At 72.2% G+C, this 56952-nt stretch carries 45 protein-coding genes and 1 pseudogene (1 of these 46 cut by a window edge); 24 read left to right on the top strand and 22 right to left on the bottom strand.

All coding sequences use genetic code 11. The features are described 5' to 3' along the window. The 4 genes from ACZ67Q_RS16610 to ACZ67Q_RS16595 all read left to right on the top strand — a co-directional run. On the top strand, positions 1 to 826 hold the 3' portion of the coding sequence (locus ACZ67Q_RS16610; RefSeq protein ID WP_471182175.1) for an alpha-ketoacid dehydrogenase subunit beta. Its footprint begins 179 nt before the window's first position; only the last 826 of its 1005 coding nucleotides appear in the window; its start codon lies beyond the left edge, outside the window; the stop codon is at positions 824 to 826. Continuing rightward, positions 826 to 2352: a dihydrolipoamide acetyltransferase family protein gene (locus ACZ67Q_RS16605; protein WP_471182172.1), complete on the top strand. Its 1527-nt coding sequence runs from the start codon at positions 826 to 828 to the stop codon at positions 2350 to 2352. The genes ACZ67Q_RS16610 and ACZ67Q_RS16605 overlap by 1 nt, the downstream gene beginning before the upstream one ends. A gap of 208 nt (positions 2353 to 2560) precedes the next feature. Beyond that, entirely contained in the window at positions 2561 to 3487 is a 927-nt protein-coding gene (locus ACZ67Q_RS16600; protein ID WP_471182169.1) for an NTP transferase domain-containing protein, read from the top strand. After that, positions 3484 to 4896, top strand: coding sequence for a molybdopterin molybdotransferase MoeA (locus tag ACZ67Q_RS16595; RefSeq protein ID WP_471182166.1), 1413 nt, complete (start codon positions 3484 to 3486; stop codon positions 4894 to 4896). Before ACZ67Q_RS16600 ends, ACZ67Q_RS16595 begins: the two co-directional genes overlap by 4 nt. A 72-nt stretch (positions 4897 to 4968) precedes the next feature. On the opposite strand, the gene ACZ67Q_RS16590 is transcribed toward ACZ67Q_RS16595, so the two are convergent. Next, entirely contained in the window at positions 4969 to 6087 is a 1119-nt protein-coding gene (locus ACZ67Q_RS16590) for a potassium channel family protein (protein WP_471182164.1), read from the bottom strand. A 114-nt stretch (positions 6088 to 6201) separates the two neighbouring features. Between ACZ67Q_RS16590 and ACZ67Q_RS16585 the strand changes: the two are divergent. Both ACZ67Q_RS16585 and ACZ67Q_RS16580 read left to right on the top strand, forming a co-directional pair. Beyond that, positions 6202 to 6867 (top strand): annotated as a pseudogene (locus ACZ67Q_RS16585) (potassium channel family protein); the annotation flags it as partial. A 109-nt stretch (positions 6868 to 6976) separates the two neighbouring features. Further along, on the top strand, positions 6977 to 7957 hold the full coding sequence (locus tag ACZ67Q_RS16580) for an NAD(P)H-quinone oxidoreductase (protein WP_471182161.1): 981 nt from the start codon (positions 6977 to 6979) through the stop codon (positions 7955 to 7957). A gap of 7 nt (positions 7958 to 7964) precedes the next feature. On the opposite strand, the gene ACZ67Q_RS16575 is transcribed toward ACZ67Q_RS16580, so the two are convergent. Together ACZ67Q_RS16575 and ACZ67Q_RS16570 are read right to left on the bottom strand one after the other, a co-directional pair. After that, on the bottom strand, positions 7965 to 8522 hold the full coding sequence (locus ACZ67Q_RS16575; protein WP_471182158.1) for a hypothetical protein: 558 nt from the start codon (positions 8520 to 8522) through the stop codon (positions 7965 to 7967). A 157-nt stretch (positions 8523 to 8679) separates the two neighbouring features. Next, positions 8680 to 9447, bottom strand: coding sequence for a hypothetical protein (locus ACZ67Q_RS16570; RefSeq protein WP_471182156.1), 768 nt, complete (start codon positions 9445 to 9447; stop codon positions 8680 to 8682). A 273-nt stretch (positions 9448 to 9720) separates the two neighbouring features. On the opposite strand from ACZ67Q_RS16570, the gene ACZ67Q_RS16565 reads away from it, so the two are divergent. Continuing rightward, positions 9721 to 10266, top strand: a complete 546-nt coding sequence (locus ACZ67Q_RS16565; protein ID WP_471182153.1) for a bacterial proteasome activator family protein — start codon at positions 9721 to 9723, stop codon at positions 10264 to 10266. Between the two features lie 100 nt (positions 10267 to 10366). On the opposite strand, the gene ACZ67Q_RS16560 is transcribed toward ACZ67Q_RS16565, so the two are convergent. Continuing rightward, positions 10367 to 12019: a protein kinase domain-containing protein gene (locus ACZ67Q_RS16560; protein WP_471182150.1), complete on the bottom strand. Its 1653-nt coding sequence runs from the start codon at positions 12017 to 12019 to the stop codon at positions 10367 to 10369. Between the two features lie 339 nt (positions 12020 to 12358). On the opposite strand from ACZ67Q_RS16560, the gene ACZ67Q_RS16555 reads away from it, so the two are divergent. Further along, positions 12359 to 14035, top strand: coding sequence for a protein kinase domain-containing protein (locus ACZ67Q_RS16555; protein ID WP_471182147.1), 1677 nt, complete (start codon positions 12359 to 12361; stop codon positions 14033 to 14035). Between the two features lie 137 nt (positions 14036 to 14172). Here ACZ67Q_RS16555 and ACZ67Q_RS16550 read toward each other — a convergent pair whose 3' ends face one another. Beyond that, complete coding sequence (locus tag ACZ67Q_RS16550; RefSeq protein ID WP_471182144.1) at positions 14173 to 15216, bottom strand: phosphotransferase; 1044 nt, start codon at positions 15214 to 15216, stop codon at positions 14173 to 14175. 624 nt (positions 15217 to 15840) lie between these two features. Between ACZ67Q_RS16550 and pdhA the strand changes: the two genes are divergently transcribed. Genes pdhA through ACZ67Q_RS16535 form a run of 3 tightly spaced genes read left to right on the top strand, consistent with a single transcriptional unit; the run spans position 15841 to position 19502 of the window. Further along, a complete protein-coding gene (gene pdhA, locus ACZ67Q_RS16545) occupies positions 15841 to 17079 on the top strand; it encodes a pyruvate dehydrogenase (acetyl-transferring) E1 component subunit alpha (RefSeq protein WP_471182141.1) in 1239 nt (412 codons plus the stop codon). A gap of 1 nt (position 17080) precedes the next feature. Then, positions 17081 to 18061 carry an alpha-ketoacid dehydrogenase subunit beta gene (locus tag ACZ67Q_RS16540; protein ID WP_471182139.1) on the top strand — a complete coding sequence of 327 codons (981 nt, stop codon included), beginning with the start codon at positions 17081 to 17083 and terminating at the stop codon, positions 18059 to 18061. 10 nt (positions 18062 to 18071) lie between these two features. After that, positions 18072 to 19502 carry a dihydrolipoamide acetyltransferase family protein gene (locus tag ACZ67Q_RS16535; RefSeq protein WP_471182137.1) on the top strand — a complete coding sequence of 477 codons (1431 nt, stop codon included), beginning with the start codon at positions 18072 to 18074 and terminating at the stop codon, positions 19500 to 19502. 97 nt (positions 19503 to 19599) lie between these two features. Here ACZ67Q_RS16535 and ACZ67Q_RS16530 read toward each other — a convergent pair whose 3' ends face one another. Further along, on the bottom strand, positions 19600 to 20580 hold the full coding sequence (locus tag ACZ67Q_RS16530) for a BRO-N domain-containing protein (protein WP_471182134.1): 981 nt from the start codon (positions 20578 to 20580) through the stop codon (positions 19600 to 19602). Positions 20581 to 20781: 201 nt separating this feature from the next. After that, a complete protein-coding gene (locus tag ACZ67Q_RS16525) occupies positions 20782 to 21690 on the bottom strand; it encodes a D-alanyl-D-alanine carboxypeptidase family protein (protein WP_471182132.1) in 909 nt (302 codons plus the stop codon). 241 nt (positions 21691 to 21931) lie between these two features. On the opposite strand from ACZ67Q_RS16525, the gene ACZ67Q_RS16520 reads away from it, so the two are divergent. Beyond that, on the top strand, positions 21932 to 22594 hold the full coding sequence (locus tag ACZ67Q_RS16520) for a GntR family transcriptional regulator (RefSeq protein WP_471182130.1): 663 nt from the start codon (positions 21932 to 21934) through the stop codon (positions 22592 to 22594). Further along, positions 22591 to 23898, top strand: coding sequence for an MFS transporter (locus tag ACZ67Q_RS16515; RefSeq protein WP_471182128.1), 1308 nt, complete (start codon positions 22591 to 22593; stop codon positions 23896 to 23898). The genes ACZ67Q_RS16520 and ACZ67Q_RS16515 overlap by 4 nt, the downstream gene beginning before the upstream one ends. A 63-nt stretch (positions 23899 to 23961) precedes the next feature. Here ACZ67Q_RS16515 and ACZ67Q_RS16510 read toward each other — a convergent pair whose 3' ends face one another. Continuing rightward, positions 23962 to 24786: a maleylpyruvate isomerase family mycothiol-dependent enzyme gene (locus ACZ67Q_RS16510; protein ID WP_471182125.1), complete on the bottom strand. Its 825-nt coding sequence runs from the start codon at positions 24784 to 24786 to the stop codon at positions 23962 to 23964. 193 nt (positions 24787 to 24979) lie between these two features. On the opposite strand from ACZ67Q_RS16510, the gene ACZ67Q_RS16505 reads away from it, so the two are divergent. Further along, positions 24980 to 25777, top strand: coding sequence for a carbon-nitrogen family hydrolase (locus ACZ67Q_RS16505; RefSeq protein WP_471182123.1), 798 nt, complete (start codon positions 24980 to 24982; stop codon positions 25775 to 25777). A 593-nt stretch (positions 25778 to 26370) separates the two neighbouring features. Here the strand turns inward: ACZ67Q_RS16505 and ACZ67Q_RS16500 are convergent. Then, entirely contained in the window at positions 26371 to 26865 is a 495-nt protein-coding gene (locus ACZ67Q_RS16500) for an LURP-one-related/scramblase family protein (protein ID WP_471182121.1), read from the bottom strand. Continuing rightward, complete coding sequence (locus ACZ67Q_RS16495; protein ID WP_471182118.1) at positions 26862 to 27845, bottom strand: GlxA family transcriptional regulator; 984 nt, start codon at positions 27843 to 27845, stop codon at positions 26862 to 26864. Before ACZ67Q_RS16495 ends, ACZ67Q_RS16500 begins: the two co-directional genes overlap by 4 nt. A gap of 52 nt (positions 27846 to 27897) precedes the next feature. Between ACZ67Q_RS16495 and ACZ67Q_RS16490 the strand changes: the two genes are divergently transcribed. Both ACZ67Q_RS16490 and ACZ67Q_RS16485 read left to right on the top strand, forming a co-directional pair. Continuing rightward, positions 27898 to 28290, top strand: coding sequence for a cupin domain-containing protein (locus tag ACZ67Q_RS16490; protein WP_471182115.1), 393 nt, complete (start codon positions 27898 to 27900; stop codon positions 28288 to 28290). Positions 28291 to 28319: 29 nt separating this feature from the next. Continuing rightward, positions 28320 to 30146, top strand: a complete 1827-nt coding sequence (locus ACZ67Q_RS16485; protein WP_471182113.1) for an NHL domain-containing thioredoxin family protein — start codon at positions 28320 to 28322, stop codon at positions 30144 to 30146. Between the two features lie 80 nt (positions 30147 to 30226). On the opposite strand, the gene ACZ67Q_RS16480 is transcribed toward ACZ67Q_RS16485, so the two are convergent. The 3 genes from ACZ67Q_RS16480 to ACZ67Q_RS16470 form a co-directional block, all read right to left on the bottom strand. Further along, positions 30227 to 30481, bottom strand: coding sequence for a DUF6458 family protein (locus tag ACZ67Q_RS16480; RefSeq protein WP_361630009.1), 255 nt, complete (start codon positions 30479 to 30481; stop codon positions 30227 to 30229). 88 nt (positions 30482 to 30569) lie between these two features. Further along, entirely contained in the window at positions 30570 to 31883 is a 1314-nt protein-coding gene (locus tag ACZ67Q_RS16475) for a M18 family aminopeptidase (RefSeq protein WP_471182109.1), read from the bottom strand. Between the two features lie 120 nt (positions 31884 to 32003). Beyond that, positions 32004 to 33830 carry an acyl-CoA dehydrogenase gene (locus ACZ67Q_RS16470; protein ID WP_471182705.1) on the bottom strand — a complete coding sequence of 609 codons (1827 nt, stop codon included), beginning with the start codon at positions 33828 to 33830 and terminating at the stop codon, positions 32004 to 32006. A gap of 161 nt (positions 33831 to 33991) precedes the next feature. On the opposite strand from ACZ67Q_RS16470, the gene ACZ67Q_RS16465 reads away from it, so the two are divergent. The 4 genes from ACZ67Q_RS16465 (at position 33992) to ACZ67Q_RS16450 (ending at position 39678) form a co-directional block, all read left to right on the top strand. After that, positions 33992 to 34453: an SseB family protein gene (locus tag ACZ67Q_RS16465; protein ID WP_363265242.1), complete on the top strand. Its 462-nt coding sequence runs from the start codon at positions 33992 to 33994 to the stop codon at positions 34451 to 34453. 1311 nt (positions 34454 to 35764) lie between these two features. After that, complete coding sequence (locus tag ACZ67Q_RS16460; RefSeq protein WP_471182106.1) at positions 35765 to 36742, top strand: pirin family protein; 978 nt, start codon at positions 35765 to 35767, stop codon at positions 36740 to 36742. Between the two features lie 172 nt (positions 36743 to 36914). Next, complete coding sequence (locus tag ACZ67Q_RS16455) at positions 36915 to 37958, top strand: AI-2E family transporter (protein WP_471182103.1); 1044 nt, start codon at positions 36915 to 36917, stop codon at positions 37956 to 37958. 139 nt (positions 37959 to 38097) lie between these two features. Beyond that, positions 38098 to 39678 (top strand): MFS transporter, encoded by a 1581-nt coding sequence (locus tag ACZ67Q_RS16450; RefSeq protein ID WP_471182702.1) that lies wholly within the window; start codon positions 38098 to 38100, stop codon positions 39676 to 39678. Positions 39679 to 39743: 65 nt separating this feature from the next. Here the strand turns inward: ACZ67Q_RS16450 and ACZ67Q_RS16445 are convergent, their stop codons facing one another. Continuing rightward, positions 39744 to 42014, bottom strand: a complete 2271-nt coding sequence (locus tag ACZ67Q_RS16445) for a SpoIIE family protein phosphatase (RefSeq protein WP_471182100.1) — start codon at positions 42012 to 42014, stop codon at positions 39744 to 39746. A 220-nt stretch (positions 42015 to 42234) separates the two neighbouring features. Between ACZ67Q_RS16445 and aspS the strand changes: the two genes are divergently transcribed. Continuing rightward, on the top strand, positions 42235 to 43998 hold the full coding sequence (aspS, locus tag ACZ67Q_RS16440) for an aspartate--tRNA ligase (protein ID WP_471182098.1): 1764 nt from the start codon (positions 42235 to 42237) through the stop codon (positions 43996 to 43998). A 72-nt stretch (positions 43999 to 44070) separates the two neighbouring features. Here aspS and ACZ67Q_RS16435 read toward each other — a convergent pair whose 3' ends face one another. From ACZ67Q_RS16435 to ACZ67Q_RS16420, 4 genes are all read right to left on the bottom strand, one after another. Beyond that, a complete protein-coding gene (locus ACZ67Q_RS16435; RefSeq protein WP_471182095.1) occupies positions 44071 to 44436 on the bottom strand; it encodes a PH domain-containing protein in 366 nt (121 codons plus the stop codon). 45 nt (positions 44437 to 44481) lie between these two features. Continuing rightward, on the bottom strand, positions 44482 to 45171 hold the full coding sequence (locus ACZ67Q_RS16430; RefSeq protein WP_471182093.1) for a hypothetical protein: 690 nt from the start codon (positions 45169 to 45171) through the stop codon (positions 44482 to 44484). Between the two features lie 116 nt (positions 45172 to 45287). Continuing rightward, on the bottom strand, positions 45288 to 46904 hold the full coding sequence (metG, locus tag ACZ67Q_RS16425; RefSeq protein ID WP_471182090.1) for a methionine--tRNA ligase: 1617 nt from the start codon (positions 46902 to 46904) through the stop codon (positions 45288 to 45290). A gap of 106 nt (positions 46905 to 47010) precedes the next feature. Then, complete coding sequence (locus ACZ67Q_RS16420) at positions 47011 to 48960, bottom strand: VWA domain-containing protein (protein ID WP_471182088.1); 1950 nt, start codon at positions 48958 to 48960, stop codon at positions 47011 to 47013. 232 nt (positions 48961 to 49192) lie between these two features. Here ACZ67Q_RS16420 and ACZ67Q_RS16415 point away from each other — a divergent pair, with 232 nt between their 5' ends. Further along, positions 49193 to 51253: a PhoX family protein gene (locus ACZ67Q_RS16415; RefSeq protein ID WP_471182085.1), complete on the top strand. Its 2061-nt coding sequence runs from the start codon at positions 49193 to 49195 to the stop codon at positions 51251 to 51253. A gap of 31 nt (positions 51254 to 51284) precedes the next feature. Here the strand turns inward: ACZ67Q_RS16415 and ACZ67Q_RS16410 are convergent, their stop codons facing one another. Next, a complete protein-coding gene (locus ACZ67Q_RS16410) occupies positions 51285 to 52223 on the bottom strand; it encodes a LysR family transcriptional regulator (RefSeq protein ID WP_471182082.1) in 939 nt (312 codons plus the stop codon). A 183-nt stretch (positions 52224 to 52406) separates the two neighbouring features. Here ACZ67Q_RS16410 and snpA point away from each other — a divergent pair, with 183 nt between their 5' ends. Further along, positions 52407 to 53057, top strand: a complete 651-nt coding sequence (gene snpA, locus ACZ67Q_RS16405) for a snapalysin (RefSeq protein WP_471182699.1) — start codon at positions 52407 to 52409, stop codon at positions 53055 to 53057. Between the two features lie 83 nt (positions 53058 to 53140). On the opposite strand, the gene ACZ67Q_RS16400 is transcribed toward snpA, so the two are convergent. Genes ACZ67Q_RS16400 through ACZ67Q_RS16390 form a run of 3 tightly spaced genes read right to left on the bottom strand, consistent with a single transcriptional unit; the run spans position 53141 to position 55314 of the window. Continuing rightward, positions 53141 to 54073: an endonuclease/exonuclease/phosphatase family protein gene (locus tag ACZ67Q_RS16400; protein ID WP_471182696.1), complete on the bottom strand. Its 933-nt coding sequence runs from the start codon at positions 54071 to 54073 to the stop codon at positions 53141 to 53143. Positions 54074 to 54125: 52 nt separating this feature from the next. After that, positions 54126 to 54470: a hypothetical protein gene (locus ACZ67Q_RS16395; protein WP_471182079.1), complete on the bottom strand. Its 345-nt coding sequence runs from the start codon at positions 54468 to 54470 to the stop codon at positions 54126 to 54128. 52 nt (positions 54471 to 54522) lie between these two features. After that, positions 54523 to 55314, bottom strand: a complete 792-nt coding sequence (locus ACZ67Q_RS16390) for an alpha/beta fold hydrolase (RefSeq protein ID WP_471182076.1) — start codon at positions 55312 to 55314, stop codon at positions 54523 to 54525. Positions 55315 to 55388: 74 nt separating this feature from the next. On the opposite strand from ACZ67Q_RS16390, the gene ACZ67Q_RS16385 reads away from it, so the two are divergent. Further along, positions 55389 to 56717 carry an aminotransferase-like domain-containing protein gene (locus ACZ67Q_RS16385; RefSeq protein ID WP_471182073.1) on the top strand — a complete coding sequence of 443 codons (1329 nt, stop codon included), beginning with the start codon at positions 55389 to 55391 and terminating at the stop codon, positions 56715 to 56717. Positions 56718 to 56952: the final 235 nt, after the last annotated feature.

Genomic DNA, 56952 nt, shown 5'->3' with positions numbered 1-56952 from the left:
CACCCCGCTCGCGGAGGCCGGCATCCTCGGCACCGCCGTCGGCATGGCCATGTACGGCCTGCGCCCGGTCGTCGAGATGCAGTTCGACGCCTTCGCCTACCCCGCGTTCGAGCAGCTCATCAGCCACGTCGCCCGCATGCGCAACCGCACCCGCGGCAAGATGCCCCTGCCGATCACCATCCGCGTCCCCTACGGCGGCGGCATCGGCGGCGTCGAGCACCACAGCGACTCCTCCGAGGCGTACTACATGGCGACTCCGGGGCTCCATGTCGTCACGCCCGCGACCGTCGCCGACGCCTACGGGCTGCTGCGCGCGGCCATCGCCTCCGACGACCCCGTGGTCTTCCTCGAACCCAAGCGGCTGTACTGGTCGAAGGACTCCTGGAACGCCGAGGAGCCCACACCCGTGGAGCCGATAGGGCGCGCGGTGGTGCGCCGCCCCGGCAGCAGCGCCACGCTGATCACCTACGGCCCGTCGGTGCCCGTCTGCCTGGAGGCCGCCGAGTCCGCCGCCGCCGAGGGCTGGGACCTCGAGGTCGTCGACCTGCGCTCTCTGGTGCCGTTCGACGACGAGACCGTGTGCGCGTCCGTACGGCGCACCGGGCGCGCGGTCGTCGTCCACGAGTCGGGCGGCTTCGGCGGCCCGGGCGGGGAGATCGCGGCCCGCATCACCGAGCGCTGCTTCCACCACCTGGAGGCGCCGGTGCTGCGCGTGGCCGGTTTCGACATCCCCTACCCGCCGCCCATGCTGGAGCGGCACCATCTTCCCGGCGTCGACCGGATCCTGGACGCCGTGGCGCGTCTGCAGTGGGAGGCCGAGGGCTGATGGCACAGGTGCTGGAGTTCAAGCTTCCCGACCTCGGGGAGGGGCTCACCGAGGCGGAGATCGTGCGCTGGCTGGTCGAGGTCGGTGACGTCGTCGCCGTCGACCAGCCCGTCGTCGAGGTGGAGACCGCCAAGGCGATGGTCGAGGTGCCCTGCCCCTACGGCGGTGTGGTCACCGCCCGCTTCGGCGAGGAGGGGCAGGAACTGCCCGTCGGGGCGCCCTTGCTGACGGTGGCCGTCGGCGCGCCCGCCTCCGGCGGTGAGAGCGGAGACGTGCACACGGGGGCCGCCCGGTCCACCACCGCCGAGGGTGCGCGGGCGGGCGCCGGCACCGCCGAAGGGTCGGGCAACGTCCTCGTCGGCTACGGCACCGGCGCGCCCCCCGCCCGTCGCCGCCGGGTACGGCCGACCGGGCTCACCGGGCCGGGCACGCCGGGCGGCGCGTCCGCGCCGGGGCGTGGCACTGCGGGGCCCGACCGGTCGTCCGGGACGGCCCGGCCCGAGCCGGGCCTGGCGGGCTTCCGGGAGCCGGGGATCGTCCAGCCCGACACCCCTCACAACGAGGGCGCCGCCGATCGGCCGCACCCCGAGGGCCCCGTGCCCGTCATCTCCCCGCTGGTGCGACGGCTCGCCCGCGACAACGGCCTGGACCTGCGGGAACTGCACGGCTCCGGACCCGACGGGCTGATCCTGCGCGCGGACGTCGAGTACGCGCTGCGCGCCGCTGTGGCGCAGCCGAGCCGACCGGCCGCCGAGCCGTCCCCACGGGGGACGAGCGTGTCCGCCGGCGCTCCGGCAGGGGCCGCCCCCGCTTCCCGGGCCTCGTCCGCGCCCGTCGGTGGCATCCGCACGCCTCTCAAGGGTGTCCGCGGAGCCGTCGCCGACAAGCTGTCCCGCAGCCGCCGGGAGATCCCCGACGCGACCTGCTGGGTCGACGCCGACGCGACCGAGCTGATGCGTGCCCGCGCCGCGATGAACGCCGCCGGCGGCCCGAAGATCTCCCTGATCGCCCTGCTGGCCCGCATCTGCACCGCCGCCCTCGCCCGGTTCCCCGAACTGAACTCCACCGTCGACACCGAGGCCAGGGAGGTCGTCCAGCTCGACCAGGTGCACCTCGGGTTCGCCGCGCAGACCGAGCGAGGGCTGGTCGTGCCCGTCGTCCGGGACGCGCACGCCCGTGACGCCGAGTCGCTCACCGCGGAGTTCGCCCGGCTGACCGAGTCGGCCCGGACCGGGACGCTCACGCCCGCCGAGCTGACCGGCGGCACCTTCACGCTGAACAACTACGGCGTGTTCGGTGTCGACGGCTCCACACCGATCATCAACCACCCCGAGGCGGCCATGCTCGGCGTCGGCCGCATCGTGCCCAAACCGTGGGTCCACGACGGTGAACTTGCGGTCCGCCAGGTCGTGCAGCTCTCGCTCACCTTCGACCACCGGGTGTGCGACGGCGGCACAGCGGGCGGCTTCCTGCGGTACGTCGCCGACTGCGTGGAACAGCCGGCGGTGCTGCTGCGCACCCTGTGAGGACGGTGCGGTCGGCGTGCCGTGGTGCCCTGTGAGGGCGGTGCGGTCGGCGTGCCGTGGTGCTCTGTGAGGGCGGTGCGGTCGGCGTGCCGTGGTGCGCGGCCGGGGCGCCGTGGGCCCGGCACCACGGCTGCACCTCCGGCGTTCGCCGTGTCCACGGTGGCGCTCCCGCGTTCCCTGTGATCGCCGTGGCGCGCATACTCGGGGGGTGACCGCCTACGAGTCCCCCGGCCCCGGCGACGGCTCTGCCCCGGACAGCTACGACGCCGTCGTGCTGGCCGGTGGTGCCGCCCGGCGGCTCGGCGGCGCCGACAAACCCGGCGTGCGCGTGGGCGGGCGGCCACTGCTCGACCGCGTCCTCGCGGCCTGCGCCGGCGCCCGCACCACCGTCGTGGTCGCCGACCCCCGGCCCACCGCCCGCCCGGTCGCCTGGGCCCGTGAGGAACCGCCCGGCGGCGGCCCGCTCGCCGCCCTCGGCGCCGGACTGCGGCACACCACGGCCGACCGGGTCCTGCTCCTCTCCGCCGACCTGCCCTTCCTCGACCGGCACAGCGTCGCCCGGCTGCTCGCCGCCCTCCGGGAGACCCACACCGACGGCGTGCTGCTCAGCGACCCCGACGGCCGGGACCAGCCGCTCGTCGCCGCCTACCGCGCCGGCAGCCTGCGCCGCGCGCTCACCCGTCTCGGCGCCGACCACGGCGGCCTCGGCGGCCTGCCCCTGCGGCGGCTCACGGCCCTCCTCGACCTCACTCGCATCACCGACCCGGTCGCGTCCTTCGACTGCGACACCTGGGACGACATCGCCACCGCCAGAGCACGCATCAGGGAGCATGGGCACGTGTTGGATGAATGGATCTCCACGGTCAAGGACGAGCTGGGCATCGACCTCGACGTCGACACCGGCGTCCTGCTCGACCTCGCCCGCGACGCGGCCCACGGCGTGGCCCGGCCCGCGGCCCCGCTGACCACCTTCCTCGTCGGCTACGCGGCCGCCCGCGCCGGAGGCGGCCCGGAGGCCGTCGCCGATGCCGCTCACAAGGCCGCGGCCCTCGCCCAGCGCTGGGCCGGAGAGGGAGACGACAAGCCCGACGTGGCCCCCGACGCCACGCCCGACACCCGCCCGGACGCCGGATGACGGGCGGGGGTGTCCGGGACGAGCGGGACGCCGACGACCTCGACGTCGACGAGGCGCTCGCCCTGGTGAAGGACCAGCCCCCGCCCGACCGGCCCCGCCCGGCCCGGGCCGGCCACGGCTCCGGCGGCGGCGACCACGTTCCCGCACCCGCCTCCCGGCCCGATCCACCCGAGCGGCACGGCCACGGCGACCCGCACGCCCGTCACAAGGCCACTTCCTGGCCCGATGCCCGGGCGATCGCCGCCCGCGCCGGACGGCGGCGCGACTCGCGCGCCGTGACCGTCTCCGTACCGCTGGCGGACGCCCTCGGTCTCAGCCTGGCCACACCGCTCACCGCCCTCACCGACCTCCCGTCCTTCGACACCTCGGCGATGGACGGCTGGGCGGTCGCCGGGCCGGGGCCCTGGGACGTCCGCGAGACCGGCGTGCTCGCGGGGCACGGCGAACCCGCACCGCTCGTGGACGGCGAGGCCGTCCGCATCGCCACCGGCGCACGCGTCCCCGCGGACACCACGGCCGTGCTCCGCAGCGAACACGGCCGTATCGACGACAAGGGCCGGCTGCACGCCACCCGGGAGATGGGCACCGGCCAGGACATCCGCCCCCGCGGCCAGGAGTGCCGCAGCGGCGATCAGTTGCTGCCCGCCGGTGCGCTCGTCACCCCGGCGGTCCTCGGGCTGGCCGCCGCCGCCGGATACGACACCCTCACCGCCGTACGCCGGCCGCGTGTCGACCTGCTCGTCCTCGGGGACGAACTGCTCACCCAAGGGCTGCCGCACGACGGGCTGATCCGCGACGCCCTCGGCCCGCTGCTGCCGCCGTGGCTGCGCGCGCTCGGCGCCGACGTCACCACCGTCCGACGCCTCGGGGACGATGCCGAGGCCCTCCACACCGCCGTCACCACGTCGGACGCCGACCTGATCGTCACCACCGGCGGTACCGCCGCGGGCCCCGTCGACCACGTCCACCCAACGCTGCGCCGCATCGGCGCCGAGCTGCTGGTCGACGGCGTCAAGGTGCGTCCCGGGCACCCGATGCTGCTCGCTCGTCTCCAGGACGGCAGGCACCTCGTCGGGCTCCCCGGAAACCCGCTCGCCGCGGTGTCCGGCCTGCTCACGCTCGCCCAGCCGCTGGTGCGCGCCCTCGCGGCCCATCCGGTGCCCGAGGGGTACACGCTGCCGCTGCGGGACGCGGTGCACGGCCACCCGTACGACACGCGACTCGTCCCCGTCGTGCTGCGCGGGGATCAGGCCGTGCCGCTGCACTACAACGGCCCGGCCATGCTGCGCGGTATCGCGGCGGCGGACGCCCTCGCCGTCGTTCCGCCGGGAGGCGCTCAGCAGGGCCAGGAGACCGAGATGCTGGACCTGCCGTGGGCGACCGCGGGCATCGGCGTCTGTTTCACGTGAAACAGTGCTGTGCGGGCTGTTTCACGTGAAACGACGGGTTGCCAGTGACACGGCGGACTGCCGCACGGAGTCTCAGCCCTCCCCCGGCACCGGCACCGCCCGGCTGACCGTGATCACCCGGTCGCCGGCGCGCAGTTCGGTCAGCCGGGGGTCGGTGTAGTCCAGCATCTGTTTCCCGCGGACAACCGCCACCACCAGGTCGGCGCAGGCGCGCGGCGTCTTTCCGACCTCCTCCGCGGTCACCGCCCGCTCGGCGAGGTCCAGTCCGCTGCCCAGGGTCATCAGGTCCTCCAGCGTCCGGGCCACGGACGGGCTCACCATGGACACCCCGAGCAAGCGCCCGGCCGAACTGGACGTGGTGATCACCGTGTCGGCCCCCGACTGCTTGAGCAGCGGCGCGTTCTCGTCCTCCCGTACCGCGGCAACGATGGTGGCGCGCCGGTTGAGCTGGCGGGCGGTGAGCGTCACAAGGGTGGCAGTGTCGTCGCGTTGCGGGGCGACGATGACCCGGCCGGCCCGCTGCACCTCCGCCTTGAGCAGCGTCTCGGACCGGGTGGCGTCGCCGGTGACGGAGACCAGCCCGTCGTCGGAGGCCGCGTTCGCCACCTTGCGCTGGGCGTCCACGACGACGATCCGGTCCCTGGGAATGCCCTGCCCGACGAGCGTCTGCACGGCGTGGCGGCCCTTGGTGCCGTATCCGATGACCACCACGTGGTCCCGGGTGCGGGCACGCCAGCGGTGGATGCGGACCTGCTGACGGGTGCGCTCGGTGAGGACCTCGAGGGTGGTGCCGACCAGGATGATCAGGAACAGCACACGCAGGGGCGTGATGACGAGGATGTTCACGAGCCGGGCGGTGTCGCCGACCGGGGTGATGTCGCCGTAGCCGGTCGTGGAGAGAGTGACGGTGGCGTAGTAGGCCGCGTCCAGCAGGTCCACGGAGTTGTCCGCGCTGTCGCGGTAGCCGTCGTGATCGACGTAGACGATCAGCGTGGTGACGACGAGGACCAGCAGGCCCATGGCGAGGCGGCGCAGGACCTGCTGCAGCGGGGGCGTGGCCGTCTGGGTCGGCATGGCGATGGTCCGGCCGGCCTCGGCATCGTCGCGGGCCTCGGTACGGGAGCGGTACCAGACGGACCGCAGCAGCGACGACGTCCGCGCCCCCCGCGTCGGTCGGTGCTCGGCCTTCATCGTGTGCCCCCTGACATGCGTGTGCCCCCTGCCTCGTTGATCCGTTCGGACGGCACCATGGTTGCGGACGGGACCATGCCCGTCAGGATCCAACACGAACCGGGAGGGCCCATCGTGCGCGACCACACCGTTGTCGTCGGGTTCGGCACCAAGGGACGGTCCGCGATCCGGACCGTGTGCGCGACAGGGCTGAAGAAGGAGCGGGTCGTCGTGATCGACCCGTCGGCGAAGGTGGTCGACGCCGCGACTGCCGAGGGCTACACGGGCGTGGTCGGTGACGGCACCCGCAGTGACGTGCTGCGCCGGGCGGAGGTGCAGCGGGCGGGGCGGATCATCATCGCGACCCAGCGCGACGACACGGCCGTCCTGGTGGCGCTGACGGCCCGCCAGCTCAATCCGGAGGCGACGATCGTGGCCGCGGTGCGCGAGGAGGAGAACGCGCCGCTGCTGAAGCAGTCGGGCGCCGACGAGGTCGTCACCAGCGCGGGTGCGGCGGGCCGGCTGCTGGGCCTGTCCGTCCTCAGCCCCGCGGCGGGGCTGGTCATGGAGGACCTCATCCAGCAGGGCAGCGGGCTCGACCTGGTGGAGCGGCCGGTCACCAGGGCGGAGGCGGGCCACAGCCCGCGCGAGACGGCCGACCTGGTGGTGAGCGTCGTCCGCGGGCACCGGGTGCTCGATTACGACGATCCGGCAGTCGGGGTACTGCAGTTGACGGACCGGGTCATCACGATCGTGCGCGTCCCGGAGCCGCGGGAGGGCCCCGGCCCGGCTTGGGCCTGATCTCGCCCGCAGGGGCCAAGGGCGAGCAGCAACGGCGCCGTCCGCAGGCGGAACCGCCCAGGGGCAGCCTCGCCCGCGTGCTGGAGAGCGCAGGAGTAGCGTCGCCCTCATGCATGCGATCACGATTCCCGAACCTGGTGGTCCCGAGGCACTGGTGTGGGACGAGGTCCCCGACCCGGTGCCCGGCGAGGGCGAGGTCCTGGTCGAGGTGGTGGCCAGCGCCGTCAACCGGGCCGACATCCTGCAGCGGCAGGGCTTCTACGAACCGCCGCCGGGCGCGTCGCCGTACCCCGGCCTGGAGTGCTCCGGACGCATCGTCGCCCTCGGTCCCGGAGTGTCCGGCTGGAGCGTCGGCGAGGAGGTCTGTGCGCTGCTGTCGGGCGGTGGCTACGCCGAGAAGGTCGCCGTACCGGCCGGGCAGTTGCTGCCGGTGCCGCAGGGCCTGGACCTCCGGCAGGCGGCCGCGCTGCCCGAGGTCGTCTGCACGGTCTGGTCGAACGTCTTCATGGTCGCCCATCTGCGCCCCGGAGAGACGCTGCTGGTGCACGGCGGCTCCAGCGGCATCGGCACGATGGCGATCCAGCTCGCCAAGGCGCTCGGCGCGAAGGTCGCGGTGACGGCGGGTACCAAGGAGAAGCTGGAGTACTGCGCCGAGCTGGGCGCGGACATCCTCGTCAACTACCGCGAGCAGGACTTCGTGGAGGAGGTCCGGGAGGCCACCGACGGGGCCGGCGCGGACGTCATCCTCGACAACATGGGCGCCAAGTACCTCGACCGCAACGTCCGTGCGCTCGCCGTCAACGGCCGCCTCGCGATCATCGGGATGCAGGGGGGCGTCAGGGGCGAGCTGAACATCGGCGCCCTGCTGAGCAAGCGCGGCGCGATCAGCGCGACCTCGCTGCGGGCCCGCCCGCTGGGCGAGAAGGCAGCCATCGTCGCGGCCGTACGCGAGCATGTGTGGCCGTTGCTGGCCGAAGGGCATGTGCGACCCGTCGTCGACCGCGAGCTGCCGATGAGCGACGCGGCGGCCGCCCACCGGGTCGTGGAGGACAGCGGGCACATCGGCAAGGTGCTGCTGATCGCCCCCTGAGAAGGACCTAGGTCTGGCTCCCGTCGCCGGGTTGGTCCGCGGGCTCGGCGTCGGGGCCCTGGGCACGGACGCGCTGGACGTGTTCCAGGGAGTCCCGCAGGTCGGTCAGCCAGTCGTCGGTGTGCCGCCGAACCAGCCGTACGCACCAGGCGAGCGCGTCGCTGCGGCTGCGGGCGACGCCGGCTGCGACCAGGGTGTCGAGCACCTGCCGCTCAGGCTGCCGCAGCCGGGTCATCACCGGCGCGGCGACCTGGGTGAACATCACCCGCTCACCGCCGCACTCGACGCCCCACGACACCTTCTTGCGGAACCGGTGCTCGGCTTCCCGCGCCACGCCGATCCGCTCCTCGCGGGTCCGCTCCCGGAACTCCTGCACCCGGCTCTGCACCGCCGCCTCACGCTCCACGGCCGAAGCGCCGTCGGGCAGCCGGGGCTGCGGTATCTCACCGATGACGGTGATCTCCTCGCGATCGACCGTCACCTCCACCAGCCCGACGAAGAGATCGTCCGGCAACCGGCCGGCGAACCAGCCGCGCAACCGCTCCTGCTGATCCGGTGTAATCATGTAATTCACATTACTCACGTACGGCGGCACGACAAGGGGCGGAACCGCAGGATCTGACGGCTTCCGGGCCCAGCGGCGGAGGCTTCAGAGGCCCCCTCCGCCAAGCCGCGGACCGAGGGATCCAGCGGCCCCTGGTCCAGTGGCGGAATCGAAGGATCTAGCGGCCCCCGATCCAGGGGCGGAGCAGGCCGGGTTCGCGGCGCAGCCGCAGGGCGAGCAGCCCAAGGGCCAGCCCCAGGCCGATGAGGACAAGACCGCTGCCGAGCGGCAGGATCCGCAGTACCGGATCGACGGGGCCCTCCGCCCGTACCGCCGACTGCCGCGCGGGCACCAGGGCGGACGCCGACGGGATCAGCCCGGCCTCCTGTGACGTCTCCTGCGGCACGGCCATGTCGTCGTCGACGCCCTGCCCACCGTCCTCGTTCTCCCCCGTCCCCGCGCCCTGTGCGCTCTCCCGCAGCGGGTCGTGGGCGCGCCCCGGCCGCTCCCGCCCTTCCCCGGCCCGGCTTCCGGCCCGGCGGGTCTCGTCGGCGGAGGCGGAGGCGGAAGCAGACGGGTCCGTGGACGCGGAGGGGCCGGGCCGCGCGGAGAAGGGGGCAGAGGAGGAATGCGTGGGCCGCTCGGCGGGTGCGGAGAAGTCCGGTCGCGTGGGGGAGTGGGAGTGATGGGAGGGGTGCGAGGAGGAGTGCGAGGAGGCGGGGCCGTGGGCGTCGTCGTCCGAGGAGCCGGACGACGAGGTGGCGGCGGAGCCGTCCGCGCCGTCGGCCTCGCCGGAGTCCCCGGAGTCCCCGGAGTCCCCGGCGTCGCCGGAGGCCCGGGAGGGATCCGTCTCGCGCGCAGGCTCACGCGCGGAGGAGCCGACGAACGGCAGCGGGCCCGCGAAGGAGGGCCTGAGCACCGAGAGCGTGCCGGCGGACTCCGGCACGGCCGCAGAGGCGGGTGTGGCCGCCCCGCCCGCCAGTGCGCTCGCCGCGACCCCCGCGAGAACCCCGCACACCCTTGTCGCGCGTGTCGCGCGCCGCCATGGAGTCACGTCGGTGACCCCCTCCCGGGAACAGGCCGCCAAGATCGATGGAACAAGCCTGGCACGAGCGGACAGACCCGGCATTCCGGATTGCCCCGTCGGGCGGAAAGGGTGGATCTACCTCCGTAGGGGGCACCACCGTGGTGAGGTACAGGGGTGCGAGAGAATGACGGTATGGAGATGCCGAGGAACGATAGGTCGCCGGAGAACGCCCAGAAGATCCTGGTCGTGGGCCAGGACGGCATGGCGCTCGGCGGTGTCGACTCAGACGACGAGCCCCGCGAGACTCCGGTGACGGAGCAGGTCGAGCAGCCCGCGAAGGTCATGCGCATCGGGAGCATGATCAAGCAGCTGCTCGAAGAGGTGCGCGTGGCTCCTCTGGACGAGGCGAGCCGGGCCCGGCTGAAAGAGATCCACGCCAGTTCGGTGAAGGAGCTGGAGGACGGTCTGGCCCCGGAGCTGGTGGAGGAACTGGAGCGGCTCTCCCTGCCGTTCACCGACGACGTGACCCCCTCCGACGCGGAACTGCGCATCGCGCAGGCCCAGTTGGTCGGCTGGCTGGAGGGGCTCTTCCACGGGATCCAGACGACCCTGTTCGCCCAGCAGATGGCGGCGCGGGCCCAGCTGGAGCAGATGCGCCGCGCCCTCCCGCCGGGCGCGATGCACGACGGCCAGGACGACCTGCGTGCGGCCGGCCGCACGGGCGGCCCGTACCTGTAAGCGCGCCCGACGCGGTTCGACGGCCACCATCCGCCGATGTGACGAAGGGGGCCCGGCGTTCACCGCCGGGCCCCCTTCGTATGTGCGTTCAGCGCCGTTACTACGCCGGGTTGCCCGTGGAGACGTTCAGCTGCACCTCGACGTCCTTCGGGTCGACGTCCGTGCCCGGCGCGGGGAACTGCAGCATGACAGTGCCGTCGCCGTAGGTGTTCTCGTCGACCTTCTTGATGTCGAGCTTCCAGCCGGCGGCCTGCGCGCAGGCCCGCACCGAGTCGATGTTCTTGTACCGGAAGTCGGGGAGCTGGATCTTGGTCTCGTCGTTCCACGACTTCTGCGGCTCCGTGCACTCGTCCTTCTTGACCGTGCGCGTGAGGTCCGGGCCCAGGTAGCCGGCCGCCTTGGATGCGGATGCGGACGCCGTGGGGGTGGTCCCGCCGTCCTTGCCCTGGTTGTCGTCGTTGCCCTTGTTGGCCAGCAGGGCGATGAGGAGGCCGCCGACGGCGAGCAGGGCGACGACGACCGAGCCGATGATCACCGGCTTGTTGCTCCTGCCGCCTCCGCTCGACGGGGTCGTGGTCTGCGGCGTGATGTTGTACGGCGGCGGCGTCGACGCGGCCGGCGGCTGCGCCGCGTACGGCGTCGGGTAGCCGCCCTGCTGCGGGTAGCCGTACGCCGGGGCAGGCGTGGCCGGCGACGGGGTGCCGTACGGGTTCGGGACCGGCGTGGGGTTCGGTGCCGGGGTCGGCTGGTACGGCGTCTGGACGCTGCCGTGCGGGGCCGGCGCGCTCTGGTCGAGCGGCGGGAACACTGCGGAACCCACGCCCGAGCCGCTCTGCGTCTGGGTGCCGGGGACGATGCTCGGCGGGGCCGCCTGGCAGGACGCCGCCACCCGCAGGCACTCGTCGCGCATGGCCTCGGCCGTCGGGAACCGCTCGTTCGGGTTCTTCTTCAGCGCCCGGGTGATCAGCGCGTCCACGGCCGGCGGCAGGGCGCGGTTGATCGAGGAGGCCAGCGGCGGTTCCTCCTGCACGTGCGCGTACGCGATCGCGAGCGGCGAATCCGCGTCGAACGGCAGCCGCCCGGTGACCAGCTGGAACAGCATGATGCCGACCGAGTACAGGTCGCTGCGCGCGTCCACGCCGCGGCCCAGGGCCTGCTCGGGCGAGAGGTACTGCGGGGTGCCGACGACCATGCCGGTCTGCGTCATCGAGGTGACACCGGACTGCATCGCGCGCGCGATGCCGAAGTCCATCACCTTGACGACGCCGCGCTTGGTCATCATCACGTTGCCGGGCTTGATGTCGCGGTGGACCAGCCCCATTTCGTGGCTGATCTCCAGCGCCGCGAGCACATCCGCGGTGATCTTCAGCGCCTTGTCGGCGGGCATCGCGCCGAGCTGCCGGATGTCGTCGGCGAGCACCGAGCCGAGCGGGCGTCCCTCGACGTACTCCATGACGATGTACGGCATCGTCGCGCCGCCCAGATCGTCCTCGCCGGTGTCGAAGACCGAGACGATGTTGGTGTGCGTGAGCTTCGCCACGGCCTGGGCCTCACGGCGGAAGCGCTCACGGAAGGCCTGTTCGCGGCCCAGCTCGGTGTGCAGTGTCTTGATCGCGACCTGCCGGTCGAGCACGGCGTCGTAGGCAAGGTGCACCGAGGCCATGCCGCCCTCGCCGAGCAGATCGCGCAGCTGGTACCGGCCGTTCGCGAGCGCCTGCCCCGTATAGCGACCCTGCGCGCCGTCCTGGCTCATCTCGCGTCCCCCACAGCCCTTTCGGCGCCGACGATCTTGGATGTTCGTTGATCCACTGTGCTATTCCCGGCCAAGTCTGCCCGAGGGCACTGACACGTCAAGCTCGGTGCCCGTTCCGTGACCGTACGCGAAAGAAGCGTCGCGGAAGCGTTACAGGCGCCGTACGGCCGGTACACAGAATTTGCACGAGCGGAGGGATGCGGGGTTTGATGGCCGGTCCGTCTCGTACCGGTCAGCACGCCCATCCGGGACCGGCGCCTTGCGCCGAGGCTGTAGCGTGGCCGACGGAGACCGTAACAACACCGCGCGCACCGCGGGCAGAAACGACGGCGAGGACTGATGGCACAGCAGCAGCGCGCTCAGGGCCCGTCCGACCCCGAGGCGACTGGCGGCGGTATGTCGGACGCGCCGGAGAACTGGGGCAACGGCGGGCTTGTCGGCGACGGCCGGTACCGGCTGACGCACCGGCTCGGCCGGGGTGGCATGGCCGAGGTGTTCGCGGCCGAGGACGTACGCCTCGGGCGCACCGTCGCGGTCAAGCTGCTGCGCGCCGACCTGGCCGAGGACCCGGTGTCCAAGGCCCGCTTCACGCGTGAGGCCCAGTCGGTGGCCGGCCTCAACCACCACGCCATCGTGGCCGTGTACGACTCCGGCGAGGACGTCGTCGGCGGCCAGAGCGTGCCGTACATCGTCATGGAGCTGGTCGAGGGACGTACGATCCGCGACCTGCTGCTCAACGCCGAGGCGCCGGGCCCCGAGCAGGCGCTCATCATCGTCTCCGGGGTGCTGGAGGCGCTGGCCTACTCGCACCAGCACGGCATCGTGCACCGCGACATCAAGCCGGCCAACGTCATCATCACTGACAACGGTGCCGTGAAGGTGATGGACTTCGGCATCGCCCGCGCCCTGCACGGCGCGTCGACGACGATGACGCAGACCGGCATGGTGATGGGCACCCCGCAGTACCTGTCGCCGGAGCAGGCGCTCGGCAAGGCCGTCGACCACCGCTCCGACCTGTACGCGGTGGGCTGCCTGCTGTACGAACTGCTCTCGCTGCGGCCGCCGTTCACCGGCGAGACCCCGCTGTCGGTGGTCTACCAGCACGTGCAGGACATCCCCACGCCGCCGTCCGAGGCGTCCGACGGCTGCCCGCCGGAGCTGGACGGCCTGGTGATGCGGTCGCTGGCCAAGGAGCCCGACGACCGCTTCCAGACGGCCGAGGAGATGCGCGGCCTGGTCCAGTACGCGCTGCAGATGCTGTACGACCAGGGCGGCCACACCGGCACCTGGAACACCGGCCCGGTGGCCGTGCACGACGGCCGGCACACCCCGGCGGGCGGTTTCGCGCACACGGCGGTCATGGCGCACCCCGGCGACCACGGCCCCGGTACCGCGCAGATCCCGCAGCCGATCCTGCCCACCGGGTACGGCAACGGCGACGACGGCGGTTTCGAGGGGCACGGCAACAAGGGCAGCGGCCGCGGCAAGCTGTGGGTCCTCGCGGTCCTCGCGGTGATCGCGATCGCGGCGGGTGTGGCGCTGGCCGTCAAGGGCACCGGCACCAACGGCGGCAACCCGGACACCACCCCGTCGCCGAGCGTCTCCCGGTCCCAGACGCAGGAGAGCCCCAGCCCGTCGCCGAGCGACGAGACGACCGACGACGGCTCGGGCGGGACGTCGGACGACAACACCGGGTCGGGTTCCGGCTCGTGGAACCAGCCGTCATACACCCCGTCGTACACGCCGTCGCAGCAGAACAGCAACCCGCCCTCCAACGAGCCGACCGACACCAACACCCAGTCCTCGAACCCGACGGACGGCGGCACGAGCAACGGCGGCACCACGGACGGCGGCACCACCGACGGCGGCACGACGGACGGCGGAAGCACGACGGACGGCGGGACGACGAACAACGGCGGCACCACGGACGGCGGCACGACGAACAACGGCGGGACGACGACCGGCAGCGGTACGACGACCGGCGTGACCGTCGGGGGCAGCGGCACCACCCCCTGACGCCCCGTCGTCTTCCCCACGCGCGCGTGAAGCCCCCTCGGGGCACCACGCGCGCGTGGTGTTTCCAGGGGAGGTGACGCCGCGTGCTGTTCCACGGGGCATCACGCGCGCGGCGTGGGGCGGGACGCGGTCGTGGATCACTGTGTGAACGCGTCGCACACCGCGTCGTAGCGCCGCGTCCACCACACCACCAGCGCGGACGCCGCCGGGAACTGCGGGTCCGCACGCCGGTCGTCGCGCTCGTAGTGCCAGCGCAGCATCCAGAAGTCGTTCAGCCGCTCCCACCACACCCGGTGTACGGCCGCCCCCAGCTCCAAGGGCGTGGCCCCGGTGGCGCGCCGGTACGCGCGTGCGTAGGCACGCACCTTGGGCAGATCGAGGGTTCCCCCCGGCTGGACGAAGAAGATCACGGCGGCGCGTACGGCCTCCTCGGCGCGCGGCTGCACGCCGAGGCGGTCCCAGTCGACGATCGCGGCGGGCGCCTTGTCGCGGTAGAGCAGGTTGAACGGGTGGAAGTCGCCGTGCACCCAGCCCACCGGACCGCCGCGCGGAGGGCGCCGGTCGGCGTGCCGTTGCAGCAGCTCGCGGCGTTCCAGCAGGCGGTGGCGGGCCAGCTCGTCGAAGGAGTCGGCGGGGCGGTGGCGGCGCACGCGCGCGAGGAGCTCGTCGATGAGCGTGAAGGTGGCCGCCGGGTCGGCGCTCTCCACGGGGTGGGGGCTCGCGGAGGGCCGAGTGCGCCCCTTGGGGGGCATCACGCGCTCCAGGCAGGCGTGCACGGCGCCCAGGAGGGCACCCAGGCGGGCGGACTCGGCCCGGGTGAGCTGGCCGCCATGGCGGTGGCGGCCGTCGATCCAGGGGTGCAGGGCGTAGGCGTGCCCGCCGATCACGGCGACGGTCCGGCCGTCGCGGCCGGCCAGCGGCGGGACCACGGGGACCCCGAGGTCGGCCAGGCGCTGGGTGGCGCGGTGCCGGCGCTCGATCGCGGCCGGATCGGCGGTGTCGGGGTCGGAGTGGTGCTTGAGGAAGTAGCGGCCGCGGGTGGTGCACAGGTGGTAGCCGCGGTTCAGCAGGCCCTGGGCGACCGGCTCGCAGGCGAGCGCGGAACCGGCGGCGTAGCGACTCAACAGGGCGCGTAACGGGGGCGCTGGAGGCGCGGGGGGTGGTACACACGGGCGCGACACGCGCCCGATGCTAGGGCAGGAACCGGGGCCGTGAGCTGGGCGTTGTCACAGACAGTCATTTACGGTCGCAGGGTGTGCAGGAAGTGGTCCAGTGGAGTGAGGGAGGCGAGGCTGAAAGGTGTCACCGCATCGAAAAGGGCGTAAGGCCACCGCCGGTCCGGAATAAGTTCCGTATAAACCAGCCGGGCGGGCGAGGTCCGTGCTTCCGCCGGGGGCCTAATGCCGCCATTCATCCGGCTCCACACGCCGGGGCGCCGACACCCGCAGGCTCTTCCCGAGCCAGGGGTGGCCGGGATAACGTGCCCCCTGTTCCGGCCCCCTGCACGGCCGTGACCAGCGGCATCCCCGAAAGCCAGGCGAAGTACTCGGATCTCCTATCAAAAATACTTGGAAATCCGAGTAAAAACGCAGGTCAGGAGGGGTTTCACAGAAATGTGGAGCACTGGGTAACGTGATTGTTGCAGGGCGCTCGCCGGGGCACCTGTCACGCCTGTTCCCGGCCGAGTGGCACCCACCCCGTGCCCGGTGGTCGGATCAGGTGAGCCTCCCCCAAGCTCTCGACGAGCAGGGGGGACCCCCAGGCCAACCGGCAACCCCGGGGGCCGGACCGACGGAGGAGCACACGTGACCGTGGAGAGCACTGCCCCGCGCAAGCCGCGACGCAGCGCCGCAAGCAAGGCCGGGACCGACGGCAGCACGACGGCCGGAACCACCGGCGGCAAGACGGCCGGAACCACCGGTACCAAGCGCGCCACCCGCACCACCCGCGCCGCGAAGAGCGCCGAGCCCGAGCTCGTACAGCTGCTCACGCCCGAGGGCAAGCGGGTCAAGAACGCCGAGTACGACGCCTACGTCGCCGGCATCACCCCCGAGGAGCTGCGCGGCCTCTACCGCGACATGGTGCTCACCCGCCGCTTCGACGCCGAGGCCACCTCCCTGCAGCGCCAGGGCGAGCTGGGTCTTTGGGCCTCGCTGCTCGGCCAGGAGGCCGCCCAGATCGGGTCCGGCCGCGCCACCCGCGAGGACGACTACGTCTTCCCGACCTACCGCGAGCACGGCGTCGCCTGGTGCCGCGGCGTCGACCCGACCAACCTCCTCGGCATGTTCCGCGGCGTGAACAACGGCGGCTGGGACCCCAACGGCAACAACTTCCACCTCTACACGATCGTCATCGGCTCCCAGGCGCTGCACGCCACCGGCTACGCCATGGGCATCGCCAAGGACGGCGCCGACAGCGCGGTCATCGCGTACTTCGGTGACGGCGCCTCCAGCCAGGGCGACGTGAGCGAGGCGTTCAACTTCGCCGCCGTCTACAACGCGCCGGTCGTGTTCTTCTGCCAGAACAACCAGTGGGCGATCTCCGAGTCCAACGAGAAGCAGACCCGCGTCCCCCTCTACCAGCGCGCCCAGGGCTTCGGCTTCCCGGGCGTGCGCGTCGACGGCAACGACGTGCTGGCCTCCCTCGCCGTCACCCGGTGGGCGCTGGAGCGCGCCCGGCGCGGCGAGGGCCCGGCGCTGATCGAGGCGTGGACCTACCGCATGGGCGCCCACACCACCTCCGACGACCCCTCCCGCTACCGCGGTGACGAGGAACGGCTCGCCTGGGAGGCCAAGGACCCGATCCTTCGCCTTCGCCGCTACCTGGAGGCCTCAAACCACGCGGACGAGGGATTCTTCGCGGAACTCGAGGCCGAGAGCGAAGCGTTGGGCAAACGAGTGCGCGAAGCGGTCCGCGCCATGGTGGACCCGGACCACTTCGCCATCTTCGAGAACGTGTACGCGGACGGGCACGCGCTCGTCGACGAGGAACGCGCCCAGTTCGCCGCCTACCAGGCGTCGTTCACGGACGCAGAGGGGGTCTGACATGGCAGCGGAGAAGATGGCCCTGGCCAAGGCGATCACCGAGTCGCTGCGCCGCGCCCTGGAAGCCGACCCCAAGGTCCTCATCATGGGTGAGGACGTCGGCAAGCTCGGCGGCGTCTTCCGGGTGACGGACGGCCTGCAGAAGGACTTCGGCGACGACCGTGTCATCGACACCCCGCTCGCCGAGTCCGGCATCGTCGGCACGGCCATCGGCCTGGCCCTGCGCGGCTACCGCCCGGTCGTGGAGATCCAGTTCGACGGCTTCGTCTTCCCGGCGTACGACCAGATCGTCACCCAGCTGGCGAAGATGCACGCCCGCTCGCTGGGCAAGGTCAAGCTCCCGGTCGTCATCCGCATCCCCTATGGCGGCGGCATCGGCGCCGTGGAGCACCACTCCGAGTCCCCCGAGGCGCTCTTCGCGCACGTGGCGGGCCTGAAGGTGGTCTCCCCGTCCAACGCCTCCGACGCGTACTGGATGATGCAGCAGGCCATCCAGAGCGACGACCCGGTGATCTTCTTCGAGCCGAAGCGGCGCTACTGGGACAAGGGCGAGGTCAACACCGAGGCGATCCCCGGCCCGCTGCACAAGGCGCAGGTGGTCCGCCCGGGCACCGACCTGACCCTCGCCGCGTACGGCCCGATGGTGAAGCTCTGCCAGGAGGTCGCCGCCGCGGCCGCCGAGGAGGGCCGCAACCTCGAGGTCCTGGACCTGCGCTCGGTCTCCCCGCTGGACTTCGACTCCATCCAGGCATCGGTGGAGAAGACCCGCCGCCTGGTCGTCGTCCACGAGGCGCCGGTGTTCTTCGGTTCCGGTGCGGAGATCGCCGCCCGGATCACGGAGCGCTGCTTCTACCACCTGGAGGCGCCGGTGCTGCGCGTGGGCGGTTACCACGCCCCGTACCCGCCGGCCCGCCTGGAGGAGGAGTATCTGCCGGACCTGGACCGGGTGCTCGACGCCGTCGACCGTGCCCTGGCGTACTGAGGAGAGGGTCGTGACGACGATGACTGAAGGGTCCGTACGCGAGTTCAAGATGCCCGACGTGGGCGAGGGACTCACCGAGGCCGAGATCCTCAAGTGGTACGTGCAGCCGGGCGACACGGTCACCGACGGCCAGGTGGTGTGCGAGGTCGAGACCGCCAAGGCGGCCGTCGAACTGCCCATCCCCTACGACGGTGTGGTCCGCGAGCTGCGCTTCCCCGAGGGCACCACGGTCGACGTGGGAACGGCGATCATCACGGTCGACGTGGCGGGCGGCGCACCGGTCGAGCAGGCACCGCAGCCCGAGGCCCCGGGGGCCGAGGCTCCGAAGGCGGAGGAACCGCAGGGCGCGCAGCCCGTCGGCTCGGGCCGCCAGCCGGTCCTGGTCGGCTACGGCGTGGCGACCTCGTCCACGAAGCGCCGCGCGCGCAAGGCCCCGGCCGCCGCGCTGGAGCCCGCCGCGGCGGCGGTCCAGGCGGAGCTGAACGGCCACGGCCGGACGGACGCCGCCGCCGCGGAGATCGTGGACCGGCCGCGCCCGCTGGCCAAGCCGCCGGTGCGCAAGCTCGCCAAAGACCTCGGCGTCGACCTCGCGACGGTCACCCCGAGCGGCCCGGACGGTGTCATCACCCGCGAGGACGTCCACGCGGCGGCGGCCCCGCAGCAGGTCACGGAGCCGGCCACGGAACCGGCGCCCGAGCCGAGGGTGGTCGCCCCGGCGGCCCCGGTGTCTTACGACACCGGCCGCGAGACCCGCATCCCCATCAAGGGTGTCCGCAAGGCGACGGCCGCGGCCATGGTCGGCTCGGCGTTCACGGCGCCGCACGTCACGGAGTTCGTGACGATCGACGTGACCCGCACGATGAAGCTGGTCGAGGAGCTGAAGCAGGACAAGGAGTTCGCCGGCCGCCGTGTGAACCCCCTTCTGCTGATCGCCAAGGCGCTGCTGATCGCCATCCGCCGCAACCCGGACATCAACGCGTCCTGGGACGAGGCGGCCCAGGAGATCGTGGTCAAGCACTACGTCAACCTCGGCATCGCGGCGGCCACCCCGCGCGGCCTGATCGTCCCCAACATCAAGGACGCTCACGCCAAGACGCTGCCGGAGCTGTCCGACGCGCTGTCCGACCTGGTGTCGACGGCCCGCGAGGGCAAGACGTCCCCGGCGGCGATGCAGGGCGGCACGGTGACGATCACCAACGTCGGCGTCTTCGGCGTCGACACCGGCACGCCGATCCTCAACCCCGGCGAGTCGGCGATCCTCGCGGTCGGCGCGATCAAGCTCCAGCCGTGGGTCCACAAGGGCAAGGTCAAGCCACGCCAGGTCACCACCCTGGCCCTCAGCTTCGACCACCGCCTGGTGGACGGCGAGTTGGGCTCCAAGGTCCTGTCCGACGTGGCAGCGATCCTGGAACAGCCGAAGCGGCTGATCAGCTGGGCGTAAGAGCCACCGCCCATGGGTAGGGCGGAAGCGAGGAAGGGCGGTCGCAACTTCGTCTTGCGATCGCCCTTCCTTCTCTCGGCCCCGGTCCGGCCGGCGCTCAGCCCTGGTTGAGCACGTACACCGGCGCCCCGTCCTCCGCGCCGCCGCGGGAGCGGATGCAGGCGTGCTGTCGGAGCAGGCGCAGGCACTCGTTGACGCGGCGGACGGACAGCCCCGTGCGGGCCGCGATCGATTCGAGGGGCTCGCGCAGCTCGCCCTTCTCCACGAGGACCGGGGCGATCACCACGGCCACCGCCCAGACGTCCTCCGTGACGGACAGACGCTGCCGCCAGTCGGCCAGCAGAGAAGCCGTGGTGGCGTGCGGCAGGGGAGCGTCGCTCGGCGGCGTGGGACGGGAGAGCACCAAGAGGTCGAGCCGGTCGGCGATGCGTTCCATGGCCCGCGCCATGGCCTGCTGCGCGGCGAGGGCGGCCTGCTCCGTGGCCAGAGTGGCCTGCTGGGTGGCCAGGATCTCCTTCCGTACGGCCAGCGATTCGCGCTGTGCGGACGCAAGCTGCTCGTCCACCTGAAGGTTGTGTGCCTCCAGCCGGACGATGGCCTCGGCGACCTGCTCGGGCATGGCGTAGGCGATGGGGGCGCCGGGCTCGGTGGGCTGCACCTCCGCCTCTTCGAGGGTGCAGGAGCCCTCCCGCTGGACCCTCTCGATCACCTCGGCTGCCCACTGCTTGAAGGGGGCGCACGCGGGCTTGGTGCAGGCGTTGACAAGGAGGATGAGACCCTGCAGAGAGATGATGTTCAGGTCTCGCCGCCACTCCCTGCCTGCAGGAATGCTGAGACCGTAAGCTCCGGTTACGGTCTCGAGAATCTCTCGGTGCCCATCGGGCACGTGGTCCGCGAGCGCTTGGCGCGAGTTGGTGTGCCCGAGTTCCTTGCACACGTCCACCGCCGGGAACCAGTGGCTCCCGTCCGGCATGGTCAGCCTCCGTACGTGGGCTCCGGTCGCCGCGTAGACGAAGTCGCTGATGTCGATGGCCTCGTGCCGCTCCGTGCGGTCGGGGCGCTTGCTGGGTTCGTTCATGTGAACCACCTCCGCCGCGGAACGTAGGGCGCAGGAAATCGAATATGCCAGCCCGGGCGATGATGTTCACGATTGCGAGTGAAGCGAAGCCGGAAGTGCCTGCGGTGGCGCCAAACCATCCCTCCCGGAAACGCAGTTGGCAGCACAACGGGCCCGCCGCTGGGGAGCGGCGGGCCCGTCGGGTGTGCGATGTGCCGGGTGTCAGGCCTTCGAGAAGCCGTAGTTCAGGAGCTTCGTGGCGTCCTGCGCGCGGACCGTGGCGTTCGTCGAGGCCAGGACCGTGCCGATGACGGTCTTGCCGCCCCGGGTCGCGGCGAAGACCAGGCAGTAGCCGGCCTCCTTGCCGGAGCCGGTCTTGACGCCGATGGTGCCGCTGTAGCTGCTCAGCAGCGTGTTGGTGTTGGTCCACGTGCCCATCGTGCGGGTGCTGCCCGTCTTGGTGATGGTCTTCGCGGTGTAGGACTTCGTCTTCACGATCGCGCGGAAGTTGGCGTTCTTCATCGCGCTGCTGGCGATCTTCGTCAGGTCGCGCGGCGTCGAGTAGTTGCCGCCGTTGCCGATGCCGTCGAAGGAGTCGAAGTGGGTGTTCTTCAGGCCGAGGCTCTTGGCGTTGGCGTTCATCTTGCCGATGAAGGACTTCACGCGCGCGTCGCGGGTTGTGCCGGTGCCGAACTTGTCGGCCAGCGCGTAGGCGGCGTCGCAGCCGGAGGGCAGCATCAGCCCGTAGAGCAGCTGGCGGACGGTGACCTTGTCGCCGACGATCAGGTGGGCCTGCGAGGCGTTCTTGGAGACGACGTAGTCGCTGTACGCCTTCTGGATGGTGACCTTGGCGTCCAGGTTGAGGTTCGGCTGCGAGAGCACGACCTTCGCGGTCATGATCTTCGTGGTGGAACCGGTGGAACGCCGGGTGTCCGCTGCCTTGTTGTACAGGTCCTTGCCGGTGCCGTTGTTCATCACGTAGCCGCCCTTGGCCACGATGGACGGCGTCGTGACGGCCTGCGCGGGGGCCGCGGTGAGGGCGCCGGTGGTGAGCAGGGCGCCGGCGGTCACGGTGACCGCGGCGGCACGACGGAGCCGGATGCCCTTGATGCCGGAAATGGCGGTAATCAACTGAGATACCCCGATTATGTGTGAATGCCCCTTAGGGAGCGGCCTGTTGAGGGGAAAGCAGGTGAGGCCGCACAGGTATGACGCGTACCTGGCGCACATGGTTGTACACGGTTCGGGGGCAGTTCGGTTCGTCACCCTCCCGGGGCGGTGGAAGGGGGGAACGGCGGGGGAGGGGTGCACCCCCGGTCCGGATGCTGGAACGGGGTGCCGCTTGCGTACGTGATGTATCTATCCTGTCGGCATGCCATCCGCCCCGTCCGCACCCGTGAAGCAACCGCCCGCCGCCGACCGCGTCTACGCCCACGTCAAGCAGGGCGTCCTGGACCGCCGCTACGAAGGCGGCACCCTCCTCACCGAGGGGGAACTCGCCGAGGCCGTCGGAGTCTCCCGCACCCCGGTGCGCGAGGCGCTGCTGCGGCTCGAGGTGGAGGGGCTGATCAGGCTCTACCCGAAGAAGGGAGCCCTCGTCCTGCCGGTCTCCGCCCAGGAGATCGCCGACGTCGTCGAGACGCGTTTGCTGGTCGAGGAGCACGCGGCCCGCAAGGCCGTGCCCGCCCCGCCGGGACTCATCGAGCGGCTCGAGCAGCTGCTCGCGAAGCAGAAGGCGCAGGCCGCCGCCGGCGACCTCGCCGCCGCGGCCGTCACCGACCGCTGCTTCCACGCCGAGATCGTGCGCAGCGGCGGCAACGAGATCCTTTCGCGCCTGTACGACCAGCTGCGCGACCGGCAGCTGCGGATGGGCGTCGCCGTCATGCACTCCCACCCCGACCGGATCGCCAAGACCCTCGCCGAGCACGAGGAGATCCTCGCCGCGCTGCGCTCCGGCGACGCTGAGCAGGCCGTGGGTGTCGTGCACCGGCACGTGGGCTGGTTCTCCCACCTGGCCCGGGGGGAGGTCCGATGAGTTCCCCGACCTCCGCCCCCGCCCTGCCGGGTGACCCGCCGGGCGGACGGCGCGCGATCGCCGTCTGGTCCATCGGCGTCGCCGTCTACTTCGTCGCCGTCATCTTCCGTACGTCCCTGGGGGTGGCCGGCCTCGACGCCGTCGAGCGCTTCCACGTGGGCGCCTCCGCGCTGTCGACCTTCTCCATCCTCCAACTGCTCGTCTACGCCGGCATGCAGATACCCGTCGGCCTGCTCGTGGACCGGCTCGGCACCAAGAAGGTGCTGGGCCTCGGGGTCGTGCTGTTCACGATCGGGCAGCTCGGCTTCGCCTTCCTGCCGTCGTACGGCATGGCGCTCGCCTCGCGGGCGCTGCTGGGCTGCGGCGACGCGATGACGTTCATCAGCGTGCTGCGGCTCGGCGGGCGCTGGTTCCCCGCCCGGCGCGGACCGATGGTCGCGCAGCTCGCCGGTCTGGTGGGCATGGCCGGCAACCTCGTCTCCACGCTGGTGCTGGCGCGGCTGCTGCACGGCGTCGGCTGGAGCGCCGCGTTCGGCGGCAGCGCGATCGCCGGTGTCGTCGTGTTCGTCCTGCTGCTGCTCTTCCTCAAGGACCACCCGGAGGGATGCGAGCCGGAGCCGCCGACGCACCAGGGGCCGGCCTATGTGCGCCGGCAGATCGCCGCGTCCTGGCGGGAGCCGGGGACCCGGCTGGGGCTGTGGGTGCACTTCACGACACAGTTCCCGGCGATGGTGTTCCTGCTGCTGTGGGGGCTGCCGTTCCTCGTCGAGGACCAGGGGCTCAGCCGCGCCACGGCCGGCGAACTGCTCACCCTCGTCGTGCTGTCCAACATGGTCATCGGATTGGTCTACGGCCAGATCGTCGCCCGGCACCACGAGGCGCGGCTGCCGCTGGCGCTGGGCACCGTCGGGACGACGGCGCTGTTGTGGGCGGCCACGCTCGCCTACCCCGGCGCACACGCCCCGATGTGGCTGCTGATCACACTGTGCGCGGTGCTCGGGGCGTGCGGTCCGGCGTCGATGATCGGCTTCGACTTCGCACGGCCCGCGAATCCGCCGGAGCGGCAAGGGACGGCGTCCGGGATCACGAACATGGGCGGTTTCGTGGCCTCCATGACGACCCTGTTCGCGGTGGGCGTGCTGCTGGACGCCACCGGGGACGACTACACCGTGGCGTTCTCGGCCGTGTTCGTGCTCCAGGCGCTCGGTGTCTCGCAGATCCTGCGGCTGCGCAGGCGCGCGGCGCGCAGGGAGCGGGAGCGGTTGGTGGCGAGCCGGGTGGAGACGGTGCACGTGCCGGCGTGAGGTTCGGCCCAACCGCTCTCGCGTCACCGCCGCATGGTGTCAAGGAGTCACAGCCTCACGGCTTCACGGCGTCACCGCGAAGTTGCGCAGGATCTCCGCCGCCAGGTCCAGGTCGCCCTCCGTCTTGATGCGGTCCGACGCCGAGTCCGGGTTCACGCGGCCGCAGGCCACACGGACGTAGGTCTCCCAGTCGAGGGTGATGGTGGCGGCGGGGCCGAGGGCGGGGGTGCTCTCCAGGCTGCCGCGGCCCTGGATGTCGACGCGGATCGTGCGCAGGAACTCGACCGGGCCGTGCACGTCGAAGACGACCGCCGAGCTGCGCGGTGCCTGGGCGCGCTCGGCGACGACCTGCGGCAGCGCGTCCAGCAGCACGTCACGGGCGATGTGCGCGCCCGGGGAGTCCAGGTTGCCGGGGCGGCCGAGGGCCGTGCGCAGGTCCTGTTCGTGCACCCACACGTCGAAGGCGTGCCGCCGCATCGACTCCTCCAGCGTGAGCTCGGCGCCGAGGGGGCCGCGCACCTTGGTGCCGGGGTCGCGGGAGTCGTTGCGCAGCTGACGGTTGCGCCGGATGACCGTGTACTCCAGCTCGGCGGTCATCTCCGGCGCCGTGTGGTGGCGGCGGACGTCGACCTGCATCTCCATGTAGCGCTGGTGGTCGTTGGTGACGTGGAACAGGTCGCGCGGGAGGGTGTGGATGGGGCGCGGGTCGCCGAGCATCTCGCAGTCCAGGCCGATGACGTGCGACACGATGTCGCGCACCGACCAGCCCGGGCAGGGGGTACGACGGTTCCAGTCGGCGTCCGCCAGCGGCTGCACCAGCTCGGATATCGCCTCGATGGAGTGGGTCCAGGCATCGGCGTAGGGCTGGAGAGTGGGATGCAGACTCACGGAAACGGGACCCCTCGGCGGTCGGTACACGGGCAGGTGGTGGTGGCGGTGCCAGTGGGAGGCGGCTGCACTCGGCGGTGTCTGGAATGGCTAAGTTACGCTGCTCCGAGGCACCCCGGCAGTGCTTTCTCGTGACGATCGTAGGCCGTGTGGCCGCCCGCGCGGGCGGCCCGTTTGCCAGGACGGTGGTAGTGTGCGCGCCTCTTTGATCCAGATCGCCGTGAACGAGGGCGAATCGGTGGCGGAACGGCGGCTGCGGGCCGCCTCCTTGGTGCGGGAACAGGCCGGTTCCGCGGACCTCGTCGTCCTGCCGGAGCTGTGGACGTGCGGGGCCTTCGCCTACGAGGAGTTCGGCACCGAGGCCGAGCGGCTCGAGGGACCGACCTTCGAGGCGATGGCCAAGGCCGCGAGTGACGCGGGTGTGTGGCTGCACGCCGGCTCCATCCCCGAGCGTGACCCCGACGGTCTCCTCTACAACACCTCCCTCTTCTTCTCCCCCTCCGGCGACCTCGCCGCCGCCTACCGCAAGATCCACCGCTTCGGCTTCGACAAGGGCGAGGCGGTGCTCATGGGCGCGGGGCGTGAGCTGGTGACGGTTCGTCTGCCGTGGACGACGCTCGGTGTGGCCACCTGTTACGACCTCCGTTTCCCCGAACTTTTCCGCGGTCTCGTCGACGCGGGCGCCGAGACCCTGGTGATCCCGGCGGGCTGGCCGGAGCGCCGCCGGGGGCACTGGACGCTGCTGGCTCAGGCGCGGGCGGTGGAGAACCAGGCGTTCGTGCTCGCCTGTGGAACGGCCGGGACGCATGCGGGAGTTCCGCAGGCGGGTCACTCGATCGTGGTGGATCCGTGGGGCGAGGTCCTCGCCGAGGCGGGTGCCGGGGAGGAGGTCCTCACGGTGGAGTTCGACCCGGCGAAAGTCGCCACGACCCGCGAGCAGTTCCCGGCGCTGAAGGACCGGGTGCTGGGACTGGAGCCGCCGCGGCGCTAGCCACGCGGCGGCAGGGCGGCAGGGCGGCAGGGCGGCAGGGCGGCACGGCGGCACGGCGGCACGGCGGCACGGCGGCACGGCGGCACGGCGGCACGGCGGCAGGGCGGCAGGGCGGCAGGGCGGCAGGGCGGCAGGGCGGCAGGGCGGCAGGGCGGCAGGGCGGCAGGGCGGCAGGGCGGCAGGGCGGCACGGCGGCAGGGCGGCAGGGCGGCACGGCGGCACGGCGGCTCCGCCTCCGGCACCGGCCAACCGCCGGGGTACGGCGCCGGCACCTGGCCCGGCCCGGGCACCGGCCCACCACCGGTGCGGCGCCGACACGCAGCCCCGGCCCCGGCACGACAGCCCTGGGGCACGGCAGGCGCCGAAGCACGGCCCGGGCACGGCAGGTGCCGAAGCACGGCCCCGAGGCCCGCATGGCAGCCCTTGGCCCGGCATGACACCCCCGGAGCACGGCCCCGAGGCCCGGCATGGCAGCCCTTGGCCCGGCAGGGCCCTCCGGAGCACGGCCCCGGCACGGCAGGCCCCCCGGAGCACGGTCCGGCCCAACACGGACCACCCCCCCCGCCCGCCCCCCTCGCGCGGTGCGCGGCGTCTCAGTCGTCCTCCCGTTCCTTCTCGGCCAGGTGGATCACGCACACCGCGACCGCGATGAGCAGCGCCGGGTCCGCGTCGTCGCGGATGACGTCGATGCCGTAGGTGTCGCGGACGGTGAGCCAGCGGCGGGAGATCACGGCCAGCAGTTCGCCGTCGTACTCCACGGCGAACTCCCGGTCCAGGATCTTGCCGCTGACGTCCAGCTCCGTGCCGTCGGCCAGGGTCACCCGGTAGTGGTTGCGCAGCAGGGACAGCCGTCGGCGTTTGATCGTCGCCAGGGGTTCGCCGGCCCGCTCGATCACCATCGTGTCGCGCAGGGCGAACATCTTCTGGTGGATGTCGATCAGGACCCGCCCCTGGGTGTCCTTCAGTTCCCAGGTGTCCCGCAGGCGCATGGCCTTGCCGTCGACGAGGAAGACCTTGCTGCCACGGTCGTCCTCGATCCAGTAGTCGTCACCGATGCCGAGGAGCCGGTCGTACACGAGGAATCTCATGCTCTGAGCGCTTCCCCGACGGCCCCCGAGAAACGCCGCCGGTAGGCCGACGGGCTGAGTCCGGTCTCGCGCCGCAGCCGCGCCCGCAGGTTGGCGGCGGTGCCGAGTCCGCTGCGGGCGGCGACCACGTCCAGTCGTTCCTCGCCGCGTTCGATCAGCCGCCGGGCCAGGGTGACGCGCTCGGCCGTGAGCCAGGCCAGCGGTGTCGTGCCGAGCTGGCTGCGGAAGCGGCGGTGCAGCGTGGCGGGGCTGACACGCGCGCGTGCCGCGAGATCGGCGACCGTGAGCGGCTCGCCGATCCGTTCCTGCGCCCAGGCCAGCACCGGTGCGAGGGACACGTCCGGCACCGCGGGCACGGGACGTTCCACGAACTGGCGCTGTCCCCCGTCGCGGTGGGCGGCGAACACCAGGCGCCGGGAGACGTGGTTGGCGATCTCCGCGCCGTGGTCGCGCCGGACGACGTGCAGGCCGAGATCGAGGGCCGACGCGCTGCCGGAGGCGGTGAGGATGTCGCCGTCGTCCACGAACAGCACGTCCGGTTCGAGCCGTACCTCGGGGAAGCGGGCCCGGAACGACTGCGCCCACATCCAGTGGCACGCCGCGCGGCGGCCGTCGAGCAGTCCGGCCTCCGCGATCGTGAACGCGCCGGAGCAGAAGCCGATGAGCCGGGTGCCCCGCGCGTGCGCGCGGCGCACCGCGTCCAGCACGCGCGGGGAGCGCGGGGTGTCGGTGTCCGGACGGTTCGGCACGATCAGCGTGTCCGCCTCCTCGGCGGCCTCCAGCCCCGCGACACCGGTGAGGGTGAAGAACCCGTCCCGCATCCGGATCGCCGGCCCGTCCGCGCACAGGCCGAAGTCGTACAGCTCTCGGCCCAGTTCCGGGCGGCGCAGGCCGAACACCTCGATGGCGCAGCTCATCTCGAAGGGGTTGGAGTTCTCGTCCACGATCAGGACGACACGGTGCGAGGATCCTTGCGGCATGTGCGATTCCTAGCACTCGCGCGCCCCGCCCGGCCGGCCGCAGGATGACGCCATGAGCAGCGAACCGATCTCCCTGGCCACCGCCCTAGCCTCCTTCACCGAGCAGTGGAGCCCGCGCATCGTCACCACCGTCAACGACTACGACGTCCGCGTCGCCAAGGTGGAGGGCGAGCACGTCTGGCACGTCCACGATCACACCGACGAGTTCTTCCTGGTCCTGTCCGGCGAGCTGCACATCGGCCTGCGCGAGCCGTCCGGGGAACGCACGGTGGTCCTGCCACAGGGCTCGCTCTTCACGGTCCCGCGCGGCACGGAACACAAGCCGTACGCCCCCGGGCCGGCGGAGATCCTGCTCCTCGAACCCTCGGGCACCCTCACGGTCGGCGACCGCCACGACGAGGTACCGGCCCATGTGGACGCGACGACGGGGCACGCGCTGAGCTGACTGTCACAGGCGGGTGGCACCCTTGATCCATGAGCCACGCCGCATCCCGTCGCGCCCGAGTCCGTGCTCCCGAGCTGATCGGCAAGGGTGGCTGGCTGAACACCGGTGGGCGGCAGTACAGCCTCGCCGACCTGCGCGGACGTATCGTCGTTCTCGACTTCTGGACCTTTTGCTGCATCAACTGCCTGCACGTCCTCGACGAGCTGCGGGAGCTCGAGGCCAAGCATCAGGACACCGTCGTCGTGATCGGGGTGCATTCGCCGAAGTTCGTGCACGAGGCCGAGCACGGGGCCGTCGTGGACGCCGTCGAGCGGTACGGCGTGGAGCATCCCGTGCTGGACGACCCCGAGCTCGCGACCTGGAAGCAGTACGCGGTGCGGGCGTGGCCGACGCTCGTGGTGATCGACCCGGAGGGGTACGTCGTCGCGCAGCACGCCGGTGAGGGGCATGTGCACGCCATTGAGCGGCTGGTGACGGAGCTGGAGGCCGAGCACGCGGCCAAGGGCACCCTGCGGCGCGGTGAGGGGCCGTACGTGCCGCCGGAGCCGGAGCCGACCACTCTGCGCTTCCCGGGCAAGGCGCTGCTGCTGCCGTCCGGGAACCTCCTGGTCAGCGACACCACCCGGCACCAGCTTGTGGAGCTCGAGGCCGACGGGGAGAGCGTGGTGCGGCGGATCGGGTCCGGTGTGCGCGGCTTCACCGACGGCGGGCCCGACCGCGCCGCCTTCAACGAGCCGCAGGGGCTCGCGCTCCTCGACGACGAAGCCGTGGTCGTCGCCGACACCGTCAATCACGCCCTGCGCCGCTACGACCCCGTGAGCGGGGAGGTCACCACGCTCGCCGGGACCGGGCGGCAGTGGATGCAGGGCGCGCCCACCGAGGGCCCCGCGCGTGAGGTCGATCTGTCGTCGCCGTGGGACGTGGCCTGGTGGCAGGGCCGGGTGTGGATCGCCATGGCCGGGGTGCACCAGCTGTGGGCCTACGACCCGGCGACGGGGTCGGTGGCCGTCACCGCCGGCACGACCAACGAGGGGCTGGTCGACGGGCCCGGCAGCGAAGCCTGGTTCGCGCAGCCCTCCGGGCTGGCGGCCACACCCGAGCGGCTGTGGCTGGCCGACTCGGAGACGAGCGCCCTGCGCTGGGTGGAGCCCGACGGCAGCGTGCACACGGCCGTCGGCACCGGTCTGTTCGACTTCGGCCACCGCGACGGCGCCGCCGGCCAGGCGCTGCTGCAGCACCCGCTGGGCGTCACCGCGCTGCCCGACGGCTCGGTCGCCGTGTGCGACACCTACAACCACGCGCTGCGCCGCTACGACCCCGCGACCGGCGAGGTCACGACGCTGGCCACGGATCTGCGGGAGCCGAGTGACGCGGTCCTGGCCGGCGACGACATCGTGGTCGTGGAGTCCGCCCGGCACCGGCTGACCCGGCTGCGGCTGCCCGAGGAAGCGGTCCGGGTGGAGGCCGTGGCCCACCGCACCCGGCGCCAGGCCACCGAGGTCGCGCCCGGCGCCCTCCGACTGGACGTCATCTTCCAGGCGCCGCCCGGTCAGAAGCTGGACACGCGGTACGGCCCGTCCACCCGGCTGCTGGTCTCCGCCACCCCGCCGGAGCTGCTGCTGGAGGGCGAGGGCGCGGGCACCGACCTGTCCCGCACCCTCGCCCTCGATCCCGCCGTCGAGCAGGGGGTCCTGCACGTCTCCGCGATGGCCGCGTCCTGCGACGACGACCCGGCCAACGCCTACCCCGCCTGCCATGTCCACCAACAGGACTGGGGCGTCCCGGTCCGCCTCACCGAGGGCGGCGCGGACCGGCTGCCGCTGGTGCTCGCCGGGATGGACGAGCAGACGCGGTAGGCGCGTACGGGTCGGGCGTCGAAGCCGTCCCCCTCAGGCGCCGCCGAAGCCGTACGGGTGGGACGCCGAAGCTGTCCCGCTCAGACGCCGAAGCCGTCGCTGTAGCCGTCGCGCGTGTGGTGGTGCCGTTCCTCCTCGACGACCGTGGTCGTCGTCGGCGGCACCATGACGCGCCGGCGGCGCGCGATGCTGCTGAAGGTCGACACACCGATCAGTCCGACGATCATCAGGATGATGCCGACCAGGTCGAGGTTGACCCCCTGCATGTGCCAGTCGGTCGCGAACGTGAGAATGGCTCCCACGGCGATGAGGATGATGCATCCGCCGAGGCCCATGAGTGTCGCCTCCCTGTCCGGTCCGGTCTCTCCGGCCCGGACAGTCGGGTACCCCGGTTGTCAACCCCCATGCGGGGGACGGGCGTTCCTAACTCCCGAGGAACGCCACCAGCGCGTTGGCCAGCAGATACGGGTCGTCGGCGCCGCACAACTCCCGTGCGCTGTGCATGGAGAGGATCGCCACGCCGATGTCGACGGTGCGGATGCCGTGCCGGGCGGCGGTGATGGGGCCGATGGTGGTGCCGCACGGCATGGAGTTGTTGGAAACGAACGACTGGAACGGCACCCCGGCCTTCTCGCAGGCGGCGGCGAACACGGCGCGGCCCGAACCGTCCGTGGCGTAGCGGTTGTTGACGTTGACCTTGAGGAGGGGGCCACCGTTGACACGCGGGTGGTGCGTGGGGTCGTGGCGTTCCGCGTAGTTGGGGTGCACCGCGTGACCCGTGTCGGAGGAGAGGCAGACGGTGCCGGCGAAGGCGCGCGCCCGGTCCTCGTACGACCCGCCGCGCGCGAACACCGAGCGCTCCAGCACCGATCCGAGCAGCGGACCGTCGGCCCCGGTGTCGGACTGGGAGCCGTTCTCCTCGTGGTCGAAGGCGGCCAGGACGGGGATGTAGGGCAGGTCGCGTGCGGCGACGGCGGTGAGCGCCGCGACGGCCGCGTGCACCGACAGCAGGTTGTCCATGCGCGGGCCGGCCACCAGCTCCCGGTCGCGGCCGAGGTAGGCGGGCGGTTCCACGGAGTGGGTCATCAGGTCCCAGCCGGTGACCGAGCCGCCCGGAAGGCCGGCCTCCTGCTCCAGGAAGGAGATCAGGTCACCCTCGCGGACGTCGTCGCCCAGGCCCCAGATCGGCTGCGAATGCCGCTGCTTGTCGAGCTTGAGGCCCTCGGTGCCCACCGATCGGTCGAGGTGGATCGCGAGCTGCGGCACGCGCAGCAGGGGGCGGTCGACGTTCACCAGGCGGGTGCTGCCGTCGCGCAGGGTGAGCCGGCCGGCCAGGCCCAGGTCGCGGTCGAGCCAGGAGTTCAGCAGGGGGCCGCCGTAGATCTCCACCGCGACCTGCCGCCAGCCGTGGGCGCCCGCGTCGGGCAGCGGCTTCACGCGCAGGTTGGGGGAGTCGGTGTGCGCGCCGACGATGCGGAACGGCGTGTGGGGTGCGGCGCCCTCCGGCACGTACCAGGCGACGATGGCGCCGCCGCGCGTCACGTACTTGCCGCCGCTCGTCCCGTCCCAGGCGTCCGTCTCGTCGACCTGGCGGAAGCCGGCCTTCTCCAGCCGCTCGGCGGCGTTCGCCACGGCGTGGTACGGCGACGGGCTCGCCGCGAGGAAGGTCATCAGGTCGTCGGTGTGGCCGCGGTCGAAGGGTGTGGCGGCGGCGGCCGGGCGTGAGGGTTCGCTCATGGGTTCACCTTAACGACGGACGAGGGCCCGCTCCCGGTCAAGCGGGAGCAGGCCCTCGTGAGGACTGTGTGGAGGGGATTCCGCTGGCACAGCGGGCCCCCGCCGGGTGTCGGCCGGTTGCTAGAACGCGGCCTCGTCCAGCTCCATCAGGTCCAGGTCGACGCCCTCGGCGACCTTGCGGGCGCAGGTGACGCCGGGCAGGACGTTGGCGGCGAAGAACTTCGCGGCGGCGATCTTGCCGGTGTAGAACGCCTTGTCCTTGGCGGAGGCCGTGGCCAGCTTCTCGGCGGCGATCGCGGCGCCCTTGAGCAGCAGGTAGCCGACGACGACGTCACCGGAGGCCATGAGCAGGCGGGTGGTGTTCAGGCCCACCTTGTAGATGTTCTTGGTGTCCTGCTCGGTGGCGGCGAGGTCGGTCAGCATCAGGCCGACGATCGCCTCCAGCTCCACGGCGGCCTTGGCCAGGTGCTCGCGGGCGCCGGCCAGCTCCTCGCCGCCGGTGCCGAGCGCGAGGAACTTCTTGATGTCCTCGGCGAGGGAGTTCAGCGCGGCGCCCTGGTTGCGGACGATCTTGCGGAAGAAGAAGTCCTGGCCCTGGATCGCGGTGGTGCCCTCGTACAGGGTGTCGATCTTGGAGTCCCGGATGTACTGCTCGATCGGGTACTCCTGCAGGAAGCCGGAGCCGCCGAAGGTCTGCAGCGACTGGGCGAGCTGCTCGTAGCCCTTCTCGGAGCCGTAACCCTTGACGATCGGCAGGAGCAGGTCGTTCAGCGCGATCTCCGCGGAGGCGTCCTCGCCGTTCGCCTCCTTGATCTGGATCGCGTCCTGGATCGAGGCGGTGTAGAGGACGAGGGCGCGCATGCCCTCGGCGTACGCCTTCTGCGTGATCAGCGAGCGGCGCACGTCGGGGTGGTGGGTGATGGTGACCTTGGGCGCGGTCTTGTCCATGAAGTTGGCCAGGTCCGGGCCCTGGACGCGCTCCTTGGCGTACTCCAGCGCGTTGAGGTAGCCGGTGGAGAGCGTGGAGATCGCCTTCGTGCCGACCATCATGCGGGCGAACTCGATGATGCGGAACATCTGACGGATGCCGTCGTGCTTGTCGCCGATCAGCCAGCCCTTGGCGGGGTGCTGGTCGCCGAAGGTCATCTCGCACGTGTTGGACGCCTTGAGGCCCATCTTGTGCTCGACGTTGGTGGCGTAGACGCCGTTGCGCTCGCCCAGCTCGCCGGTCTCGAAGTCGAAGAGGTACTTCGGGACGAGGAAAAGGGACAGGCCCTTGGTGCCGGGGCCGGCGCCCTCGGGGCGGGCGAGCACGTAGTGGAGGATGTTCTCCGACATGTCGTGCTCACCGGAGGTGATGAAGCGCTTCACGCCCTCGATGTGCCAGGAGCCGTCCTCCTGCTGCACGGCCTTGGTGCGGCCGGCGCCCACGTCCGAGCCGGCGTCCGGCTCGGTGAGGACCATGGTGGAGCCCCACTGCTTCTCGACCGCGATCTTGGCGATGTGCTTCTGGACCTCGTTGCCCTCCTCGAAGAGGATGCCGGCGAACGCGGGGCCCGAGGAGTACATCCACACGGCCGGGTTGGCGCCCAGGATCAGCTCGGCGTACGCCCAGATCAGGGAGCGCGGCGAGGTGGTGCCGCCGATCTCCTCGGGCAGGCCGAGGCGCCAGTACTCGGAGTCCATGAACGCCTGGTAGCTGTTCTTGAAGGACGCCGGGACGGGCGCGGTGTTGGTCTCCGGGTCGAAGACCGGAGGGTTGCGGTCGGCGTCGGCGAAGGACGCGGCCAGCTCGTTCTCGGAGAGGCGGGTCAGCTCCTCCAGGACGCTCTTGGCGGTGTCGAGATCCATCTCCTCGAACGGGCCGGTGCCGTACACCTTGTCGCGCCCCAGTACTTCGAAGAGGTTGAACTCGATGTCGCGGAGATTCGACTTGTAGTGCCCCATGGTGACGGCTCCGTTGAGGATTCGGCGAGGCACTGGACTCCTCGCGCCTTTACACGTACCAGCAAGTAGCTACGATGATGCTACCCGTCGGTAATATCTCGCAACCCCGATCCGGGTATCTGTGACCCACCCCTCGCCATGGTGTCAGTACGCTTACGGTCATGTACGGCTACGACCAGAACGGCGCCCAGCAGCAGTACGCCCCGCCGCAGCAGCCGATGGCGGGCGGATACGGGCAGCAGCCGCCGCTGTACCCCGAGCCGTCGCCGCCGTCCCTCGCCGACGCCGTGCGCGCCTTCACCACCGGGCAGATGTCGCCGGAGGACTTCCAGCAGATCTTCGCCACGTCGAAGGTGTACTGCCCGCGCGGTGACACCCCCGGCTTCCTGGCGCTGCACAACACGCAGCAGCCGGTGATCCCGATGTTCACCTCGCTCAAGGAACTGCGCCGCTACGCGGGCAAGGAGTCCAAGTACTTCGTGATCACCGGCGCCGAGGTGATCGACCTGCTGCCGACCGGCTACGGCTTCGTCCTGGACATGGAGGGCGAGCACCGCATGGTCTTCGACGCGAAGGCGGTCGAACAGATGGTCGACTTCGCGATGCGCCGCATGTACGGCTGACGTTCCCCCCGGGGGCCGGGCGGGAGCAGCGATGGACGCCTGCTGAACGGCTTCCTCCGCTCGCCGGGGCGCCCAGGGGCGGTGGGACCGCGGCCGGTGCCGTGCTCCGAGGGGTGCGGCGCCGGGCTGCTGTGCCGATCTGGCCGCCGACAGCCGTCACCCCGGTCGCCGAAGCCGGGCGGCGAGACGCGGGGGCGGGTCGGCTGACGGCCGTCCAGCGCGGCACGGCCGCGCTTCCCGGCCGCGTGTGACGGCTGCGCTTCCTGGCTGGGCGGGACGGCGCCTGTTTTGATCGGGTGGACCCGCGCGGTACCGCCGCCGTACCCCCGACCCCGTGGCGCGTCCAGGAGGCGGTCGCCTGCGCCGCGAGGCGACGGCCGCGCATCCCGGCTGCGCGGGACGGCTGCGCTTTCCGGCTGGGCGGGACGGCGCCTGCCTCGGCCGGGTGGGCCCGCGCGGTGTCGCCGCCGCACTCCCCGGCCGCGTGGCGCGGTCGCACTTCCACGCGGCACCCCGGCTGCCTTGGCTCGCCGGCCGCGCGCCACCGCCGTCGTACCCCGGCCCCGTGGCGCGTCCAGGAGGGGGTCGCCTGCGCCGCGAGGCGCGCGGGCGGGCCGGTCCGAGTGCCGGTGGGGCGGCCGTGGTGTGGGGGGAGCCGATGACGATGCGTTCTCGGTCGCCGCGTCTGCGCTGGTGGGCGGCGTGTTCCGTGGTGGTCGGGGCCGGTCTGTCGGCTCTCGGGTCCGGCGGTTCGGTGCCGCGGATGCGGGGGCGGGGCGCGCCCGCGTCGCCTCACCCGTCGCCGCCTCGATCCGGACGGGCCCGTCCAGTCCCGCACCCCGGATCATGCGGGCGCGCAGCCGCGCAGGGCGTGCGTACGACCGTGAGGGCCGGCATCCCGCTCCGCGGCCGTCCCTACCCGGCGGGTGGCCGTCGGCCGCCTTCGCCATGCCGTGGCCGCCCGGCGGCAGTCCGCCGGCCGGAGCGCCTGGCCGACCGGCTCGAGTGGCGCGGCCGGCTCGAGGGGCGCGACCGGCTCGAGTGGCGCGGCCGGGTGAGTGCCGCGGAGTACGTGGGGCCCCCGTCGGGTCGGGAATCCGCAGGTCCCGCAGCTGGGCGAGGCGCGGCGGGGCGGTCGGGCGGAGGCGGAAGCCGGCCTTGGGGTGGCGGGATGTCGGTTTCCGGTGCCGTGACGGTGAGCCTCGGGCTCCGGGAGGCCGTAGTCCGGGAATGAGTTCCGGACTTTCGTGGTTCCGGGTGGCAGGAAGTTCAACGCTCAACTAAAGTGGGCGTACCAAGGAGGTACCGACCATGCCTGCAGTGACCGTCGAGAACCCGCTGATGCTCCCCCGCGTGACCGCTCCCGCCGATGCCGTGGCGCGGCCCGTGCTCGCGGTCACCACCGCGCCGGGCGGATTCGAGGGCGAGGGCTTCCCGGTGCGCCGGGCGTTCGCCGGGATCAACTACCGCCACCTCGACCCGTTCATCATGATGGACCAGATGGGCGAGGTGGAGTACGCGCCGGGTGAGCCCAAGGGCACCCCCTGGCACCCCCACCGTGGTTTCGAGACCGTCACCTACATCATCGACGGGATCTTCGACCACCAGGACTCCCAGGGCGGTGGCGGCACCATCACCAACGGCGACACCCAGTGGATGACGGCCGGCTCCGGCCTGTTGCACATCGAGGCGCCGCCGGAGCACCTGGTCGTCTCGGGCGGCCTCTTCCACGGCCTGCAGCTGTGGGTGAACCTCCCGGCCAAGGACAAGATGATGGCGCCGCGCTACCAGGACATCCGCGCGGGCTCCGTCCAGCTGCTCACCTCGCCCGACGGCGGCGCGCTGCTGCGTGTCATCGCCGGTGAGCTGGACGGGCACGCCGGTCCGGGCGTCACGCACACGCCGATCACCATGGTCCACGCCACGCTCGCGCCGGGCGCCGAGATCACCCTGCCCTGGCGGCAGGAGTTCAACGGCCTGGCGTACGTGCTGGCCGGACGCGGCAGCGTGGGCGCCGAGCGGCGGCCGATCCACATGGGGCAGACCGCCGTCTTCGGCGCCGGGTCCTCGCTGACCGTCCGCGCGGACGACAAGCAGGACGGGCACACGCCGGACCTGGAGGTCGTGCTGCTCGGCGGCCGGCCGATCCGCGAACCCATGGTCCACTACGGCCCGTTCGTGATGAACACCAAGGACGAACTCATGCAGGCCTTCGAGGACTTCCAGAAGGGCCGCCTGGGCACCGTCCCGGCCGTGCACGGCATGACCGAGGAAGGCCCGCAGGGCTGACATCCCGTGAGCCCGGGCTCCGCCGGCGGACACCGCCGCGAGCCCGGGCTCCGACGGCTGACGCCCCGTGAGCCGGGGCCCCGATGCCTGACACCCCGGCATTCTGACGCCCTGTCACCCGGGCGGGCCGTCCCGGAGGGACAGCACGCCCGGCACATGGTGCGCTGAAGGGGTGCAGCTGCTCCCCGACTCCGCTCGCCGTCTCGCCGCGTGGTGCGCGCTCGCCCTGCTCGTCGCGGGTGTCGGCTGGGTCGGCGTACGGCTGTGCTCGGAACTGAGGACGGCCGTGACGCCGGTGCTGCTGGCGCTGCTCGGCACCGCGCTGCTCGGACCGCTGCACCGGCGGCTGGTGAAGGCGCACGTCAACCGGTCGCTGGCCGCCGGTCTCACTTGTGTCGCCGTGGTCGCCGTGGTCGGTGGCGCTGTGTACATCGTGGTCGCCGCGCTGATCGACACCGGTGACCAGATCGTCTCCTCCCTCAAGGAGGCCGCCCAGGGCGTCGCCGACCACTTCGGGGCGGCCGGCACGTCGCTGGACGACCTCGCCTCCAACGGCCGCCGGCTGCTCGGCAAGTTCGGCGGGACCGCCGCGCACAACGTGATCAGCGGGGTCAGCGTGGTCGGCGAGTCCATCGCCATGGCCGTCCTCGCCCTGCTGCTCGTCTTCTTCTTCCTGCGCGACTCCGACAAGGCCGCCGGCCTGGTGCGGGCGCTGGCTCCGCGCGGTGGCGCCGACACCCTGGAGGCGGTGGCCCGGCGGGCCTACCGCGCCGTCGAGGGCTTCATGCGCGGCACCACCCTCATCGCCCTGATCGACGCCCTGTGCATCACCGTCGGCCTGCTGATCCTGCGTGTGCCCGGCGCCGTCGGCCTCGGCGCGCTGGTGTTCGTCGGGGCGTACATCCCCTACCTCGGGGCGTTCATCTCCGGCGCGGTCGCCGTGCTCGTCGCGCTCGCCGACCGCGGGTTCGTGATCGCGCTGTGGGCGCTCGGGGTGGTGCTCGCCGTGCAGGTGCTGGAGGGGCATGTGCTGCAACCGGCGATCCAGAGCCGGACCGTGCAGATGCACCCGGCGACCGTCATGCTCGCGATCACCGCGGGCGCCTCGGTGGCCGGGATCCTCGGCATGCTGCTCGCCGTACCGCTCACCGCTGCCGCCTTCGGCGTCGTCCAGGAACTGCGGGAACGCGGAGGCGAAACCGCGGATGCGGCGTGAGGCCCGTGGGAGCGCGGGTGCGGATGCGGCCTGAGGTGCGGGGGCGCACACTGATCGGGTGAGCGGAACGCGCACGAGACGGAACCGGGGCGCGGTCGGCACCGGACGCGCGACCTCGCAGCCGCTGGCCCTCGCGGCCATGATGTGCGCCGTGGCGATGACCTTCATCGACCAGACGATCGTGTCGATCGCCGCCCCCGACATCGTCTCCGAACTCCATCTGACCAGCTCCGGCATGCAGTGGGTGGTCAACGCCTACCTGCTCGCCCTCGCGGCGTTCTTCGCGCTCGGCGGCCGCCTCGCCGACCTGTTCGGGCCGCGCCGCGTCGTCGTCGCCGGCTCCCTGGTCTTCGTCGTCTCCTCGGTGCTGTGCGGTTGTGTGCCCACCGGCGGCTCCCCGCTGGCCTGGCTCGTCGTCTTCCGGGCCACCCAGGGGTTCGGCGCCGCGCTGCTGTTCCCGGCCGCGCTCGCCGTGGTCGTGGCGGTCTTCCCGGTCGAGCGGCGGGGCCGCGCCCTCGCCCTGTTCTTCGGCCTCACGGGCGCCCTGACCGCCCTCGGCCCGCTGCTGGGCGGCTGGCTGACGGACTGGACCTGGCGGGCGATCTTCTGGGTCAACGTGCCCGTCGCGATCGTGGCGCTCGCCCTCACCTGGCTCGCCCGCATCCCCACCCAGCGCCGTGACGAGCCGCTCGACGTGCCCGGCGCGGTCCTGATCGCCGTCGGCATGGGCCTGAGCGTCCTCGGCTTCCAGCAGGCGGCGACCTGGGGCTGGGACTCCGCGGCGACCTGGGGCTGCATCGTGGGCGGCCTCGCCGTCCTCGGCGTCTTCTGCCGCTACGAGCTGGGCGTGCGGCACCCGCTGGTCAACCTCGCGGTGTTCCGCGACCGCGCGTTCACCGTCGACGTGCTGGTGCTGTTCTTCGCGATGCTGGCGTTCGTCCCGCTGTTCTTCTTCGCCTCGGTCTACGCCCAGATCTCGCTCAGCGCCTCCCCCAACCAGGCCGCGCTCTACCTGCTGTACTTCTTCGCCGGGTTCGCCCTCGCCTCCCAGTGGGGCGGGCGGATCCTGGACAAGCGGGGGGCGCGTCCCGCGATGAAGGCGGGCTGTGTGATCGGCGCGGTCGGGTTCGCGCTGTGGGCCGGGAAGCTGACCGACCTGTCCATGCACGACCAGTGGCCCTACGCCGCGCTCGCGGGCGCCGGCATCGGCTTCATCCTCGCGCCGGCCTCCACGGACGCCGTCAACCGCGCGATCGGCGCCTCGTACGGCGAGGTCACCGGGGTCACGCAGACCGTGCGCAACTTCGCCGCGAGCGTCGGCCTCGCCGTCTACGGCACCCTGCTCACCCACGCCATGACCGACCACGTCACGGACACGCTGCGCGGGCGCGGGATGCCGCCGGACGCGGCGCGCTCTGCGGCGGGGGACGTGGCCGAGGCGGTCACCGGCAACCCGGACGCCACCACGCCCACCGGCGGCGGCCCGCTCGCTTCGACCATGCGCACCGCGATGTCCGCGATCCGCGGCGACTTCGCCGAGGCCAACCAGTGGGTGTTCTACGGCATGGCGATCGCCCTCGGCATCGGCTACCTCTGCGCCCTGCGCCACCCGGGCGGCCGCGCCGGCCCGGAGACCGACCCGGAAGACCCGGACCAGCGGCACAGCGCGACCGGCGCCGCCGGCACCGAACAACAGGCGTCCGGGCAGCGCGCCCAGTAGCCACGTCCGGCTCTCCAGTTCCAGCTCTCTGAGGGACGGCCAAGGGGGACGACGGCGAAGTACGCCTAGCTCTCCAGGCCGTCGAGGTGCTCGTCGAGGCGTGCCTCGCCGTCCTCGCTCTTCTCGCCCCGCTCGAAGCCGTTCCCGCTCTTGTCACGCGGCTCGAAGCCGTTCCCGCTCTTGTCACCCGGCTTGAAGCCGTTCCCGCTCTTGTCACCCGGCTCGTAGCCGTTCCCGCTCTTCTCGCCCAGCTCGCACCAGATGCTCTTGCCCTCGCCGCGCGGGGCCACGCCCCAGTCGTCGGCGAGCAGCTCCATCAGGACCAGGCCGCGCCCGGAGGAGGCCAGCTCGCCGGGACGGCGCCGGTGGGGCAGGTCGTCGCTGGTATCGGTGACCTCCACCCGGATGCGGCGCTCGCCCGGGGCGCCGCCGACCTCGGCGACGAGCAGCGCGTCGGCGTCGGTGTGCACGAGGACGTTGGTGAGCATCTCGGAGACCAGCAGGACGGCGGAGTCGACCTGGTCCGGGGAGGGCCAGTCGTGCAGCAGCTCGCGCAGCTGCTGCCGGGCCGTGGCGACCCGCTCGGGTTCGGCCTGCGCGACGGTCAGCACCGAGCGCCGCACCGGCGTCCGTACGGCGGGGGAGCCGTCCTCGCCCGCCGGGTGCCGGCCGAGCAGCACCAGGGCGATGTCGTCCTCGCGGCGATCGGTGAGCGGGCCGGTGGTGTGGTGCGAGGAAGGGCCGTGGACCGCCTGGACCAGGGCGTCGGCGAGCGCGTCGAGGTTCCCGTCGTGGGACTCCATGATCGAGCGGACCCGGGCCCAGCCGGAGTCCAGGTCGTGGCCGCCGGTCTCGATCAGACCGTCGGTGCACAGCAGCAGCGTCTCGCCGGGCATCAGCGTGAGCCGGGTGGTCGGATAGTCGCTGTCCGGGTCGATACCGAGGGGGAGGCCGCCGGCCGTGGGCCGGTGCAGCACCGTTCCGTCGGGCATGCGGACCGCCGGGTCCAGATGCCCGGCCCGCGCGGAGAGCACGACCCCGGACGCCGGGTCGACCTCGACGTACAGACAGGTCGCGAAGCGCAGCTCGCCGGGGTCGTCGGTGTGGGTGATGCCGTGGAAGAAGCGGGAGGCGCGGGAGAGGACCGCGTCGGGGCGGTGGCCCTCGGCGGCGTAGGCGCGCAGGGCCGTGCGCAGCTGGCCCATCAGCCCGGCCGCCCGTACGTCGTGGCCCTGGACGTCGCCGATGACCAGGGCGAACCGGTTGCCCGGCAGCGGGATCATGTCGTACCAGTCGCCGCCGACCTGGAGTCCGCCGCCGGTCGGGACGTACCGGGCGGCGATGCTCATGCCGGGGATCTTCGGGCCCAGTACCGGCAGCATCGAGCGTTGCAGTCCGTCGGTCAGCTCCCGCTCGGTCTCGGCCGCGCCGGCCCGGGACAGGGCCTGGGCGAGCATCCGCGCCACCGTCGTCAGCACGGACCGCTCGTCGGGCGTGAAGGCGACCGGATAGGTGAACGCGGCCATCCAGGCGCCCATCGTGCGCCCGGAGACCGTCAGCGGCAGGAATGCCCACGACTGCCGGTTGAAGCGCTGGGCGAGCGGCCAGGTGAGCGGGTAGCGCGCCTTGTACTCCTCCGGCGAGGACAGGTAGACCGCGCGGCCGGTGCGCACCACCTCGGCGGCCGGATAGTCCGTGCTCAGCGCCATCTGGGCGAAGGGTCCCTCGTCGCCCTGCTGCTGTCCGTGGTGGCCGATGATGGTCAGCCGGTCGGCCTCGGCGCCGAACACCGCGAGCCCGTCCGGCGAGAATCCCGGCATCGACAGCCCGGCCGCCACCCGCAGCACCTCGGCCGTGGAGCGGGCCTCGGCCAGCGCGCGGCCCGCGTCCAGCAGGAACGCCTCCCGGGAGCGCCGCCAGTCGCCGGTCACCGCGCTGCGGCCCGCCGGGGTACCGGGCGCCGGCTCGGTGACCTCCTGGAGGGTGCCGATCAGTTCGTACGCCTTCTTCTCCCGGTCGAAGGCCGGCTTGGAGCGGGAGCGCACCACGCGCAGGACGCGGCCCGTCTCGTCCATGATCCGGATGCGCACCTCGGCGAGGGTGCCCTCGGCGACCGCCAGCTGGACGACGCCGGTGATCTCGTTCCAGTCCACGGGGTGCAGCCGGGCGCGCACCTGGGCCTCGGTGAGCACGGCCGGCTCGGCGGGCAGCCCGAGCAGCCGCGCCGCCTCCGCGTCCACGGTGACCTGCCCGGCTGCGGTGTCCCAGTGCCACAGGCCGGTCGCGAGGGCGGCGAGGACCTCCTCCACGGCGGGCAGGGGCTCACCAGTACGCATTGCCCCACTTTAAGAAGATCTGTTCGCATCATGCCACCGAAGCAGGTGGGCGCAGCGGCCGACGGCTCCCCTCGGCGCCTCACGCGGCACGGGCGACGGCCCCTTCGCGGCGGCCCGGGCGGTAATGGTGGGGAGGCGATCCCGGGGCGGCCGGTACCCTTGAAAAGTCCGGGCACCGGGCCCCGGAGATCCCCGATCCGCGAAGACTGGATGAACGACGATGCATCGGTACAGGTCCCACACCTGCGGCGAGCTCCGCGCCTCTGACGTCGGCACCGACGTCCGGCTGAGTGGCTGGCTGCACAATCGGCGCGACCTGGGCGGCATCCTCTTCATCGATCTGCGCGACCACTACGGCATCACGCAGCTGGTCGCCCGCCCCGGCACGCCCGCGTACGAGGCGCTGGACTCGATCTCCAAGGAGTCCACGGTCCGCGTCGACGGCCGCGTTGTTTCACGTGGAACCGAGAACGTGAACCCCGACCTGCCCACCGGTGAGATCGAGGTGGAGGTCGCCGAGGTCGAGCTGCTCGGCGCGGCGCAGCCGCTGCCCTTCACCATCAACGCCGAGGACGGGGTCAACGAGGAGCGGCGCCTGGAGTACCGCTTCCTCGACCTGCGCCGCGAGCGCATGCACCGCAACATCATGCTGCGGACGGCGGTGATCTCCGCGATCCGTCACAAGATGGCGGCGATGGGCTTCAACGAGATGGCCACCCCCATCCTCACGGCCACCTCCCCCGAGGGCGCCCGCGACTTCGTGGTCCCCTCCCGGCTGCACCCGGGCAAGTTCTACGCCCTGCCGCAGGCGCCGCAGCAGTTCAAGCAGCTGCTGATGATCTCCGGCTTCGACCGCTACTTCCAGATCGCGCCCTGCTTCCGCGACGAGGACGCCCGCGCCGACCGCTCGCCGGGCGAGTTCTACCAGCTCGACGTCGAGATGAGCTTCGTCGAGCAGGAGGACGTCTTCCAGCCGATCGAGAAGCTCATGACCGACCTCTTCGAGGAGTTCGGCGGCGGCCGTCACGTCACCTCGCCCTTCCCGCGGATCCCGTTCCGTGAGGCGATGCTGAAGTACGGCTCCGACAAGCCCGACCTGCGCGCCAAGCTGGAGCTGGTCGACCTCACGGACGTCTTCGAGAACAGCGAGTTCAAGGCGTTCGCCGGCAAGCACGTGCGCGCGCTGCCCGTCCCGGCGGTCCAGGACCAGCCGCGCAAGTTCTTCGACCAGCTCGGCGACTTCGCGGTCTCCCAGGGCGCGAAGGGCCTGGCCTGGGTCCGCGTCGGCGAGGACGGCCAGCTGTCCGGCCCGATCGCGAAGTTCCTCACCGAGGAGAACGTCAAGGTCCTCACCGAGCGCCTCGGCCTCGAGGCCGGGCACGCCGTCTTCTTCGGCGCGGGTGAGTTCGACGAGGTCTCCAAGATCATGGGCGCGGTCCGCGTCGAGGCCGCCAAGCGGGCCGGCCAGTTCGAGGAGAACGTCTTCCGGTTCTGCTGGATCGTCGACTTCCCGATGTTCGAGAAGGACGAGGACACCGGCAAGATCGACTTCTCGCACAACCCGTTCTCGATGCCGCAGGGCGGCATGGACGCGCTGGAGAACCAGGACCCGCTGGACATCCTGGCCTGGCAGTACGACATCGTCTGCAACGGCGTGGAGCTGTCCTCCGGCGCGATCCGCAACCACGAGCCGGAGATCATGCTCAAGGCGTTCGAGATCGCCGGTTACGACCGTGAGGTGACCGAGCGCGAGTTCGCGGGCATGCTCCGCGCGTTCCGCTTCGGCGCCCCGCCGCACGGCGGCATCGCCCCCGGCGTCGACCGCATCGTCATGCTGCTCGCGGACGAGCCGAACATCCGCGAGACCATCGCCTTCCCGCTCAACGGCAACGCCCAGGACCTGATGATGGGCGCGCCGACGGAGCTGGAGGCGGCCCGCCTGAAGGAACTGCACCTGACGGTGAACAAGCCGCAGCCGAAGTAAGCGGCACACAGGCGACCAAGGCGCCCGGGACCTCGTCGGTCCCGGGCGCCTCTTGGTGTCACCAGGCAGGTGTCACTTGGCGACGAACTGCGTCAGGATCGCCTGGACCTCGTAGATGTCGACGCCCTTGGTGAACGTCTTCTCGATCGGGGCGGCCGTGCCGGAGACCCAGATCTTCAGCTCGGCGTCCAGATCGAAGGTGCCGGCGGTCTCCACCGCGAAGTGCGTGATGCTGCGGTAGGGGACGGAGTGGTACTCCACCTTCTTGCCGGTGATGCCCTGCTTGTCGATCAGGATCAGCCGCCGGTCGGTGAACAGGATGGTGTCGCGGATCAGCAGGTACGCGGCGTGCACCTGCTCGCCCTGGCCCAGCAGCCGGGCGTAGTCCTGCTGGGCCTCGCCCGAGTCGATGGTGTGCGCGTTGCCGAACAGTGCCATGTGGTCCCCCCACGTAGGTGATCTTCGTCGGTGATCTCCGGCAATCTATCCGTCCGCGCCCTCGGCGTCATCGGGTGAGGCGCCGTCCTCCAGCAGGCGTTCGGCGATGTCGTCGGACCAGTGCTGCGCCCAGGCGCGCAGCGCGGCGATCTCCTGCGCCGGCAGGCCGTACGCCGTGAAGGCGCCGTCCGGGTACCAGTCGGTGCCGGTGAGACGGGACTGGAGGGTGGGCAGGTCGAAGGGGTCGTGGGCGTGGCGGCGGCCCAGTTCCTCCAGGTCGGGGAAGCCGAAGCGGGCTGCGGCGGCCCGCGCATCGATCAGGTCCACGGCGGCGCCCCGGTCGTACAGGGCCCGGATCTTGGTGCCGACCGCGTCCTCCAGGGACAGCGCGGGACCGGCCTCGCTGAGCACGGGCGGATGCCAGAACGCCTCTTTGTGCAGGGCCAGGGCGCATTCCTCGCCCGTCGGCGGGTCGGTGACGGTGAGCTGCGCCGACAGCGGGGTCACTGAGACGGTGCGCACCTGACGGCCGCGCGCCTCCAGGGCCGTACGGACGTCACCCGCGATCCGGTCCATCGGGTCGGGGCTCTGCGTCGCGAGGTCGACGTTGGCGTGCGGGCGGGTCAGCAGACCGTGCGCCTGAAGGGCGTATCCGCCGGCCAGGACCAGCCCGTGCGGGGTGCCGGCGGTGACGACATCCGCGAGGAGGCGGTGGTGGGGTGCGGAGAGGTTCACGAAAGTCCCATGCTGTCAGACGCCGGGGCCGGGGCGGTGCCGGGCGCGCCGGTGCGGACAGCGGACCGCCCCCGGGAGCGGGGCTCCTCGGGGGCGGTCCGTCTGTCCCTACGGCGTCACGCGGTGGGCTTCTCCTCCAGGCGCGGGAAGAGGACCGCCCCCTTGGTGACCGTGGCACCGGCGGGCAGGCGGCCCCAGTCGGCGGCCTCCTGGACCCGCTGCTCGGCCAGGGCGCCCAGGACGGGCTCCGCGCCGAGGGAGTCCCACAGCTTCTGCGAGGTCTCCGGCATGACCGGGTTCAGCAGCACCGCCACCGCGCGCAGCGCCTCGGCGGCCGTGTAGAGGATCGTCGCCAGACGGGCCTGGCCCTCCGGAGAGTCGTCCTTGGCGACCTTCCAGGGCTCCTGCTCGGTGATGTAGCCGTTGACCTGCTTGACGAAGTCGAAGACCGCCAGGATGCCGCCCTGGAAGTCCAGCTCGTCACCGATCTTGCGGTCCGCCTCGGCGACCGCCTTGGCCAGGCCGTCGTGGATCGCCTTCTCGGCGTCGCCGTCGGCCGTGGACGCGGGCAGCTCGCCGCCGAAGTACTTGCCGACCATGGCCGCCACCCGGGAGGCGAGGTTGCCGTAGTCGTTGGCCAGCTCGGAGGTGTACCGGGCGGAGAAGTCCTCCCAGGAGAACGAGCCGTCCTGGCCGAACGCGATCGCGCGCAGGAAGTACCAGCGGTAGGCGTCCACGCCGAAGTGCGAGGTGAGGTCCTGCGGCTTGATGCCGGTCAGGTTCGACTTCGACATCTTCTCGCCGCCGACCATCAGCCAGCCGTTCGCGGCGATCTTCTTCGGCAGCGGCAGGCCCTGCGCCATCAGCATGGCCGGCCAGATCACCGCGTGGAAGCGGAGGATGTCCTTGCCGACGAGGTGCACGTCGGCCGGGAAGGTCGCCTCGAACTTCTCCGGGTTCTCGTTGTAGCCGACCGCCGTGGCGTAGTTCAGCAGCGCGTCGACCCAGACGTAGATGACGTGCTTGGCGTCCCACGGGATCGGGATGCCCCAGTCGAACGTCGAGCGGGAGATCGACAGGTCCTGCAGGCCCTGGCGGACGAAGTTCAGCACCTCGTTGCGCGCGGACTCGGGCTGGATGAAGTCGGGGTTCGCCTCGTAGTGGGCGAGGAGCTTGTCGGTGTACTCGCTCAGCTTGAAGAAGTAGTTCTCCTCGCTGAGGATCTCCACCGGCTTCTTGTGGATCGGGCAGAGCTTCTGACCCGCGTACTCGCCCTCGCCGTCGAGCAGCTCGCCGGGGAGCTTGTACTCCTCGCAGCCCACGCAGTACGGGCCCTCGTAGCCGCCCTTGTAGATCTCGTCCTTGTCGTACAGGTCCTGCACGAACTCCTGGACGCGGTCGGTGTGCCGCTTCTGCGTGGTGCGGATGAAGTCGTCGTTCGCGATCTCCAGGTGCTCCCAGAGAGGCTTCCAGGCCTCGGTGACGAGCTTGTCGCACCATTCCTGGGGGGTGACGCCGTTGGCGTCGGCCGTGCGCATGATCTTCTGACCGTGCTCGTCCGTGCCGGTGAGGTACCACACCTTCTCGCCGCGCTGACGGTGCCAGCGCGTGAGCACGTCCCCTGCAACGGTCGTGTAGGCGTGGCCCAGGTGAGGAGCGTCGTTGACGTAGTAGATGGGCGTGGAGACGTAGTACGCCTTCCCCGCCTGCTTCTCGGATCCAGTGGCCGCCATGGTCGAAATCCTACTGGGCCGGTGAAGATCGACTCACACGCGTTTCGGGGGGTGGACGGCCGTGGTCCGGCGTCCACCCCCCGCGTGTGGGGTCCTTCCGGCGTGCTTACGGGCGCCAGGTCGCCAGTACGCCTTCGTAGAGCTCCTTGTCCGTGAGCTCGCGGGGAGCGGGGCCGGCGTGGAAGAAGGACGTGTTGTCCGTCTTCAGCTTGCGGAGGTAGTCGAACGCCTTGTTGTCGTGCTCACCGAAAGCGACGAAGGAGAAGAAGAGGGCGGGGTGGTTCTTCGCCGCCTCCGTGAGGGACTGGGTCGCGGGAGTCTTCGCGTCGGGGGCGCCGTCGGTCTGGAAGACGACGAGGGCGGGGGCGCCGGGGTCCTGCGACTTCTGGTGCAGGTCGATCACCTGCTGGACCGCGGCGTGGTAGCTGGTGCGGCCCATGCGGCCGAGGCCGGCGTGCAGCTCGTCGATCTTGTTCTCGTGGTCGGTGAGGGTGAGCTCGCCGGTGCCGTCCACCTCCGTGGAGAAGAAGACGACCGGGACCGTGGCCTCGGGGTCGAGGTGCGCGGCGAGGGCGAGGGTCTGCTCGGCGAGGGCCTGGGCGGAGCCGTCCTTGTAGTACGGGCGCATGCTCGCGGAGCGGTCGAGGACGAGGTAGACCTTGGCACGGGCGCCAGTGAGGTTCTGCTTCTTGAGGGCGGCGGTGGCGGCTTTGTAGGCGGTCGCCAGGGCGGTGGCCTTGAGACGGGCGAGGGGTACGGCGGGGCCTTCGGCGGGCGGGGTGTTGTCCTGCGGGGTGTTGTCCTGCGGGGTGTTGTCCTGCGGTGCGTTGTCCTGCGGTGCGTTGTCCTGCGGGGTGTCCGTCGGCTTTTCGGCCTCGGCTTCGCCTTCGGCCGTCTCGTTCCCACCCGCACCACCCGTGCGGGATTCGTTGTCGGGTGCGGGTGGCCCCTGGGGGGCGTCCTCGCCGTCGGCGGCCGCGGGTTCCGGAGCAGCAGCCGGCTCCGCCGGCTCGTCCTCGGACGTCGTCGCCTCGTGGGCGACCGGGGCGGACTCGTCCTCCCTGGCCGCGGGCTGCTCATGGTCGGTGGTCGCTTCCGGGGCGGCGCCCTCGGGCTGCTCTTGTGCCGTCGGCTCCGAGACCGCCGCTTCGGGTGCCTGCTCCGCGGCCGTCGGCTCCGCCTCCGTGACGGGCTCTGCATCCTGCGCCGGTTCCGCCTCCTGCGCCGGCTCCGGGGCGGTGGCCTGGGGCTTCTGCTCGGTCCGCTCCGGCTCCGGGTCCGGCTGCGGCTCGGCCGCGGTCGGCTCCTCCGCGGGCTCCGGCTCTGCCTTCGTCGCGGTCGGCTCGGCCGTGCGCTCCGGCTCGGGCTCCGTCGCAGCGGGCTCGTCCGTGGGCGTCGGCTCCGCCGCGGTGGCCTCCTCCGCGGGCGTCGGCTCCGCCGAAGCGGGCTCGTCCGTGGGGTCCGGCTCCGCCGCGGTGGGTTCCTCCGTTGGCTCCGGCTCTGCCTTCGTCGCGGTCGGCTCCGCCGTGCGCTCCGGCTCGGGCTCCGCCGCAGCGGGCTCGTCCGTGGGTTCCGGCTCCCTCGCCGTCGGCTTCTCCGTGGGCTCCGGCTTCCTCGCCGTCGGCTTCTCCGTGGGATCCGGTTCCGCCGTCGTCGGCTTCTTCGTGGGGTCCGCCATGGGGTGGTCGGCCTTCGTCGGGGCCGGCGTCGGGGCCGTCGTGTCTGCCGGGCGGGACGGGTTGGGGACCGTGACGTGGTCGAAGGCTGCTGCCACCAGGTCGTGGGTCTCGCGGAGCTCCGGGCGGGGTTCCGGGATGCGGGGAGCGGCGTCCGGGGTCGCCGGGGCCGCGGGTGTCGGCGGCTGTGCGGGCACCGCCACCGGGGTCGCCTCGGCCGCCGCCGGGGTCTCTGCGGACGCCGTCGGCTCCACCTGCTCCGACGGCTTCTCCGCCGCCGTCACCTGGTGCTCCGCCGTCGGTTCCGCACTCTCTGCCTCGGCCGTGCGTCCCTTGCGTGATCGGCCGAACGCGTTCCGCAGGAGAGTGAGAATGCCCATGTGCGCAACCCTTCGCGTGAGTTGATGCCCGTAGATCCCTGGCCAGGACGGACACGTAAGGTTAGCGGCCCCGAGCGGTGATCTTGGGGAGGGGTGAGCAGGGTGGAAACCCCGGTGTCAACACCCCGAAGGCCCCGGCGGGTTCACCCTCCGTTCATCCGGTCGCAGCGCTTCCGCATGCGCACGCCCCTACCGTCACGATCACACCAAGGGCACGCAAGGGGAGAGTAAAGTGCGCAAGCTGCTGCCGCTCATAGGGACACCGTCCGTTGTGCATCCGGGTGGGCGGTCGGCCCTGACCTGCCGGTTCCGGTGCGGTGACGCCTGCTTCCACGAGGTGCCCAACACCAGCACCAACGCCTACGTAGGTGACGTCATCGTCGGCGCCCTCAGCCGCCGCAGCGCTCTGCGTGCCGCCGCCGTCGTCACCGTGGCTGCCGCGGCCGGGAGCGTCACCGTCGCCGCCCCGCCGCCGGCCGCCGCCGCCACCCCGTCACCGGCTTCCCGCGGCCGCGCCGCGCGCGGGCTGCGTTTCACGCCCGTCGCGCCCAACACCGCCGACCAGGTCACCGTCCCCGACGGCTACCGGCAGAACGTGGTGATCCGCTGGGGCGAGCCCATCCTGCGCGGTGCGCCCGCCTTCGACCCGGAGCGGCAGACCGCGGCCGCGCAGGCCGGGCAGTTCGGGTACAACAACGACTTCCTCGCCCTGCTGCCACTGCCCGGTGAGCGGCACCGGCAGCTCCTCGTCGCCAATCACGAGTACACCGACGAGGTGCTCATGTTCCGGGGCTACGACCCCGAGAACCCGACCCGGCAGCAGGCCGAGGTCGCCTGGGCCGCGCACGGTCTGTCGGCCGTCGTCGTGGAGGAGGACCGCCGCAGCGGGAAGCTGACCGCCGTCCCGCGGCATCCGCTCAACCGGCGCGTCACCGCCACCACCCCCTTCCGGCTCACCGGGCCCGCCGCGGGCTCCGACCTGCTGAAGACCTCCGCCGACCCCACCGGCCGCAGGGTCCTCGGCACGCTCAACAACTGCTCCGGCGGCACCACGCCGTGGGGAACCACCCTGCACGGCGAGGAGAACTTCAACCAGTACTTCGCGCACGGCAGCCGGAGCACCGACAAGCGGTACGGGATCGGCACCGGCGCCACCGAGCGCAAGTGGGAACGCTTCGACCAGCGCTTCGACCTGGCGCAGGAGCCCAACGAGGTGCACCGGTTCGGGTATGTGGTCGAGTTCGATCCGTACGACCCCTCCTCCACGCCGCGCAAGCACACCGCGCTCGGGCGGTTCAAGCACGAGGCCGCGACCGTGCGGCTCACCGAGGACGGGCGGCCCGTCGTGTACTCGGGTGACGACGAGCGGTTCGACTACTTCTACAAGTTCGTCGGCAGCAAGCGGATGCGGCACGGCAGCTCCCGGGCCGTGCGCGAGCACAACCTGTCGCTGCTCGACGAGGGCACGCTGTACGTCGCCCGGCTGACCGGCGACTCCCCGGCCGCCGAGTTCGACGGCAGCGGCAAGCTCCCCTCGGACGGGGAGTTCGACGGCGGTGGGCAGTGGATCCCGCTGGCCACCGCCGCCGCCGACGGTGCCGTGTCGCACGTGGAGGGGATGAGTGCCGAGGAGGTGTTCGTCTTCACGCGGCTCGCGGGTGACAAGGTGGGCGCGACGAAGATGGACCGCCCCGAGGACATCCAGCCCTCCCCGCACACCGGCAAGGTGTACGTCGTCCTCACCAACAACTCCAACCGGGGGAAGAGCGGTTACGCCCCGGCCGACGAGGCCAACCCGCGCAACGGCAACAAGCACGGACACATCCTGGAGCTGACCGAGCGGCACGGCCGGGCCGACGCCACCACCTTCGCCTGGTCCCTGTTCCTCGTCGCCGGTGACCCGAACGACGCGTCCACCTACTTCGCCGGGTTCCCCAAGGACCGGGTCAGCCCCATCTCCTGCCCGGACAACGTGGCCTTCGACCCGCACGGCAACCTGTGGATCTCCACCGACGGCAACCAGCTCGGCTCGCACGACGGCCTGTTCGGCGTGGCGACGCGGGGGGAGCGGCGCGGTGAGCTGAAGCAGTTCCTGACCGTGCCGACCGGCGCCGAGACCTGCGGCCCGCTCGTGCAGGACCGGCGGGTGCTGGTCGCCGTACAGCATCCCGGTGAGGTCGACGGGGCGTCGGTGGAGAAGCCGGCCAGCACCTGGCCCGACGGCCCGGGGAAGATCGTCCGTCCGGCGGTCGTCGCGGTGTGGCGGGCCGACGGCGAGGACATCGGCGTCTGACCCGCACCCACCCGGCAGCCCACGCCGCCCCTCACGCCTGCGAGAACGCGAGCGCGGCGGCAGTGCTTTCCAGCCACTCCCGGTACGCCGGGGACTGGCGCGCCGCCTCCCAGTACGCCTCCCGCAGCGTCGGGCACACGCCGTCCAGTTCCGTCTCCGTCCGGGCCGCGAGCAGCAGCCGTACGCCGAGCGGGTCGCCCCGCAGCCGGCGTACGGCCGACTCCGGCCGGGACAGGGACGTCGGCTGGCAGACGGTGACGACCTCGCCGGTGGCCACCAGCGAGGCGGCCGTGTGGTAGTCGCCGTGCAGGATGCGGGGGCTCAGCCCGGCCAGCCGCAGCATGCGGTGGACGGCGTCCCATTCGCCGTCCACCGTGGGGTCGACCATCCAGCGGTCCCCGGCGAGGTCGGCGAGGTCGACGACCGGTTTCGCGGCGGCCGGGTGGTCGGCCGGCAGCGACACGAACTGCGGTTCCCGATCGATCAGGACGCGGGTGCGCAGCCCGTCGGGAACGCGCAGCGGGCAGCCCTCGACCTCGTGCACGAACGCCACGTCGAGCTGGCCGTCGGCGACCATGCGCAGCAGGGCGTTGGGGGAGACGTCCATGTGCAGGCTGGGTTCCTGACAGCGTTGCCGCAGCCGGCGCAGCCAGCCGGGCAGGGCGCGGCTGGCGGTGGAGCCGATGCGCAGGTGCGGTCCGCCCGCGGCGGCGGCGCGGGCCTCGGCGACCAGCGAGCGAAGGTCGGCGACCAGTGGGCGGGCCCGGCTGAGCACCAGCCGGCCGAGCGGGGTGGGGCGGCAGCCGGTGCGGGTGCGCAGGAACAGCGCGCCGCCCAGCTCCAGTTCGATCCGGCGCAGCTGGCCGCTCAACGAGGGCTGGGACACGCCGAGATGGCGGGCGGCCCGGTGCAGGCTGCCGGTGTCCGCGATGGCGCACAGCGCGCGGAGGTGCCTCACCTCGAGCTCCATGCCCCCGGAGAGTAAAGCGGAAGCCACGGTTTCACCAGGGGTTCAACTACCGGCGTAAAAGGGCTGGTTGGGCGGGGATAGGGCCGGGCTATCGCCGGTTGCCATCATCACAGGCGCCGCGCAGGCGCCGACACTCTCGGGTGGCAAGTGACTCGACCCCCACCCCAGGAGTCATCGATGCGTATGCGTATGCCCCTGTCCGCCGTCACGGCGGCCGCCGCGCTCGCTCTCGGCCTCGCCGCGCCCGGCCTGGCCTCGGCCTCTGCGGTACCGGCCCCGCAGCAGTACCAGGGCTACACCGGCTCGGCGGCCGAGGCCAGGGCGAACCAGGCCTTCTTCGACGCCGTCGTGAAGTCCGTCGCCGCCAAGCGGGCCGCGAACCCGAGCAGCACCGCCGCCGTCACCGTGGTCTACGACCCGTCCGGCGCACCGTCCTTCCGGACGCAGATATCCCGGGCCGCCCAGATATGGAACAGCTCGGTGTCCAATGTCAGACTCGCGGCGGGTTCGAACGCCGACTTCGCGTACTACGAGGGCAACGACTCCCGCGGTTCGTACGCCTCGACGGACGGTCACGGCAGCGGCTACATCTTCCTGGACTACCGGCAGAACCAGCAGTACGACTCCACGCGGGTGACCGCGCACGAGACCGGTCACGTCCTCGGCCTGCCGGATCACTACTCCGGCCCGTGCAGTGAGCTGATGTCGGGCGGCGGCCCCGGCCCGTCCTGCACGAACCCCTACCCGAACGCGACCGAGCGCTCCCGCGTCAACCAGCTGTGGGCGTACGGCTTCGCCGCCGCCCTGGACAAGGCCCTGCACAAGGCACGCTAGTCCGCTGCCGCTCCCCACACCCCCCACCGGGACGCGGGTCGCCCTCCTGCACAGGGCGGCCCGCGTCGCCGTTGTCCGGTGGGTCAGCGGCGGTGCAGGGTGACGTCGGCGACGAGGGTGCGGTGGTCGCTGCCGGTCAGTTTCAGGAAGCGGGCCCGGGTGACGGAGAAGTCGCCCGACAGCAGCACATGGTCGATCTGCACGCCGAAGACGGGTGTGGTGCGGGCCGGCCAGCTCGGGGCGCGGTCGTGCCCGGCGAGCCGGGCGGCGTCGTACAGGCCGGTGTCCAGGATGTGGCGGAAGGCGGCGTGGTCCTGGGAGGCGTTGAAGTCGCCGGCGACGATCGTCGGCGTGCCCCGGGCGGCCGCGGCGAAGTCACGCAGCCGGCCCAGCTCGCGGCGCCACGGCCCGAGACCACCGGGCACCGGCGGCATCGGGTGCGCCAGCTGCAGCCGTACGGCGTGACCGTGGACGTCGGCGACCGCGCCGGGCATGCCCATGGCGGCGGGCACGCCGGGGGTGGCGGCGAGCGGGAAGCGGCTGAGGATGACCGAGCCCTGGGAGCCGGCGCCGTCCACGGAGTGCCGGTACGGGTAGGTGCCGGCGAGCTCCCGGCGCAGCGCGATGTCGCACCGCAGGTTGTCGCACTCCTGCACGAACACCACGTCCGGCCGCTGCTGCCGTACGGCCAGGAGCAGGGCGTCGGTGGCCCGGCCGAACTGCGTGTTCGAGGTCAGGACGCGGAAGGAGGCGAGGGCCGGCCCAGCGGGCGCGCTGTCCTTGCCGTACGGCTGGACGAACCAGGCGAGCAGGGCCAGCACGACCACGCCCCACACCACGCCGCCCCACCACCGGCCCAGCAGCGCCAGCAGCAGCCCGCCACCGGTCGGCACCAGCAGCCACGGCAGAAAGGCCAGCAGCTGGGGGACGGGCGTGACGGCGTCGGTGTCGGCGATCCGGCACCCGAGCAGGACGCTCACCGCGGCCAGCAGCAGCGCCGCGCACCAGGCGCTCATCCGCCGCCCCGAAGCGCCGGCGGGGAAACGCCGGGCGGCCTCGAAGTCCACGTCACGGGAAGACGTGCACGACCTCGATGCGTCCCACGATGTGCGCGTTGAACTCGTCCAGCTCCTCGGCAGGCACCCACAGCTCAAGGATCGTCTCTCCGCCGGCCTGCCGCACGGGATAGCGCTCCAGGAACGCGCTGTCCACGGCGAACCGGGTCACATAACCGGACCCGGACGCCGGGACGTTCCAGTCCCGGGCGATGCGGACGGCGTACTCCTCGTTCAGCACCGGGTAGAAGATCGGCTGCTCGGGCAGGCGGGGCGGCCACGCCGTCCACCCGGACGCCTCGACGAGAGCGAGCTCTTCGGGGCCGGTGGGGCGGTACAGGATCGTCGTGCCGGTCATGAGGGACGACCCTAGGGGGCGGGCCGGCCGTCCCGCCGGTGGTTTTGCGCCCTCAGACGGCGGCCGCGGCGTCCACCCGGGTCAGGAACGCGCCCAGGGCCGCGTTGAACTCCTGCGGGCGCTCCAGGTTGGGCAGGTGGGCCGCGCGCTCGATCACCGTGAGGGTGGAGTCGGGGAGGGCGGCGTGCATCGCCTCGGCGTCGCCGACCGGTGTGTACGTGTCGTCGGCGCCGACCACCACCAGCGCCGGCACGGCCACCCGGGTCAGCAGGGCGCGGTAGTCGGGGCGTTCGGCACGGCCGCGCAGGGCGGCGGCGGCGCCCTCGGGCGGTGCGGACGTCATCATGCGGTGCACGTGCGCCTTCACGGCCTCCTCCGCGTACGGGGCGACCATCTTCTCCAGCACCTCGTCGGCGTATCCGCGCATGCCTTCGCGCAGCAGACGGTCGGCCATGGCGTTGCGCACCGCCTTGCCCTCCTCGCTCTCCGCCGCCGGGAAGGTGTCGGCGAGGACCAGGCCGCGCACCCGGTCGCCGAAGCGGTCGTAGCACTCCATGGCGATCTGCCCGCCCATGGACAGCCCTGCCAGGACGAAACCGTCCACGCCCAGCTCGTCCAGCAGCGCCTCGATGTCCCGCGCGAAGACGGACAGCGGCGTGCTGCCCGGTACGACCGGCGAGGCGCCGTAACCGCGCAGGTCGGGGACGATCACGCGGCGGGTGGACGCGAAGGCGGCGGCCTGCGGGGCCCACATCGTGCGGTCGAAGGGATGACCGTGGACGAGGACCAGGGGCGGCCGCGAGGAGTGCGGGCCGTGGTCGTCGCAGGCGAGGAAGGGAGGCATGGCAGCGACCCTAGGAGCGGCCGGCTTCTCGGGGCAATAAAATCATTGCCCTCGGTGCAATGAGCGGAGGCGGCATGCAGGACTTCCGGCGGATCGCCGACCGCATGGCCGCCGACATCGCCTCGGGCCGGCTGAGCCCGGGCCAGCGGCTCCCGCCGCAACGGGCGTTCGCCCGCCGCCACCGGATCGCCGCGTCCACCGCGGAACGGGTGTACGGCGAACTCGTCCGGCGCGGGCTCGTGGTGGGCGAGGTGGGCCGGGGCACGTTCGTCCGGGCCGCCCCGGCGCCGCCCGGGGGACGCGCGCTCGCCGAAGAGGCCACCGTCGCGCCGGTCAACCTGGAACTCAACTACCCGGTCGCCGACGGCCAGGCCGACCTCCTCGCCCCCGCGCTCGCCCCGCTCCTGCACCCCGGCGCGCTCGCCGAGGCGCTGCGCCCGGCCGCCACCGACGGCACAGCCGAGGCCCGCGCGGCCGTCGCCGACCTGCTCGCGGTGCCCGGCTGGCGGCCCGACCCCGGGCGGGTCCTCTTCACCGGCAACGCCCGCCAGGCCATCGCAGCCGCGCTGGTCTCCCTGGTCCCGCCGGGCGGCCGCGCGGGCGTGGAGGAACTGACGTACCCGCTGGTCAGGGACATCGCAGTCGGCCTGGGCCGCACGCTGGTCCCCTTGTCCGCCGACGCGCACGGCGTGCGCCCGGAGGCGATCGCCGCCGCGCACCGCTCCGCTCCCCTGGCCGCGCTCTACCTCCAGCCGACGCTGCACAACCCGACATCCGTCAGCATGAGCCCCGAACGCCGCGAGCAGGTGGCCGCGGTGATCACCGAACTGCGCCTGCCGGTCGTGGAGGACCGCATCTGGTCCTTCCTGCGCCCCGCCCTGCCGCTGGCCGCGCACGCGCCCGACCTGGTGCACGTCGTCGACGGGCTGTCCAAGCGGGTCGCCCCCGGACTGACCGCCGGTTTCCTCGTCGTCCCGCCCGGACGGGTCGCGGCCGTGGCCGACGCGGTGCGCGCGGGCGGCTGGAGCGCGGGGCGCTTCGCGCTTCAGGCGGCGGTGCGGTGGGTGGGCGACGGGACGGTGGCCCGCCTCGTCGCGGCCAAGCGGGCGGAGGCGGCGCGGCGGCAGCTGCTGGTGCGGCGGGAACTGGCCGGCTTCTCGGTGCGGTCGGATCCGCGGGCGTGTTACGCCTGGTGGGAGCTGCCGGCGCCGTGGCGCGCTGACACCTTCACGGCGGCGGCCGCGGCGCACGGCATCGCCGTCACGCCGGGCACGGCCTTCGCGGTGGCGTCCCGCACGACCCCGAACACGGTCCGCCTGGGCCTGGCCTCGACTCCCACCCCGGACCTGCGCAGGGCCCTGAGAATCCTCGCCGACCTTGCGCACGGCGCCGCCGGGGTCTGACGGCGCCCGAAGCAAGGGCCCACGTCCCCGGCCGGGCGTGGGGAGGCACGACTGCCCACACCTGAACCCGTGACGGCCCGCACCCGCCGACGGCGGTGAGGGGCTGGGGTGGGGGTGTCCGCCCGCAGCGGCCGGCACCGGGCAACGGCGCACTCGTCGGGGACGGGCGGCCGGACCGAGGACGGACACCCCCCGCCCCGGCCCTGACCCACTCACCGGCCGCAGGCGACGCACG

Source organism: Streptomyces sp. NPDC036813 (genome assembly GCF_055609245.1).
This window is presented reverse-complemented; position numbering and strand designations above follow the sequence as displayed.

Bases quoted from the DNA above. Each gene is read 5' to 3' on its own strand.
- ACZ67Q_RS16605 (WP_471182172.1), top strand. From the start codon at position 826: ATGGCACAGGTGCTGGAGTTCAAGCTTCCCGACCTCGGGGAGGGGCTC.
- ACZ67Q_RS16595 (WP_471182166.1), top strand. From the start codon at position 3,484: ATGACGGGCGGGGGTGTCCGGGACGAGCGGGACGCCGACGACCTCGAC.
- ACZ67Q_RS16590 (WP_471182164.1), bottom strand. From the start codon at position 6,087: ATGAAGGCCGAGCACCGACCGACGCGGGGGGCGCGGACGTCGTCGCTG.
- ACZ67Q_RS16580 (WP_471182161.1), top strand. From the start codon at position 6,977: ATGCATGCGATCACGATTCCCGAACCTGGTGGTCCCGAGGCACTGGTG.
- ACZ67Q_RS16575 (WP_471182158.1), bottom strand. From the start codon at position 8,522: ATGATTACACCGGATCAGCAGGAGCGGTTGCGCGGCTGGTTCGCCGGC.
- ACZ67Q_RS16565 (WP_471182153.1), top strand. From the start codon at position 9,721: ATGGAGATGCCGAGGAACGATAGGTCGCCGGAGAACGCCCAGAAGATC.
- ACZ67Q_RS16560 (WP_471182150.1), bottom strand. From the start codon at position 12,019: ATGAGCCAGGACGGCGCGCAGGGTCGCTATACGGGGCAGGCGCTCGCG.
- ACZ67Q_RS16555 (WP_471182147.1), top strand. From the start codon at position 12,359: ATGGCACAGCAGCAGCGCGCTCAGGGCCCGTCCGACCCCGAGGCGACT.
- ACZ67Q_RS16540 (WP_471182139.1), top strand. From the start codon at position 17,081: ATGGCAGCGGAGAAGATGGCCCTGGCCAAGGCGATCACCGAGTCGCTG.
- ACZ67Q_RS16530 (WP_471182134.1), bottom strand. From the start codon at position 20,580: ATGAACGAACCCAGCAAGCGCCCCGACCGCACGGAGCGGCACGAGGCC.
- ACZ67Q_RS16520 (WP_471182130.1), top strand. From the start codon at position 21,932: ATGCCATCCGCCCCGTCCGCACCCGTGAAGCAACCGCCCGCCGCCGAC.
- ACZ67Q_RS16515 (WP_471182128.1), top strand. From the start codon at position 22,591: ATGAGTTCCCCGACCTCCGCCCCCGCCCTGCCGGGTGACCCGCCGGGC.
- ACZ67Q_RS16500 (WP_471182121.1), bottom strand. From the start codon at position 26,865: ATGAGATTCCTCGTGTACGACCGGCTCCTCGGCATCGGTGACGACTAC.
- ACZ67Q_RS16495 (WP_471182118.1), bottom strand. From the start codon at position 27,845: ATGCCGCAAGGATCCTCGCACCGTGTCGTCCTGATCGTGGACGAGAAC.
- ACZ67Q_RS16490 (WP_471182115.1), top strand. From the start codon at position 27,898: ATGAGCAGCGAACCGATCTCCCTGGCCACCGCCCTAGCCTCCTTCACC.
- ACZ67Q_RS16485 (WP_471182113.1), top strand. From the start codon at position 28,320: ATGAGCCACGCCGCATCCCGTCGCGCCCGAGTCCGTGCTCCCGAGCTG.
- ACZ67Q_RS16480 (WP_361630009.1), bottom strand. From the start codon at position 30,481: ATGGGCCTCGGCGGATGCATCATCCTCATCGCCGTGGGAGCCATTCTC.
- ACZ67Q_RS16475 (WP_471182109.1), bottom strand. From the start codon at position 31,883: ATGAGCGAACCCTCACGCCCGGCCGCCGCCGCCACACCCTTCGACCGC.
- ACZ67Q_RS16470 (WP_471182705.1), bottom strand. From the start codon at position 33,830: ATGGGGCACTACAAGTCGAATCTCCGCGACATCGAGTTCAACCTCTTC.
- ACZ67Q_RS16465 (WP_363265242.1), top strand. From the start codon at position 33,992: ATGTACGGCTACGACCAGAACGGCGCCCAGCAGCAGTACGCCCCGCCG.
- ACZ67Q_RS16460 (WP_471182106.1), top strand. From the start codon at position 35,765: ATGCCTGCAGTGACCGTCGAGAACCCGCTGATGCTCCCCCGCGTGACC.
- ACZ67Q_RS16450 (WP_471182702.1), top strand. From the start codon at position 38,098: ATGATGTGCGCCGTGGCGATGACCTTCATCGACCAGACGATCGTGTCG.
- ACZ67Q_RS16445 (WP_471182100.1), bottom strand. From the start codon at position 42,014: ATGCGTACTGGTGAGCCCCTGCCCGCCGTGGAGGAGGTCCTCGCCGCC.
- aspS (WP_471182098.1), top strand. From the start codon at position 42,235: ATGCATCGGTACAGGTCCCACACCTGCGGCGAGCTCCGCGCCTCTGAC.
- ACZ67Q_RS16435 (WP_471182095.1), bottom strand. From the start codon at position 44,436: ATGGCACTGTTCGGCAACGCGCACACCATCGACTCGGGCGAGGCCCAG.
- metG (WP_471182090.1), bottom strand. From the start codon at position 46,904: ATGGCGGCCACTGGATCCGAGAAGCAGGCGGGGAAGGCGTACTACGTC.
- ACZ67Q_RS16420 (WP_471182088.1), bottom strand. From the start codon at position 48,960: ATGGGCATTCTCACTCTCCTGCGGAACGCGTTCGGCCGATCACGCAAG.
- ACZ67Q_RS16410 (WP_471182082.1), bottom strand. From the start codon at position 52,223: ATGGAGCTCGAGGTGAGGCACCTCCGCGCGCTGTGCGCCATCGCGGAC.
- snpA (WP_471182699.1), top strand. From the start codon at position 52,407: ATGCGTATGCCCCTGTCCGCCGTCACGGCGGCCGCCGCGCTCGCTCTC.
- ACZ67Q_RS16400 (WP_471182696.1), bottom strand. From the start codon at position 54,073: ATGAGCGCCTGGTGCGCGGCGCTGCTGCTGGCCGCGGTGAGCGTCCTG.
- ACZ67Q_RS16395 (WP_471182079.1), bottom strand. From the start codon at position 54,470: ATGACCGGCACGACGATCCTGTACCGCCCCACCGGCCCCGAAGAGCTC.
- ACZ67Q_RS16390 (WP_471182076.1), bottom strand. From the start codon at position 55,314: ATGCCTCCCTTCCTCGCCTGCGACGACCACGGCCCGCACTCCTCGCGG.
- ACZ67Q_RS16385 (WP_471182073.1), top strand. From the start codon at position 55,389: ATGCAGGACTTCCGGCGGATCGCCGACCGCATGGCCGCCGACATCGCC.